At 65.5% G+C, this 50438-nt stretch carries 39 protein-coding genes; 12 read left to right on the top strand and 27 right to left on the bottom strand.

Annotated features, from left to right (window positions below; genetic code table 11):
• The 11 genes from N7650_RS23000 to N7650_RS22950 all read right to left on the bottom strand — a co-directional run.
• Window positions 1–3469: hemagglutinin protein (locus N7650_RS23000; protein WP_279900164.1), on the bottom strand; the 3469-nt coding region annotated here is incomplete at its 3' end.
• Between the two features lie 30 nt (window positions 3470–3499).
• A complete protein-coding gene (locus N7650_RS22995; RefSeq protein WP_279900163.1) occupies window positions 3500–6721 on the bottom strand; it encodes a hypothetical protein in 3222 nt (1073 codons plus the stop codon).
• 85 nt (window positions 6722–6806) lie between these two features.
• Window positions 6807–8639, bottom strand: a complete 1833-nt coding sequence (locus tag N7650_RS22990; RefSeq protein WP_279900161.1) for a Hint domain-containing protein — start codon at window positions 8637–8639, stop codon at window positions 6807–6809.
• Window positions 8640–8889: 250 nt separating this feature from the next.
• On the bottom strand, window positions 8890–10833 hold the full coding sequence (locus N7650_RS22985) for a response regulator (RefSeq protein ID WP_009401534.1): 1944 nt from the start codon (window positions 10831–10833) through the stop codon (window positions 8890–8892).
• A complete protein-coding gene (locus tag N7650_RS22980; RefSeq protein ID WP_279900159.1) occupies window positions 10823–11695 on the bottom strand; it encodes an ATP-binding protein in 873 nt (290 codons plus the stop codon). Before N7650_RS22980 ends, N7650_RS22985 begins: the two co-directional genes overlap by 11 nt.
• Entirely contained in the window at window positions 11688–12713 is a 1026-nt protein-coding gene (locus N7650_RS22975; RefSeq protein WP_279900156.1) for an ATP-binding protein, read from the bottom strand. Before N7650_RS22975 ends, N7650_RS22980 begins: the two co-directional genes overlap by 8 nt.
• Window positions 12704–13108 (bottom strand): anti-sigma regulatory factor, encoded by a 405-nt coding sequence (locus N7650_RS22970; protein WP_009401528.1) that lies wholly within the window; start codon window positions 13106–13108, stop codon window positions 12704–12706. The genes N7650_RS22975 and N7650_RS22970 overlap by 10 nt, the downstream gene beginning before the upstream one ends.
• Entirely contained in the window at window positions 13105–13467 is a 363-nt protein-coding gene (locus N7650_RS22965; protein WP_009401527.1) for an STAS domain-containing protein, read from the bottom strand. Before N7650_RS22965 ends, N7650_RS22970 begins: the two co-directional genes overlap by 4 nt.
• Window positions 13468–13471: 4 nt before the next feature.
• Window positions 13472–14323, bottom strand: a complete 852-nt coding sequence (locus tag N7650_RS22960) for an STAS domain-containing protein (RefSeq protein WP_009401526.1) — start codon at window positions 14321–14323, stop codon at window positions 13472–13474.
• 298 nt (window positions 14324–14621) lie between these two features.
• On the bottom strand, window positions 14622–15383 hold the full coding sequence (locus N7650_RS22955) for a class I SAM-dependent methyltransferase (protein ID WP_279900152.1): 762 nt from the start codon (window positions 15381–15383) through the stop codon (window positions 14622–14624).
• A gap of 100 nt (window positions 15384–15483) precedes the next feature.
• The gene (locus tag N7650_RS22950) at window positions 15484–16911 is read right to left on the bottom strand and encodes a PLP-dependent aminotransferase family protein (RefSeq protein ID WP_009401521.1); all 1428 of its coding nucleotides are present in this window, start codon (window positions 16909–16911) and stop codon (window positions 15484–15486) included.
• A 454-nt stretch (window positions 16912–17365) separates the two neighbouring features.
• On the opposite strand from N7650_RS22950, the gene N7650_RS22945 reads away from it, so the two are divergent.
• A complete protein-coding gene (locus tag N7650_RS22945) occupies window positions 17366–18787 on the top strand; it encodes an amino acid permease (RefSeq protein ID WP_009401519.1) in 1422 nt (473 codons plus the stop codon).
• Between the two features lie 102 nt (window positions 18788–18889).
• Here the strand turns inward: N7650_RS22945 and N7650_RS22940 are convergent, their stop codons facing one another.
• Both N7650_RS22940 and N7650_RS22935 read right to left on the bottom strand, forming a co-directional pair.
• Window positions 18890–20293, bottom strand: a complete 1404-nt coding sequence (locus N7650_RS22940) for an amino acid permease (RefSeq protein ID WP_009401517.1) — start codon at window positions 20291–20293, stop codon at window positions 18890–18892.
• Window positions 20294–20362: 69 nt separating this feature from the next.
• Window positions 20363–21394 carry a histone deacetylase family protein gene (locus N7650_RS22935; protein ID WP_279900149.1) on the bottom strand — a complete coding sequence of 344 codons (1032 nt, stop codon included), beginning with the start codon at window positions 21392–21394 and terminating at the stop codon, window positions 20363–20365.
• A 122-nt stretch (window positions 21395–21516) separates the two neighbouring features.
• On the opposite strand from N7650_RS22935, the gene N7650_RS22930 reads away from it, so the two are divergent.
• Both N7650_RS22930 and sodC read left to right on the top strand, forming a co-directional pair.
• The gene (locus N7650_RS22930; RefSeq protein WP_279900147.1) at window positions 21517–22002 is read left to right on the top strand and encodes an Lrp/AsnC family transcriptional regulator; all 486 of its coding nucleotides are present in this window, start codon (window positions 21517–21519) and stop codon (window positions 22000–22002) included.
• A 143-nt stretch (window positions 22003–22145) separates the two neighbouring features.
• Entirely contained in the window at window positions 22146–22673 is a 528-nt protein-coding gene (gene sodC, locus N7650_RS22925; protein WP_279900145.1) for a superoxide dismutase [Cu-Zn] SodC, read from the top strand.
• A 157-nt stretch (window positions 22674–22830) separates the two neighbouring features.
• Here sodC and N7650_RS22920 read toward each other — a convergent pair whose 3' ends face one another.
• From N7650_RS22920 to N7650_RS22890, 7 genes are all read right to left on the bottom strand, one after another.
• On the bottom strand, window positions 22831–24435 hold the full coding sequence (locus N7650_RS22920) for an ABC transporter ATP-binding protein (protein ID WP_279900143.1): 1605 nt from the start codon (window positions 24433–24435) through the stop codon (window positions 22831–22833).
• Complete coding sequence (locus tag N7650_RS22915) at window positions 24432–25322, bottom strand: ABC transporter permease (RefSeq protein ID WP_009401264.1); 891 nt, start codon at window positions 25320–25322, stop codon at window positions 24432–24434. Before N7650_RS22915 ends, N7650_RS22920 begins: the two co-directional genes overlap by 4 nt.
• A gap of 1 nt (window position 25323) precedes the next feature.
• Window positions 25324–26274: an ABC transporter permease gene (locus N7650_RS22910; protein ID WP_064303466.1), complete on the bottom strand. Its 951-nt coding sequence runs from the start codon at window positions 26272–26274 to the stop codon at window positions 25324–25326.
• Window positions 26271–27893, bottom strand: a complete 1623-nt coding sequence (locus N7650_RS22905) for an ABC transporter substrate-binding protein (RefSeq protein WP_009401267.1) — start codon at window positions 27891–27893, stop codon at window positions 26271–26273. Before N7650_RS22905 ends, N7650_RS22910 begins: the two co-directional genes overlap by 4 nt.
• Before the next feature lie 65 nt (window positions 27894–27958).
• Window positions 27959–30382, bottom strand: a complete 2424-nt coding sequence (locus N7650_RS22900; RefSeq protein ID WP_100228116.1) for a TonB-dependent receptor — start codon at window positions 30380–30382, stop codon at window positions 27959–27961.
• A 322-nt stretch (window positions 30383–30704) separates the two neighbouring features.
• Window positions 30705–32288 (bottom strand): rhodanese-related sulfurtransferase, encoded by a 1584-nt coding sequence (locus N7650_RS22895; RefSeq protein WP_279900138.1) that lies wholly within the window; start codon window positions 32286–32288, stop codon window positions 30705–30707.
• Window positions 32285–32893, bottom strand: a complete 609-nt coding sequence (locus N7650_RS22890) for a cysteine dioxygenase (protein ID WP_279900136.1) — start codon at window positions 32891–32893, stop codon at window positions 32285–32287. Before N7650_RS22890 ends, N7650_RS22895 begins: the two co-directional genes overlap by 4 nt.
• Before the next feature lie 242 nt (window positions 32894–33135).
• On the opposite strand from N7650_RS22890, the gene N7650_RS22885 reads away from it, so the two are divergent.
• The 4 genes from N7650_RS22885 (at window position 33136) to N7650_RS22870 (ending at window position 37266) form a co-directional block, all read left to right on the top strand.
• Window positions 33136–34206 (top strand): LLM class flavin-dependent oxidoreductase, encoded by a 1071-nt coding sequence (locus N7650_RS22885; RefSeq protein ID WP_064303471.1) that lies wholly within the window; start codon window positions 33136–33138, stop codon window positions 34204–34206.
• Between the two features lie 79 nt (window positions 34207–34285).
• Window positions 34286–34747, top strand: coding sequence for a tripartite tricarboxylate transporter TctB family protein (locus N7650_RS22880; RefSeq protein ID WP_009401390.1), 462 nt, complete (start codon window positions 34286–34288; stop codon window positions 34745–34747).
• Window positions 34748–34756: 9 nt separating this feature from the next.
• A complete protein-coding gene (locus N7650_RS22875; protein ID WP_009401392.1) occupies window positions 34757–36259 on the top strand; it encodes a tripartite tricarboxylate transporter permease in 1503 nt (500 codons plus the stop codon).
• 32 nt (window positions 36260–36291) lie between these two features.
• A complete protein-coding gene (locus N7650_RS22870) occupies window positions 36292–37266 on the top strand; it encodes a tripartite tricarboxylate transporter substrate binding protein (RefSeq protein ID WP_064303473.1) in 975 nt (324 codons plus the stop codon).
• Window positions 37267–37828: 562 nt separating this feature from the next.
• On the opposite strand, the gene N7650_RS22865 is transcribed toward N7650_RS22870, so the two are convergent.
• Window positions 37829–38509 (bottom strand): N-acetyltransferase, encoded by a 681-nt coding sequence (locus N7650_RS22865; protein WP_279900131.1) that lies wholly within the window; start codon window positions 38507–38509, stop codon window positions 37829–37831.
• Window positions 38510–38878: 369 nt separating this feature from the next.
• On the opposite strand from N7650_RS22865, the gene N7650_RS22860 reads away from it, so the two are divergent.
• Window positions 38879–40081 (top strand): sugar transporter, encoded by a 1203-nt coding sequence (locus N7650_RS22860; RefSeq protein WP_009401398.1) that lies wholly within the window; start codon window positions 38879–38881, stop codon window positions 40079–40081.
• Here N7650_RS22860 and N7650_RS22855 read toward each other — a convergent pair.
• From N7650_RS22855 to N7650_RS22835, 5 genes are all read right to left on the bottom strand, one after another.
• Window positions 40048–41571: an FAD-dependent oxidoreductase gene (locus N7650_RS22855; protein WP_279900128.1), complete on the bottom strand. Its 1524-nt coding sequence runs from the start codon at window positions 41569–41571 to the stop codon at window positions 40048–40050. The genes N7650_RS22860 and N7650_RS22855 overlap by 34 nt on opposite strands.
• A gap of 44 nt (window positions 41572–41615) precedes the next feature.
• Window positions 41616–42179 carry a TetR/AcrR family transcriptional regulator gene (locus N7650_RS22850; protein ID WP_009401401.1) on the bottom strand — a complete coding sequence of 188 codons (564 nt, stop codon included), beginning with the start codon at window positions 42177–42179 and terminating at the stop codon, window positions 41616–41618.
• A 58-nt stretch (window positions 42180–42237) separates the two neighbouring features.
• Entirely contained in the window at window positions 42238–42942 is a 705-nt protein-coding gene (locus N7650_RS22845; protein ID WP_279900127.1) for an SDR family NAD(P)-dependent oxidoreductase, read from the bottom strand.
• 3 nt (window positions 42943–42945) lie between these two features.
• Complete coding sequence (locus N7650_RS22840; protein ID WP_279900126.1) at window positions 42946–43545, bottom strand: 2-hydroxychromene-2-carboxylate isomerase; 600 nt, start codon at window positions 43543–43545, stop codon at window positions 42946–42948.
• Between the two features lie 236 nt (window positions 43546–43781).
• Window positions 43782–44735: a LysR substrate-binding domain-containing protein gene (locus tag N7650_RS22835; RefSeq protein WP_279900125.1), complete on the bottom strand. Its 954-nt coding sequence runs from the start codon at window positions 44733–44735 to the stop codon at window positions 43782–43784.
• Between the two features lie 133 nt (window positions 44736–44868).
• Here N7650_RS22835 and N7650_RS22830 point away from each other — a divergent pair, with 133 nt between their 5' ends.
• The 4 genes from N7650_RS22830 to N7650_RS22815 all read left to right on the top strand — a co-directional run bounded on the left by N7650_RS22830 (window position 44869) and on the right by N7650_RS22815 (window position 49118).
• Window positions 44869–46047 (top strand): M20 family metallopeptidase, encoded by a 1179-nt coding sequence (locus N7650_RS22830; RefSeq protein WP_279900124.1) that lies wholly within the window; start codon window positions 44869–44871, stop codon window positions 46045–46047.
• Between the two features lie 48 nt (window positions 46048–46095).
• Window positions 46096–47397, top strand: coding sequence for an MFS transporter (locus N7650_RS22825; protein ID WP_279900122.1), 1302 nt, complete (start codon window positions 46096–46098; stop codon window positions 47395–47397).
• Window positions 47398–47472: 75 nt separating this feature from the next.
• Window positions 47473–48789, top strand: a complete 1317-nt coding sequence (locus N7650_RS22820) for an OprD family outer membrane porin (RefSeq protein ID WP_279900121.1) — start codon at window positions 47473–47475, stop codon at window positions 48787–48789.
• 17 nt (window positions 48790–48806) lie between these two features.
• The gene (locus N7650_RS22815; RefSeq protein ID WP_037060780.1) at window positions 48807–49118 is read left to right on the top strand and encodes a hypothetical protein; all 312 of its coding nucleotides are present in this window, start codon (window positions 48807–48809) and stop codon (window positions 49116–49118) included.
• Between the two features lie 610 nt (window positions 49119–49728).
• Here the strand turns inward: N7650_RS22815 and N7650_RS22810 are convergent.
• Window positions 49729–50013 carry a hypothetical protein gene (locus N7650_RS22810; protein ID WP_279900120.1) on the bottom strand — a complete coding sequence of 95 codons (285 nt, stop codon included), beginning with the start codon at window positions 50011–50013 and terminating at the stop codon, window positions 49729–49731.
• Window positions 50014–50438: the final 425 nt, after the last annotated feature.

Genomic DNA, 50438 nt, shown 5'->3' with positions numbered 1-50438 from the left:
GGTCGGCATTGCCCGGCGGGAAGCTCCAGGCCAGCACCGAGAGGGCGAAGCGGCGCATGCGCAGCAGGTAATTGAGGCGGTTGTCGCTGTCGCGCCAGGTTTCGAAAAGGAAGTTGCGAAAGCCCAGCTTGAGCACGCCTTGCAAGGGCAGGCTGCCGTTGAGGGCGTTGGACATGCCCAGCTTGATCCCGAGGTACACCGGCGGTTCGCCGGCCACCGGCTCCGGGCCCCAGGCGGCGAGCAGGGTGATCTTCAGACCGATGGCGCCGCTGAGGGCGCCGAGGGTGCCCATGTCCAGCGCCAGGCTCAGGCCGAACCAGGGCGCGGCCAGCGGCTGCTGGTCCAGCGGTGCGCCGATCGAGGTGAAGCCGAGGCTTTCCGGGGTGGCCCCTTGCGGCGGCTGGCCGGCCGGGGCCAGGTCGGGAGCGGCGACCAGGCCGTCGAGACGCAGCGGGAAGTTCTCCACCAGCGACGCCGGCCGCGCCAGCGAGGCGCCGGGGCCGGTGTCGAAACCCACCCCGGCCTCGCCCGAGGTGAAGTGCTGCGCGGACGGGTCCTCCATGGCGAAGGACATCGCCACCACCAGGCCCTGGAAACTCAGGTAGCCATTGACCAGGTCGCCGGCACCATAGCCGAACAGGTCGAACCCGGGGATCTCGACGAAGCCGAGGCGGCCGGACAACACGAAGTTGGCCGTGAGCAGGCCGTCCACCGGAGCGGCGGCGGTTTCCAGGCGACAGTCGCGGATATCGATGGACGACAGCGCCGCGCCATTGCTCTGGAACACGTTGTCACCGAGCAGGCTGAACGAGTAGCTGGGCTGGCCGCCGATACGCTGGTAGCTGCCGGTAAGGATCAGGTTGTTGCCGCGGGCGCGGTCGACCTTGGCCAGCCACGAGGCGAACAGGCGGTTGACCATCAGCTCGGCTTCGGCGGAGAAGTCCACCACCCGTGCGTTGTCGAAGCGCACGCGCATGGACAGGGTCTTGTAGCCGAAGGGGATGGTGGTGGAGGCCACCAGGTCGTCCGGGTCGTTGTAGTCGATCAGGCCGAATGCTGCGGTCTGGCCCAGATCGATGACACCGCCGCGCGGCGTGTAGGGCGTCAGCGAGAAACCGATGTGGTGGGCATAGAAGCGTGAACGGTCGACCCCGGCGGCCATGAAGCGCAGGGCCGAGGGCATGTCCTGGAAGTCGATCGGCGCATTGAGGAACAGCACGCCGTTCCACTGCGGGTTGTCCAGCACCTCGTGGTAGAACAGCACCAGCGGATCGGCTTCGCCGATGTCGGGGTCGAGCACGGCCAGGCGCGCCTTGGCGATCACCGCGTCGAGGGCGGCCCGGGTCGGTGCCAGGCTTCCGTCCGGGGCCTGCGCCACTTCCGGCCAGGACCAGGCGCCGGTGTCGGCCACCAGCTCGGTGATGGCCCGGCCGCAGTATTTGAACAGCATCAGGGTCGGCGTCAGGGCGTCACTGCGCCAACTGCGCGGCGAGAGCTGGAAGGTCCAGCCTTCGATGTCCGCGCGCAGCAGGCCCGCTGCTGCCTGGGCCTGGGCCAGGTAGTCGCCGGCACTGGCCGCGACCGCTGCATCGAAGGCGGCTTCGTTGGGGAATTCCGGGTAGCCGAGGGCCTTCAGCGCCGTGTCGATCGCCTGGGCCTGGGCGACCGGCACCCCGGCGGCGAGCAGGCGCGGGACGGCGTTGGCGGCGGTCAACTGGTAGGCCACCGAGCTGCCCTGGTCCATGAAGGTCTCGACATCGGCCACCACCATGAACAGCTGGTTGGATTGCAGGGCCGCCTGGAAAGGCGGCTTGACCTCGGTGAGGATCAGTTGCCCGGTATCCGATTGCGGCATGTTGGCGAACAGCACCCCGGCCCAGGCGGATTGCGCCTGGTCGAGCACGGCGATCAGGCCGCTGGGGGTGACGCCCAAGGGCGGGGTATCCGCGGCATTGGCCTGGACACCCAGGCGCAGCCGGCCGGTGGGAGCCAGGCGCGGTGTGTCCAGTGGAGGCAGGCCGATCAGGGTGCGCCGGGTCGGTGCCAGGGCGGCGTCCTCCAGGCGCGCGGCCTGGTCGATGGCGCTGGCGGCGATGCGCCCGTACACACCCATGGGCCACACCGTTGGCGGGCTCTGCTGGCTGGCCTGCAGGGTCGGCAAGGTGGCGGCATTCATGTTCAGGTAGGCCAGGAAGCCCGCCACCGGTACCCGCGCCGCGTTGAACAGCGGCGAGCGCGGTGGTTGTGCTTCGTAGCTGCGGCCATTGCCGCCATCGGAGAGCACGGTGGCCCAGGCGGTGGTGCCGAGATCGCTCAGGGTGCTGCCGCCGGCATCCTCGACAGCGGGCGGCAGGTAGGCCGCACCATTGGCCTGGAACAGCAGCAGCGAGGTGCCATCCTGCGGCAGCACTACGCTCTCGGTGCCGGAAACACCGAGGATCAGGCGGGTGTTGCCGTCGCTGCTGCGCGCCTGCTGGGGCGTGCCGAGGTCGAACAGGCCATCCGGCGCCAGGTGCCAGACCAGGCTGGCGCTGGCGGCATCGGGGGCGTCGAATAGCGGGGTGCGGCCGAAACTCAGGCGTGCGTCCGGCAGGTCGCCGCTGCCGGCGCGGGGCGTGGCCTGGGTGGCATGTCCGGTATTGCTGAGCTGGGCAAAGCCGAGGGTCGGTGCCTGGTTCCCGGCAGTGACGAAAACCAGCGCACTGCGCTGCGGCAACTCCGGATTCAGTGGATCGAAGGCCAGGGTCAGGTCGAAGGGCGTGGCATCCAGTTGGCGGAACAGTGGCATGTCGATGATGCTGACTTCACCCACCGGGCTGTCGGCATCGGCCTCGCCGTAGCGCAGCATGACGCCGAGGCGCTGCATGTCGTCGGCGTCGTCGCTGCCGCCATTGCCGGCACGGATGCCGAAGGTCAGGCAGCCGAGCTGTCCGCCGGCCAGTGGTAGCGGGCACTGCGTCTCGAGCGGCGCATAGATTCCGCCAGGGGCGTTGAAGGCCAGGCCGCTGGCGGCGAACAGCAGGCTGTCGCCGCCTGCCTCGACTAGGGTCGCACCCCGTACGGTCACGGCGTAATCGCCGAGGGTGCATGCCGAGTCGCGGACCACGCGCCAGGTCCCGGCCGGGTCGCCGGCGCTGGCGGGCAGGGCGTCGATGCCGTGGGTCTGCCATTGGCTGGCCGGGTCCGCCGGGTTGCTGATCCACAGCAGGCGCAGCCAGCCCTTGGGCGACAGGCGCGGCCACAGGGCACGCAGGTCGCTGACGAAACTCGCCGGATCGGCCGGCGCACTGCCGAGGAACAGGTAGGCGCCGCCCAGGTCAGCCCAGGTCTGCGCCAGGCTGGCGCTGGCACCAAGGTCGCTGCCGGGGCTGGCCAGATAGCCAGCCCAATACGCCTCCAGCCCGCTTTCGGCGAGGGTGGAAAGGCGGTACAGGCCCGCCGTGACTTGCTCGAACACCGGTACGCTCATGACGGCTCCCTGTCGCGAGGCGGTGAAGGGTCAGGGCTGCCGGGTGGTGACGCTGTCACCCGGCAGCAGCGGCACGGACAGTTGCGTCCAGCCCGGGCCGTAGTTGCCCAGCCCGCTCCAGTCCAGGCGCAGTGGCCAGGCCGTGGTACCCAGTGGCGCGTTTGCCGCCAGTACCGCCGCGCCCAGTCCACGCAACAACTGCACGCCCTGCACCGGCAGCGATGCAGGCACCGGCATGCGTCCGGCCTGGGCCAGCAGGTTGGCCACGGTAGTACCGACCGGGACCACCAGCGGCGTGCCGTCGAGGGTCACCCGCAGGCATGCCCTGGGCACCACGCGGCCGCGGAAATAGGCGACCGGCACGCTACCGCCCGGCACATTGCCGGCACTGCTGAGGGCGGTGAAGCTGGGGGCGGCGGCGAGGGTGAAGTTGTTGGTCGTGGTGGTTACCGCCGGGTCGCTGGCACTGGCCAGCGCCGAGGGCGAGAACAGCCGGTAGAACGGCGTGACGAAGGCCGGGAAGTACAGGTCGGCGGCATCGGCGACGCCGCCCATTTGCTGGGTGGTGTCATGGGACGGGGGCGGGTTGACCGACAGCGCGCCACCGCTGACCAGCTGGCCGATGAACGAGTCCCAACCGGTGCTGATGCCGCCGGAACTGTCGACGAACTGTCCCACCGGGTAGTCCACCGTCGGCCCGGTCACGTAGCCGTTGCTCCACTTCAAATCCGAGGTCGATTGGGAAATGGTCTGGAACGGGCTTGCGGCGACCCGCAGGATCATCCCCGGGCGCAGGTCCACCGAGCCGAGCGTGGCGCCGGTATCGGGCGACGGGAACGACAGGCCGAAGGCGTAGTACAGCGACTCCTCGAAGGTTTGTGGCATGGTCCGGGCCAGGGCGTCCTGCACGGCGATGATGCCCCAGGCGGCTGCACCGGCACTTTCCAGCGCCTGGAGAAAGGCCACGTAGGCCTTGAGCAGGCCGCTGCGGATGGGCTGGGTGTCGAAGGTCCAGGGCGAATCGGTGCCGCCGGAGGCGATCGCCAGGCTGTAGGGGTAGGTGCTGCCCGAGGCGGCCGACAGGGTGAACGGGCCATTGCTGATGGGCAGGTTGGCGAGGCTGCCGGTCTTGCCGATCTGCGGCAGGTACAGGGTCAGCGCAGTGTCGGGTGCGGTGCCGCTGAGGGCGGTGCTCAGCGCTGCCGCCGGGATCAGGTGCGGGAAGCTGGTGGAGGCGGCCTGTGCCGAGGGAATGAAGGCGCTGCGGTACAGGGCCGGGGCCTGGCTGGCCGGGCCGATATTGGCGATGCCCAGCACCGGCTGGTTGGCCTGGACCACCACGCTCAGGCCCGCCGCCGGGTTGCCCGGGGTATAGGCCCAGCTTTGTTCGAGCACCCCGGCGCTGGAGGTGAAGGCCTGGTCCACCGAGGTCGTGCCGTCCACGGTTTTCAGCACCGATACCCGGTAGCTCTGGCCGTCGCTCACGGCGCTCCAGCGGGCGCTCAGGGTGGCACCGTCGTAATCCACCCGCACATCCCGCACCGGCGTGGTGGCCAGAGCGAACGCTGCGCTGACCGGGCCGACCAGGGTGCAGCCATCGACCACTCCGGCGCTGCGCAGGGTGACCAGGGCCGGATTGCCGCCGCTGGCCAACTGCGCAGGGGTGAGGGTGGTGCTGGTGCCGGTCAGGTCCAGATGCTGGCCGCCGGGCAGGCTCAGGCGGTAGCCGGGCGCGCCGCTCAGCGCGGCCCAGCTCAGGGTACCGCTGCCACTCACCGCATCGGTGTCCCAGCCGCTGATCTGCGGGATGCCCAACGGGACGCCGAGGGCGCTGGTGCTGGTGTTGCGCACCACGCCCCTGGCCGGTGCCAGGCCGACGCTCAGCGCCGCACCGGCGGCGTTGGCCGGAAGGACCAGGCGCGCGGTATTGCCATTGACCGCGAAGCTGCTGCCGACAGTGCCGTCGAGCAGCAGGCTGACCGTGGTCAGCTCCGGGCTGGTCAGCGAGGCCGGCGCTTGCCAGGTGATATCGAGACTGCCGCCATCGGCGCTGACCACGAGGGTGGTGAAGCTGGCGCTGCCGGTGATCAGCGGCAGCAGTTCGCCCTCGGCCCCGACGCCATCGCCGGCGTTGTTGGCGATGATCTGCGCCACCCAGGCCTGGGTAGTGTCCAGTGGTGCGCCCAGAGGGATGCTGCCCGAGGTGGCCCCGGCGTTGCTGATCGTGGCGGAAAAGCTCTGTCCGCTGGACAGCGACAGGGCCTGCAAGGTGTAACCGGTTACCGCCGGGTTGTAGGGGATCACCCAGCCGAGCTTCAGGGCGCTGCCGTTGTAGTCCGCTGCCGTCAGCACGGGGCGGGTCGAAACGATGGCGGCGAGGGGGCTGACCAGGCCGGCGCCGCTGGCGGTCAACGCCGTCACCGAGAGCTGGAAGCTGGCGCTGTCGGCCAGGGGCGCGGGCAGGGCGAGGGTGGCGTTGTTGGCGTTGGCCCCCGGTACTTCGACGCTGTAGCGGGTGCCACTGGCCGCATCGCTGGCGCTCAGGCGGTAGCCGACGATCTGGCTGGCACCGCTGCCGGTCCAGCGCGCGATGATGCGATTGCCGTCGCGGTACAGGTTGGTCTTGCCCAGCACCGGACGGACCATCGAAGCGGGCGGGAAACTCGCGGCGGCAGAACGCGCGCTGGCACTGTTGGCACCGACCGCAGCGACGTACACCACCCATTCCGAGTTGTCGCCCAGGCCGCCGCCGAGCTGGGCGTTATCGACCACTGCCGAACGGGCCCCGGTACCACTGACGGGAATGCTGTAGGTCGTGCCGATGCTCTGTGATACCACCACGATCTCGTAGCCGGCCGCCGCCTGCCACGAAGGTTGCCAGGTCACCTGCAGCGCATGGCCGTCGTACAGCGCCTCGTCCAGGGTCGGCGCCAGCGTTGGCAGGAGCACCGGGGCGCTGTTCTGCCCGGAACTGCCACCCCACTGCGCCTGGACCACCACCTGCCAGGCGACGTCGGTATTCAGCGGCTGGCTCAGGGGCAGGTTACCGATCCCGGTGTTCTGGCCCTGGAAAACCTGGCTTTGGTAGGCGATCACCGGCTCGCCGCCACCCAGCCAGGCAAGCTGGATGATATAGCCGGTGACCCCGGTATCGCTCGACGGGGTCCAGGTCACCCGTACGCTGTTGCCGTCGTAGATGGCGGACTGGATGACCGGATCGGTGTTGTTTTGCGCTTGTGCGTGGGCGGCCATGCGAGCCTCCGGAAGAAGGGCTGGAAAGAGGAAGCCGGACAATGAAGGGCGTCGGGGGATGCGCGCGGACCCATCCCCGCTGGCGTCACGGGTCGGGACTGTTGTCGAAATCCTGCAGCCATTCCTTGGGCAGGCTGGCGCGGATTTCGGCGCGGCTGCGCAGCGGCGTGCGTTCGCCCACCGAGGCCAGCGACTGCTGCATGTTGGCGTCGCCGGTGAGCAGGCCGCCGGCGTAGTAGGTACCGGAGGTCGGATAGGGCTGGGTCAGCAGGTTGTGCACCTTGCCCTTGTAGTCTTCCAGGGTCAGAGAGGTGACCCGGGCCTTGCCCTCCAGGCTGGCCAGTTCGTCGCCTACCCGCAGGTAGCGAGCCTGCAGGGGCAGGCCGTTGGCGAGGATCATCGGGTGGGTGCGGGTCACCAGGAGGTCATGGCCGGCATCGGTCTTGATGCGGATCATCGGATGGGGCTCGGTGCCTTGGGTGGTGCCGCGTACCTCGCTGGTCTTGCCGTCGGCACTCTTCACCGACTCGCCGCCCTTGCCGGTGAAGGCCTCGACCGCGCGCTTGCTGCCGTCGGCCAGGGTGATCTCGGTGCCCTCGGCCAGGCAGCCCTGCATGATGTACAGCGGCGGAATGATGTTGACCCCCGGGGTGCCGAGGTAGGTGCGGTCACTGGTGAAGTTCAGGGTGCCGAACGGTGGCTCCTGGCCCTGGCTGCCGTTGAGCGCGACATAGGCGGTGACCCACAGGTTGGCGGCGGTGCCGTCGTAGTAGTTGATGCAGTTGCCGGTGTTGGGGAAGGCCGAGGCCGGGTAGTTCCACGAGATGGTCTGGCCATTGGCCGTCCAGTATTGCTGTTCGAGCACCGTGCCTTGCTGGAAGTACACGTTGCAACCGCCGCCGGCGGGGTTCTGGATATAGATCGAGGTGACCCCGGCCGGTGGCGAGACCACGGTGTTGGCGAAGGTGGCCGATCCCGACAGCGGGAAGACGAAATTGGTCGGGTGCGCCGTGGAGTTCCAGTAATCGCATTCCTGCTGGCTGCCGCGGTACCAGCACAGCTTGATCGGCGTGGTGTTGGCCTTGGTGTTGGTGCAACTGGTCTCGTAGCTGCCGGTGCAGTTGCCGCTGGCGTTGCGCACGCAGTAGTTGGGCTGGTTGAGGCAGGCGCTGGTGGGGTTCAGGGTGTCCTGAAAGGTCTGCACGTAGACCACCGGCGGATCGGTCGGGCCGGCATTGGCCGGGTAGTAATAGAACAGGCCCTTGGCCTGGGTGGTCGGGTTACCGTCGGCGGCCGGCACCTGGCCTTCGACCTGCACGCGGAAATCCGTGCCCTGGCTGAACTGGCTGCCGGACTTGGTGGCGTAGACCTTGCCGGTCTCGACTTCGTACAGCTCCATGACGATGGAGGTCGAGGTGGTGCCGCCCGCCACCGAGGAAATACCCGTGGCCTGGTAGCCCGGCTGGGTGGCCGAGAGGGTCGCCCGGGCCTTGGCCGGGCTGCTGCCGGTGCCGTTGTCCTGGGAGAAGGTGGCGATGAAGTTGAGGTTCTGGATACCGTCGCTGGCGGCGGCGTTGACGGCCAGCGCCCGGTTGGGGCGGGTAGCGTTCTTCTGCAGCGCGGCAGTGGCGATGTCGCGGCCGTTTTCCAGGGTACGGAACAGTTGCGGTGAATTCTCCGGGGTTTTTCCGGCGCGCTTGAAGGTTTCCGTGATGTAGCGGTAATGCAGCGGATTGGCCAGGTCGAGGCGGTGCGGGATGCCCGGTTTTACCTCGGCGTCGAGGGCCTTCATGTCGGCCTGGGCCTCGGCCAGCAGCGCCTGGGGAGCGGCCAGGGCCGGGGTGGTCGCCACGGCGGCGAGCACGGCCAGCATGAGAAAAGCGTGACGCACAGCTCGAACGAAATCGCGAGTCGCCATGGTGATCTTCCCTGAGTGGTGGCTGGCGGCTCACTGGCAACGGGTACCAATTCCTTGTGAGCGCCGGGTGCTCGAACCATAGTTGCGGGCTGGGCAAATCGCAAATGATTATTTCGGCGTTTTTTATCCCGCCAAATAGCGTTGCGTGCTGAGCAAGTGCCCGGAAATGCGGGTTGTCGAGGAATTTCGTGACTGATTGGTCAGATTCCGGAGGGTGCATGCCGGCCGCTTTTTCACGCCAGCATGCCCGTCAACCTTCCAGTGCCCGCCGTACCTTCTCGAGCAACTCGCTGATCTGGAACGGCTTGAACAGCATGTCCATCCCCGGCGCGAGGAAGGCCTGGCGGTTCAAGGCGGTTTGCGCATAACCGGTCATGAACAGCACCGGCAACCCGGCCCGCCAACCGCGCGCCACGTCCGCCAGTTCCCGCCCGCTCATGCGCGGCAGGCCGACATCGGTCAGCAGCAGGTCGATGGAGGCGTCGCGCTGCAGATGCTCCAGGGCCAGCTCGATGCTTTCCACCGTGGTGCAGCGATAGCCCGCGTCCAGCAGCACCTCGCTGACGAACAGGCGCACGGAGGCCATGTCCTCGACGATGAGGATATGCTCGCCCTGACCCTGGGGATCGACGCTGCCCTGCGGCTCCGGCGGCAGGTCCGGTACGTCGCTGCCGGCCGGCAGCAGCAGGGTCACTTCGGTCCCACGGCCGATGACGCTGCGGATATGCGCATCGCCGCCGGACTGGCGGGCGAAACCGTAGATGGTCGATAGCCCCAGCCCGGTGCCCTGACCCAGCGGCTTGGTGGTGAAGAAGGGTTCGAAGACCTTGTCGATCACGCTGTGGTCGATGCCGATGCCGTCGTCGCGCACCGACAGCGAGACATAGGCGCCGTCCTGCATTTTCGGATTGCCACGTGAATAGGCGGCGTAGGTGCTGATCCAGATATGCCCGCCCTGGGGCAGGGCATCGCGGGCGTTGATCGCCAGGTTGAGCACCGCGCTTTCCAGTTGCACCGGGTCGACCAGGGCGATGGCCGGCTGGTTGGTCAGTTCCAGCGTGAGCACGATGCGTTCGCCGATGGTGCGGATCAGCAGCTCTTCCAGCGAACGCACATGCTCGTTGATGTCCACCGGCCGGGTGTCCAGCGGTTGCTGGCGGGCGAAGGCCAGCAGGCGGTGGGTCAGGGCGGCGGCGCTGGTGGCCGAGTTGAGCGCCGCCTCGGCGTAGATCTGCAGCTTGGGCGACGCCTGGGTGCCGGCCTGCTTGCGGATCAATTCGAGGCTAGTGATGATCCCGGTGAGCATGTTGTTGAAGTCATGGGCGATGCCGCCGGTGAGCTTGCCCAAGGCATCCATTTTCTGCGCCTGGAGCAGCTGCTCCTCGGTGCGTGCCCGTTCGGCGACTTCCTTGGCCAGCTGGATGTTGGCATCGTCCAGTTGGGCCCGGTGCGAGCGTTCGCGGTGGCGGTGTTCGGTGACGTCCTCGACGAACACCAGGCTGGAGCCGGGCGTACGGTACGGCGAGATCTGCCACTCGGTTTCGCGCAGCTCGCCCTTGACCCGCATGTTCAGGGTGCCTTTCCAGCGCTCGCCTTCGGCCAGGCGCAGGCGCAGTTCGCCGACCACCGAGGCGTCGTTGTCCTTCAGCGCCGCGTCCAGGGTCTGCGGGGCCTTGATGCCTTCGAGCAACTGGGTGAAGGCATGGTTGCACTCATGGATGTTGAGGCTGGCGTCGAGCACGGCGATGGGCGCCGAGACATTGGCGAAGATCTCGCGGAAGCGCGCCTCGCTTTCGCGCAGGGCGTTTTCCGTGTCGCGCACCCGCAGCAGGGTGCGCAGGGTGGCGAGCAGCACGTCGGGATCGATCGGGTGGATCAGGTAGGCATCGGCGCCGGCGTCGAGGCCGGTGATGATGTCGCCGGTCTGGATCGACGCCGCCGACACGTGGATCACCGGCAACAGCGCGGTACGCGGGTCGGCGCGCAGGTTGCGGACGATATCGAAGCCGCTCATGTCCGGCAGGTTGACGTCGAGGATCAGCGCATCCAGGCGCTCCTTCTCGATCAGCGCCAGGCCTTCGCCCCCGGTACCGGCCTCCAGCACCGTGTAGCCCTGGCGATCGAGGCGGCGGCGCAGGGCGTAGCGGGTGGCGCTGTTGTCATCGACGATCAGCAGGCGCAGGTTACGTTTCATCGACGGCCTCCGTGGCCATGGCCAGCGGGATGATGACGAAGAAGGTCGAGCCGACCCCGGGTTCGCTGCACAGCCCGACCTGGCCGCCGAGCAGCTCGGCGAAGCGCTTGCACAGCGACAGGCCGAGGCCGGTGCCGCGCAGGCGTTTCTGCAGGGGCGAGTCGACCTGGGAGAAGTCCTCGAACAGGGCACCGTGCAGTTCCGGGGAGATGCCGATGCCGGTGTCGCTGACCGCGAAGCGGATGCGGTCGTTGCCTTCCAGGCTGGCGGAGACCCGTACCTCACCGCTGGTGGTGAACTTCAGCGAGTTGGAAATGAAGTTGCGCAGGATCTGCGCGAGCTTCTTGTCGTCGGTGTAGAGCCGTGGCAGGCCGGTGGGCTCTTCGAAGATCAGGTCGACGTTGGTGCTGTTGACGATCGGCCGGAACATGCCGCGCAGGGCAGAGAACAGGTCGAGCATGTCGAACCAGCCCGGTGAGATGGTGATGCGTCCGGCTTCGATCTTGGCCAGGTCGAGCAGGTCGTCGACCATGTCGCTGAGTTCGCGGGTGGCCGTGCTGACGAAGGCCACCTGCTTGTGCTGCTCGGGGCTCAGGGGGCCGTCCAGCTCGTCGGCGAGCAGGCTGGTGATGCTCAGGATCGAGCCCAGAGGGGTGCGGAACTCGTGGCTCATGTAGGAGAGAAAACGGCTTTTCAGGTCCGAGGCCTGGCGCAGTTGTTCGGCCTGGGTGTCCAGCTCGGAGTACAGGGCCAGTACGCCCTGGTTGGTTTCGTCGAGTTCGGCACGCAAGGCATCGGCCTCGCCCTGCAGGCGCTCGAACAGCGCACGCTGTTCGGCATTGAGGTTGGACAGGTCAGTCATCGACGGTCTCCAGGGCCACCACCAGAACGGTCACGTCGTCGCGACCACGGTTGAAATCACGGTGCAGCACGGTGGCGATCACCGCCGGGTGGCGCTGCAGCAGGCCGGGGTAATCGCGCAGGTTCCAGCGTGATTGCAGGCCGTCGCTGTGCAGGATCAGCAGGTTGCCGGTTACCCCAGCGTAGTCGAAGGTCTGCACCTTGCGGTACTGGGCGCCGACGATGCCCGGATGGGAGGTCAGGCCGCGGTTTTTCTCCGGGCTGACCAGGCTGGCGGCGATATTGCCGATGCCGGTGAAGTGCAGGTCGTCCCGTACCCCGTCGAACTGGGCGATGCCCACGGCGCCGCCACGGCTGTGGAGCATGGCTTCGTGCATGTCGGCAACCAGGCGCTCGGGGTCGGCGAAGGGCGTGCGGGCAAAGGCGGCGCGGCCGGCGAGGGCGGCCTGTTCGGCCTCGCTGCCATGACCGAGGCCGTCCAGCACCAGGGCGCTGATCTGCGCGCCGCGCACCACCAGTTCCCAGGTATCGCCGCAGGCCGGGTCGTCGAGCAGCGAATGATGGCTGACGCCGAAGCGCAGGTCGCGCTTGCGCTTGCCCGGGCCGCCGTTGCGGTAGAAGCGCGCCAGCAGCACGGTGCCGCGTTGGTCGGCATACATGTCGAAGACATCGGCCTGGCGCTCCACCGCGCCCAGGCCGATGCCCTGGGTACCCCGGGTGGAATAGCCATCGGTCAGGCAGGTGTCGCGATCGAAGCCGCCGCCACGATCCACGGCCAGCACCTCGATGCCTGCGCCTTCGGGATGGGGCAGCGCGCGCAGGTGCAACTCGCCGCGGGCGGCATGCTTCAACAGGTTGCTGGCCAGTTCGGTGGTCACCAGGGCGACACGCCCGGCATCGCTTTCGTCCAGCCCTTGCTGCGTTGCCAGCTTCTGCGCGGTACGCCGGGCATGTCCGATCTGGGAATCTTCTTCGATCGCCACCACCAGGGTCGGCGATCCTTCAACGCTCAAGTCCATCGGGTGATCGTCACGCAGGTGCCCTCGCCGGGCGCGGTTTGCAGGTCGAATTCGTCCACCAGGCGCCGGGCCCCGGTGAGGCCCAGGCCGAGGCCGCCGCCGGAGGTCCAGCCGTCGGTCAGGGCCAGGCGCACGTCGGGGATCCCCGGGCCCTGGTCGCGGAAGCTCAGGCGCAGACCGACGCGACCGATATCTTCCAGCACCTGCCAGTCCATATCGCCACCACCGCCGTAGACCACGGTATTGCGTGCCAGCTCGCTGACCGCAGTGACCAGCTTGGTCTGGTCGATCAGGCGCATGCCGCATTCGGTGGCCAGCTTGCGCGCGGTCTGCCGGGCCAGGACCACGTCCTGTTCCAGGCGTACCGGTTGGGTACCGCTGCTGCGCAGGTTCATGAGCGTTCCACCCGGTCGCGAAGTTTCTGCATGCCGCGCTCCACGTTCAGCGCCGTGCTGACCCCCGGCAGGGTCATGCCCAGCTCGACCAGGGTGATCGCCACCGAGGGCTGCATGCCCACCAGTACGGTCTGCGCGTCCATGATCCGCGAAAGCCCGGAAATGGTGCCGATCATCCGGCCGATGAAGGAATCGACCATGTCCAGCGCCGAGATGTCGATCAGCACGCCCTTGGCCGAGGTGCGGCTGATGCGTTCGGCCAGGTCTTCCTGGAGGTTGAGGGCGAGCTGGTCATGCATGTCGACCTGGATGGTCACCAGCAGGTACTCGCCCATTTGCAGGATCGGGATACGTTCCATGGGCTCAGCCCGCTTTCACGGTGCTGACGCCAAGGCGCGACAAGGCCAGCTTGAGGGCGTCGGCCAGGTTGGCCTTGGTGGTCACCCCTTGCAGGTCGAGGCCGAGGTGGACGATGGTCTGGGCGATCTGCGGACGCACCCCGCTGATGATGCAATCGGCGCCCATCAGGCGGATGGCGGTCACGGTCTTGAGCAGGTGCTGGGCCACCAGGGTGTCCACGGTGGGTACGCCGGTGATATCGACGATGGCGATTTCCGCGCCGGTATCGACGATGCGTTGCAACAGCGACTCCATCACCATCTGGGTGCGCTGGGAGTCCAGCGTGCCGATCATCGGCAGGGCAAGGATGCCGTCCCACAGCTTGACCACCGGCGTCGAGAGTTCCAGCAGTTCTTCCTGCTGGCGCTTGATCACCGCTTCGCGCGAGCGCTGGAAGGTGCGGATGGTATGCATGCCCAGGGCATCGAGCAGTTCCGAGACCACCCAAAGCTGTTCGGCCAGGGTCGCCGGTTCGTCGCTGAAATGCTTTTGCAGAAGCGCGAACAGCGGGCCCTTCAAGGTGAAGATGAACGAGGCCGTCTGTTGCGAGTCATGGCCGAGCAGGGCGCGGCTGTTGGAGAGTTTTTCGAGGAACAGGCGGATCTCGTCCCAGCCGGCTGTGCCGATGTTCTCCCCGGTTCTGCTTTGCAGGCTGCTGATCAGCAACTGCAGGAATTCCTGGGTCTGTTGCTGCAACTCCTGTTCCTTCAGGTTGCGGGTGGCGCCTTTATCCTCGAGGTCCCGGGTCCACTCGGCGAGCAACTGGGTGCGCTGCGCCTGGATCGCTTCTAGCGTGCTGGAACTGAGTGCTGCCATGTGAGTGTCGCTCCTGGGATGGGGCCGGTTCTGTTGGATGAACTGCCGGCTTGTGGACAGTAGCACTGCCCTTGGAAAAATGTTTGGCGGATTGCCAGTATGCGGCGGATTGGAACTCCGATCCTTGCGTTGCGCAAATGGTTCCGTGGGGAAGCGGGGATTTTGTTCATATTTTGGCGGCTTGCCAAAAAACCTGTGGGAGCTGGCTTGCCAGCGATGAGTCCGGCACTGGCAGAGCCGTTGTCAAATCTGGCCAAATCGCTGGCAAGCCAGCTCCCACAGGGGCTTTGCAGCGCTGTCAATGATCGTGGATGCGCCCGGCGCGAACGGTCAGTGGCCAGGTCACCCGTCGCCGGGTCGCCGCATCGCCCCATTCCTCGCCCAGCGCCTGGGCCAGCACATCCACCGGGTTGATCCCCTGTGCCTGCTGCGCTGCCTTCACCGCCGACCAGGTGTTCAGGTAGCCGACCAGTTGCGCCAGGGTCCAGTGCATCTCGATCACTTGCGGCGGTATTTCGATCGGGGCGAAGGGAAACGGCAGCTCGCGGTAGCCGCTTTCCACATGGCGCCGCTCCGGCGGCCAATAGGGGGCGAGGGTCTGGTAGTAGAACGTCTGCAGATGACGATCCAGTTCACCCTCCAGATGCAGCACGCCGTAGGTGATCAGGGCGATGGCTGCCTGGGGACGGGCGATGCGCCGGGCTTCGGCGTAGAACGTGTCGAGGTCCAGCCAGTGGGCGGCCTGGGCCACGGTCACCAGGTCAACGCTGGCGTCAGGCAGGCCGCTGTCCTCGGCCAGGGCGGTGCGGTAGATCACGCCCTCGCGTGGTTCGGCGTCGGCGATCTGCGCGGCGCTGGCGTCGGTGGCTATCACCTCGTCGAAACGTTCGGCCAACAGTACCGACAGCTGCCCGGTGCCGCAGCCGCAGTCCAGCACCCGGCCGGTGCCGGGGCTGATGCTGGTCAGCTCATCGATCAGCTCCAGCGGGTAGCCCGGACGGTAGGCCGCGTAGCCGGCCGAGCCGCTGGAGAAATGATCCTTGAATGTCGCGCTTGTCATGAAACCGGCCTCTGTCTTTCTTTTTGGATGTGCCGATCCTAGCGAGTGGTTCCCTTGCCGAACATTCGACCTTTTTCTGCCCCGCTGCCGATAAAGACGATCAGCGGTCCTTCACCGCCCGCACATGCTTGACCAGCAGCTTCTCCAGTTGCTCCCACAGCGCCGGATCGGTGCTGAACGCCACATTGAACCGCATCCAGCCGGTCGCCTGGCTGTCGACCATGAACAACTGCCCGGGGCCGAGCATGATGCCCTGGTCCAGCGCATCGTCAAGCAGCGCGGCGCTGTCCGGGATGGCCGGATGGCGGGTCCAGATGTACATGCCTTCGTCGCTGTCGATGAAGCGCTCGAAGCCCAGCCGCGCCAGTTGCCGGCCCACCTCCTGGTGCGCCTCGGCCAGGCGCTGGCGCAGGCGCTTGAGGTGCTTGCGCCAGCGGCCGTCGGTGATCGCGGCATAGACCACCCGCTCCATCACCTGGGAGGTAGTCAGGCCCGAGCGCATCTTCAGTTGCAGCAACTGCTGCATCAGCTCCGGGTTGGCCAGCATGTAGCCGACCCGCACGTTGGGCGAGATGCTTTTGGAGTAGCTGCCGACATACACCACCTGTTGCAGCTGGTCGAGGCTGGTCAGGCAGGGCAGGGGCTCCTCGATCATGTCGGCGTAGAGGTTGTTCTCCACCAGGCGGAAGTCGTGCTGGGTCGCCAGTTGCAGCAGGCGGTGCAGTTGTACCAGCGGAGTACGGGTGCAGGTCGGGCTGTGCAGGTGCGGCTGAGTGAAGAACACGCTTGGCCGGTACTGCTCGAGCAGCCGTTGCAGGTGGTCCAGGTCGTAGCCGTTGGGCGTGCGCGGCACGCCCACCAAGGTCGCGCCCTGGAAGCGCAGGATGCTCATCAGGTTGGGGTAGCCCGGGTCGTCCACCAGCACCACGTCGCCCGGGCGCACCAGGGTGCGTACCGCCAGGTCCAGGGCCTGGCTGGCGCCGTGGGTGAGCATCAGCTGGTTCGGCGGCACCACGATGCGAAGGTCCTGCTGCAGGTTCTGCGCGGTCAGGGTGCGCAGTTCGGCCAGGCCCATGGGATCGCCGTAGCCGCTCAGTTCCAGCACGCTGCTGGCAACCTGGCGCAGCCCGCGGCGCAGGCCGTCCTCGAACATCCAGTCATTGGGCAGCCAGCCACAGCCGGGCTTGAACGCCAGTTGGCGGCTTTCGAAGATCTGTTGCAGGTACCACTCGGAATTGAACGCCGGCTTGGCCGTGTCCGGTTCGCTGGCCTGGGCCTCCAGCAGGTCGCCGGCGGCGCGGTTGACGAAGAAGCCGGCGGTGCCACGGCTGACCAGCAGGCCCTGGGCCACCAGGCGGTCGTAGGCTTCCACCACGGTGAAGGTGCTCACCGAGTATTTCGCGGCGAAGGCGCGGATCGACGGCACCTTGGCGCCTGGCTTGAGGGTCTGGTTCTCGATCGCGTCGCGCAGTCCGTTGATGATCTGGTTGACCAGGGGAGGCGAGGCGTCGGGGCGGAGTTCGAACATGGGAAAACGGTGCCTTCGGGTGAGCGTAACGCCGGCCGCGCATGCGCTGTATTGCATTGGCGACCTGTACAGTGCTGTGACAATCAGTGGGCACTGTGCATGGCTCTTGAGGCCGGACATTTTTACATTAGGTATCAGTTACCGCTAGATCAAAGCCGTGAAGCTTCATGAACAACCGCTCGTCGAACCACAAATTCCCGAGGCGGGGCTCAGTCTCCGCGTCTCTCTCGCTGTCGTCGTGCCCGCAAGGCCGGTGCGCAGTGTCTTCGCAGTAACTTTCCAGGCTTAGCGGACGAGCCTGGGCACGACAACACACTGCCAGCACATAGCCGTTCGTCGGCTCGGGCAGGGTCGTGCACGTCGAATCAGAGCAGCTGATGCAACAAGGGGTGCGACCTCGGGCCGCACTCCTGTCGAGTTTCCTTGGATAAAAAGAACACGGGGTAGACCACTGATGGACGCAACATCCACATCGACTTCGGCAGCGAAGTCGGAGCACGAGAGCAAGCTGGCGGCTTCGCTCAAATCGCGCCACCTGACCATGATGTCGATTGCCGGGGTGATCGGCGGCGCATTGTTCGTCGGTTCCGGCAGCGTGATCCACAGCGCCGGCCCGGCCGCCGTCCTGGCCTACCTGGCCGGCGGCATCCTGGTGGTGCTGATCATGCGCATGCTCGGTGAAATGGCGACGTCCTCGCCGGACACCGGCTCGTTCTCCACCTATGCCGAACGTGCCATCGGGCGCTGGGCGGGCTTCACCATCGGCTGGCTGTACTGGGGCTACTGGGTGATCCTGATGGCCTGGGAAGCCTATGTCGCCGGCAAGATCCTGCATGGCTGGTTCCCTTCGGTGAGCATCAACGAATTCGTGTTGATGGCCACCCTGGCGCTGATCTGCGTGAACTTCTTCAATGTCAAGCACTACGGCGAGTTCGAGTTCTGGTTCGCCCTGATCAAGGTGGTGGCCATCGTCTGCTTCCTGGTGGTGTGCACCGCGGCGGTGATGAACCTGTGGCCGACCGGTGAAGTCAGCGGCATGGCCAACCTCACTGCCCACGGCGGCTTCATGCCCAACGGCATCGAGTCCGTGGTAGTGGCGATGCTCGGTGCGATGTTCGCCTTCCTCGGTGCCGAAATCGTCACCATCGCCGCGTCCGAGTCCAAGGACCCGGCCGGTCAGATCGTCAAAGCCACCAACTCGGTGGTGTGGCGCGTGTGCCTGTTCTACATCGGCTCGATCTTCCTGATTGTCTGCCTAGTACCGTGGAACGACCCGCTGATGGGCACCTCGGGCTATGGCTCGTACCGCCGCACCCTGGAACTGCTGGGTATCCCGGGCGCCGAGTTCATGATGAACTTCGTGGTCCTGACCTCGGTCAGCAGCTGCCTGATCTCGGCCCACTACACCGCGTCGCGCATGCTGTTCTCCCTGGCCACCCGTGGCGACGCGCCGAAGATCTTCAAGATGACCCGCGCCGGCACCGGCGTACCGGTCTTCGCCATTATCGGCTCGTGCTCGATCGCGATCATCTGTGCCCTGATCAACTTCAACGAAGCCCTGCGTCCGAAGGATGTGCTGGACACCCTGATGAACACCACCGGCATGATCGCCATGCTCGTCTACCTGGTGATCGCCTGCTCGCAACTGAAGATGCGCCGCAAGCTGGAAGCCGAAGGCAAGCAGATCCGCCTGAAGATGTGGCTGTTCCCGTGGCTGACCTACCTGAGCATCGTGTTCATCGTTGGTTGTCTGGTGACCATGGCCTTCGTCGAGGAGTACCAGGTGCTGGTGGTTTCCACCGGTGTCGCGGCGATCGTCGTAGCGCTGATCGGTGTGATCGTGCACCAGCGCGCGCTGAAGCAGGCTGCTGCCTGATCGCCCACTGTGGGAGCTGGCTTGCCAGCTCCCACAGTGTTTTTTGCAGACCCTGCAATCTCAACGCTGCTTGACCATCGGACGCAATGTCGCAGGTCAGGATCAGGCGTTGTTCAACTGCCCGGCGGTGCTTTTGCTGCTGCGTCGGCGATACATCAGCAGCAGGAACACGAACCAGACCGGCATCGCCAGTAGCGCCGCGCGGGTATCGGCTTCCAGGGCCAGCAGGGACAGCACGAACAGCAGGAAGCCCAGCGTCGCCATCGCCATCGGCACGCCCCCCGGCAGCTTGAAGCTGGAACGTTGGTGCGCCGCCGGATTGGTGCGGCGATAGGCGAGATAGGCGATCAGGATCATCGACCAGGTGAACAGCACCAGCACTGCCGACACGGTGGAGATCAGGGTGAACACTCTCATCACTTCCGGAATCACGAACAGCAGGGTTAGCCCCACCAGCATGCACGCCCCCGAGAACAGCAAGCTGTAGACCGGCACGCTGAGTGTCGACAGGCGTCCGAAGATCCCCGGGGCATTGCGCCGTTCCGCCAGGCCGAAGAGCATCCGGCAACCGGAATACACGCCGCTGTTTGCCGAGGACGCCGCCGAGGTCAGCACCACGAAATTGATCATCCCGGCTGCGGCGGGGAAGCCGGCGAGCAGGAACAATTCAACGAAGGGGCTGCGGTTGGCCGGCACTTCGGCCCACGACACTACGCTGATGATGCACACCAGGGCGAGGATATAGAACAGCAGGATCCGTGCCGGAATGGTGTTGATTGCCTTGGGCAGGGTGCGTTCCGGGTTCTTCGCTTCGGCGGCGGTGGTGCCGATCAGCTCGGTGCCGGCGAAGGAGAACACGGCAATCTGGAAACCGGCGAAGAAGCCGCTGAGACCATGGGGAAGAATCGCCCCCGGCGTAGCCATATGCCCGAGCGACGCCTGTACGCCGTTGGGCGAGGTGAAGCCTGTGGCGATCATTACCAGGGCGGTGAGGATCAGGGCGATGATGGCGATGATCTTGATGATCGCGAACCAGAACTCCACCTCGCCGAAGATCCGTACCGCCAGCATGTTCAGGCCAAGCAGGAGGAACAGGGTGAAGAACGCCGGCATCCATGCCGGCAGGTCCGGGTACCAGTACTGCATGAAGCCGGCGACCACCACCACGTCGCCGACCACCGCCACGCTCCAGCTAAGCCAGTACGACCAGCTCAGCACGAAGCCGGCCCGTGGCCCGAGGTAGGCTGCGACGATATCGGCAAAAGACTTGAAGCGCAGGTCACTGAGCAACAGCTCGCCCATGGCACGCATCACGAAGTACAGGAAGAAACCGATGATGGCGTAGACCAGGATGATCGAGGTGCCGGCCAGGGCGATGATCTTGCCCGAGCCCATGAACAGCCCTGTGCCGATCGCCCCGCCGATGGAGATCAGTTGGATATGGCGGTTTTCCAGGGTGCGCTGCAGATGCCCGGCAGCCTCCGGGCGTGCGGATGACGTGTGCATTGGTCGAACCTCTTTTTTGTTGTTTTGCTGGATCGCTGAAGCCCCGCCGTGCGGGCGGGGCGGGGTACGTCAGGTGTTGGCTTCGAAGCCCTGCAGGGTATTCACCGCGTTGATGCCGATCTCGTCGACCATGTAGCCGCCTTCCATCACGAACAGGGTCGGCAGCCCGGCCCCGGCGATGCACTCGCCCATGCGCAGGAAGTCCTCGCTGGTCAGGCGGAAATGGCTGATGGGGTCGTCCTCGAAGGTGTCGACGCCGAGGGAAATGATCAGTTGCTCCGGACGGTAGGCGACGATCCGCGCCAGGGCATGCTCCAGCGCTTCGCGGAAGCGGCTCCATGTCGTGCCGCGGGCCAGCGGGTAGTTGGCGTTGCAGCCTTCGCCAGCACCGACGCCTGTTTCCTCGGCATAGCCGGAGAAGTAGGGGTAGGACACGTGCGGGTCGCCGTGGATCGAGGCGAAGAACACGTCCGGGCGGTCGTAGAAGATGTTCTGCGTGCCGTTGCCATGGTGGAAGTCCACATCGAGGATCGCCACCCGCTGCGAGCCCTGGGCCAGGCAGCGCTCGGCGGCGATGGCAGCGTTGTTCAGGTAGCAATAGCCACCCATGTATTCGCGCGCGGCGTGGTGTCCGGGTGGCCGGCACAGGGCGAAGGCGCTGTGATGGCCGTCGAGCACCTTGTCCATTGCGGTCAGCGCCACATCGGCACTGGCGCGCACCGCTTCCCAGGTGCCGGCGGTGATTGGCGAGCCGGCATCCATGGCATAGAAGCCCAGCTTGCCGTCGATGAAGCCCGGTTCCGGGGCACTGGCCAGGTCGCGCACCGGCCAGACCAGGGGCAGGGCGTCGTGGGTCTTGCCGGTGGCCGACCACTCGTCCCAGGCGTTTTCCAGAAAGCTTACATAGCGCTCGCTATGGGCGGCGACGTAGCAGGCGCGGTCATGACGCTGCTCGCCGATCACCTCGCCCAGGCCGCTGCTGCGCACCCGGGCCAGGACGGTCTCGGCCCGCTGCGGTTTTTCGAAGGACGGTGTCAGCGCGCCATCCTTGAGCTCGGTGCCGTGGTGCAGGCGGTGGCTGGAACTGAAAACGGTCAGCACGGGAGTGTCCTCTTTGGGGTGTTGTTGTGAAGACGATTTTCGCGCTGGATCCGGGAAATTGTTTTGCTTTATTTCCTGATAATCGGGTTAAGTGAGCAAATTCATTTCTAGAGGTGAGCGGTATGAGCAAAGACAGTTCTTTCGACTCGCTGGATGGTGTCGACCGTACCTTGCTGGGTCTGTTGCAGGAGGACGGCACCCTGTCCAGTGCCGCCTTGGGCGAGCGCCTGTCGATGTCCGTCACGCCGTGCTGGCGGCGACGCAAACGCCTGGAGGACCTGGGCATCATCCGTGACTACCAGGCCAATCTGGATCGCAGGAAGCTCGGCTATGACGTCATGGCCTTTGCCCAGGTGCGCTTCGGCAATGTCTCCGACAACGCCCCGGACCAGTTCGAACGGGCGATCAAGGCACTGCCCCAGGTGCTCTCGTGTCACAAGGTCACGGGGGAGGCGGATTATGTGCTGACGGTGGTGGCGACGGATCTGGAGAGCTACGGGCGCTTTGTCGAGGACGTGTTGCGGCGCCAGCCGGGGATTGCCTCGATCCAGTCGAGCCTGTCGTTGCGCGAGGTGAAGGCGGTGACGCGCTTGCCGGTGCCGGAATGAGGCGGGGCTGCACGCTCCGGACTGCGGAACTGTTCGGGAGAGCTGTTGCCTGATATTGCTGGAAGTGATTTTCATTCGAACCTTCCACCGGATTTTGTCTAAGCTCTCAAGCGATTTTTTCTGCTAAACGAGGAACGCGCCCGATGAAAAAGTGGATTGCTTTGTCAATAGCCTTGTGTGCCAGTGCCGCAGTGCAGGCTGCCGACTCGATCAAGGTCGAACTCAAGGAAGCCACCGCCCAGGGCGAGGGCAAGAGCGTCGGCTTCGTCACTATCACCGAAAGCCCGTACGGCGCGGTGTTCACCCCTGAACTGAACGGCGTGGCGCCGGGCGTGCATGGTTTCCACGTGCACGCCAACCCCAGCTGCGCGCCGACCGAGGCCGATGGCAAGCCGGTACCGGCCGGTGGCGCCGGTGGCCACTGGGATCCGAAGAACACCGGCAAGCACAGCTTCCCGTGGGATGACGGCGGCCATCTGGGCGACCTGCCGGCTCTGATCGTTACCGCCGACGGCAAGGCTTCGCAGCCGCTGCTGGCGCCGAAGATCAAGAAGCTGGACGAGCTGAAGGGGCATGCGCTGATGATTCATGCCGGTGGGGACAACCACTCGGATCATCCGGCACCGCTGGGTGGCGGGGCGGCTCGGTTTGCTTGTGGGGTGATCAAATAAGCCTGGTGTAGACATGAAGATCCCGGTCATCTGGCCGGGATTTTTTTGGGTTTTGCGGGCCTCATCGCTGGCAAGCCAGCTCCCACAGGTTCAGCAGCGACCCGGACCTTGTGGGAGCTGGCTTGCCAGCGATGAGGCCCTGGAGGACACCAGAACATCAGGCCACTGCCAACCTCCGCCCAGGCACCGCCTCCAGCAATTCCCGGGTATAGCTGGCCTGCGGCTGCTCCAGCACCCGACCTGCCTCCCCTTGCTCCACCACCTGCCCCTGCTTGAGCACTACCACCTGGTGCGCCAGGCTGGCGACCACCGCCAGGTCATGGGACACCAGCACGTAAGCCACGCCCAGTTCCGCCTGCAATTCCCGCAGCAGGTCGAGGATCTGCGCCTGCACCGAGACGTCCAGCGCCGACACCGGCTCGTCGAGCAGCAACAGGTCGGGCTTCAAGGCCAGTGCCCGGGCAATGGCCACGCGCTGGCGCTGGCCGCCGGACAGCTCGCGGGGCAGGCGGTCCAGGTAGCTGGCCGGCAACTGCACCTGCTCCATCAGGCGCCGCGCCGCCTGTTCCAGCTCGCGACCCTTGAGCCGGCCGAAGGACACCAGCGGCTCGACCACGCTTTGGTAGATGCTGAACTTCGGGTCCAGCGCGGCGAACGGATTCTGCTGCACCAGTTGCATGCGCTGGCGCAGCGGCCTGAACGCCTTCCAGCTCAAGCCGCCGATATCCTTCCCGGCAAAACGCACCCGGCCCGAGCTGGGTTGCTCCAGCCCGAGCGCAATCCGCAGGCTGGTGCTCTTGCCCGAACCCGACTCGCCGACGATGGCCAGCGTCTGCCCCGGGTAGACCTCCAGGCTCAAGTCCTGCAGTGCCTGGAAGTGCTGCCCGTGCGGTAGCTGGAAGCGCTTGCCGACCCCTTCGAACTCCAGTAGCGGCTGTGCGCCGAGGGGTGAAACCGACACCGGCCGTGGCGTTTCACCAAAGGCTGGCGCTGCTGCCAGCAGATCGCGGGTGTAGCTGTGGCCGGGCGCTGAAAGCACCTTGCTGGCGACGCCGCTTTCCACCAACTCGCCCTGGCGCATCACCAGCACTCGGTCGGCACGATCCGCCGCCACACCCAGGTCATGGGTGATGATCACCAAGGCGATGCCGCGGGCTTTCACCAGTTGCTCCAGGTGATCGAGGATGCGCTTCTGCACCGTGACATCCAGGGCGCTGGTAGGCTCGTCGGCGATGATCAGCCGGGGCTCGCCGGCCAGGGCGATGGCGATCAGCACGCGCTGACGCATGCCGCCGGACAGTTCATGGGGATACTGGGCCGCGCGTAGGGCCGGGTTGTCGAGCCCTACCTGTTCGAGCAGTTCCAGCACATCCGCATCCAGGCCCGGATAGCGTTTGCCATGGCGCAGGACCAGGCTCTCGGCGATCTGCTTGCCGATGCTCAGGGTCGGGTTGAGGCTGACCATCGGATCCTGCGGCACCAACCCGACCACCCGGCCGCGCAGTTGCTGTTTGCTGCGCTCGCTGGCGTGGCTGATGTCGTGATCGGTAACCTTCAGCACCCCGCCATCGATCCGTGCCGTCGCCGGCAACAGGCCGAGCAGGGCGCTGGCGATGGTGGTCTTGCCCGAACCGGATTCACCGACGATGGCCAGGGTTTCCCCTGGATCCAGATGAAAGCTCACCCCGCGCACCGCCTCGGTAACGCGGCCGGCGCTGTGGTAACTGACCCGCAGGTCCTGCACGTCGATCAGGCGGCTCATCGCTGGATCTCCTCGAAGGTGCGGGCGATATGGTTGAGGCTGAACACCACCAGCACCAGGAACAGCCCCGGCAGCAGCGAGACCCAGGGTGCGGTGATGAGGAAGTGGCGACCGTTGGCGATCAGCGTGCCCCATTCGGCGGCAGGCGGTGCGGCGCCGAAGCCGAGGAAGCTGAGGCCGGCAGTGGCCAGGATCGCCGCGCCGATATCCAGGGTCGCAAGCACCGCCACCGGCCCCCAGGCATTGGGCAGCACATGGCGCAGCAAGGTCCGGCCCCAGCTTGCGCCGCCCAGGCGCGCGGCCTCGACGTAGGGCAGGGTCTTGATCCGCAGCACCTCGGCGCGGGTGGTGCGGGCGAAGCCGGGAATGATGCCGACGCCCACGGCGATTGCCACCGGAATGGTGCCGAAGCCGATCGCGGTGACGATGGCCAGCGCGAGCAGCAGGCCGGGCAGGGCCAGCAGCACATCCACCAGGCGCATGATCAGCGCGTCCACGCGCCCGCCGATAAAGCCCGAGACGATGCCCAGGCCCAGGCCGCTGACCAGCGCCAGCCCGACCGCGAGCAGCGCCGCCTCCACCGACAGGCGCGCGCCATACAGCACCCGCGTGTACAGGTCGCGCCCCAGCTCGTCGGTGCCGAACCAGTGCGCGGCACTCGGTGGCAGCAGTTTGGCCGAGGGCTGCGTGGCGTAGGGATCGACCTGGGTGAACAGGCCGGGCCAGAGCGCGGCCGCCAGGGTAAACAGCACCAGGACCAGGGCCACGACGAAGCCCGGCCGGCGCAGCAGCGGCCCGGCCTGGTCCAGCAAGCGTTGCAGGCGCCGCCGCGGGCGCCACTGGGAGGCCTCGCCGGCCACGGGGATCAGGCGTTGCAATACGGTCATCTCAGCTCACCTTGGGCGCATGGGTAATGCGCGGATCGAGGATGGGGTAGAGCAGGTCCACCAGCAGGTTGACCAGCACGAAGGCGGCAGCGGACACCGTCACCACCGCCAGTACCAGCGGGATGTCCTGGCGCAGCACCGCCTCCTGCACCAGCCGGCCGACGCCGTTGCGGGCGAAGATGGTTTCCACCAGCACGGCACCGGACACGGTGTTGCCCACCTGCAGGCCGATCAGCGTCAGCAGCGGCAGGGCGGCATTGCGCAGGCCGTGGCGGGCCTGTACCTGGGCGCGGCTGAGGCCCTTGGCGTAGGCGGTGACGATGTAGGGCTCGCGCCAGACATCCTGGAAGCCGCGTTGCAGCACCTGGGCGTAGACCGCCGCGCTGGGAATGGCCAGGGTCACCGCCGGCAGTACCAGGCTGTCGAAGCCGGTGCTGCCGGTGGCCGGGAACCAGCCCAGGCCGAAGGCGAAGATCTGGATCAGCAGCAGGCCCATCCAGAACACCGGCACGGAAAAGCCCAGCGCCGGCAGACGCGACAGCGCGGTCTTCAAGGGTTGCCAGCGCACGTAGGCGGCCAGGTACGCCAGGCCCACGCCGCCGATCAGCGACAGGACGATGGCGAACCCGGCCAGGGCCAGGGTTTGCGGCAGGCGTTCGGCGAGGATCGCGGTGACCGGGCGGTTCAGGGTCAGTGACTGGCCAAGGTCGCCTTGCAATACGCCGAGCAGCAGGTTGATGTAGCGCTCCAGCAAGCCCTGGTCCAGCCCGTAATAGGCCTTGGCTTTCGCCAGTTGCTCCGGCGACAGCGCATCGATCTCCATGCCCGAGGCACTGAGCATGATGCTCAGCGGGTCACCCGGCAGCAGGTAGAGGATGAAGTAGGTGATGCTGTACGCCCCCCACAGCACCAGGGCGGCCTGGGCAATGCGGCCGAGCAGGTAGCGGCTCATGGCTTGACCTCGATGTCGTTGAGGAAGGCAAAGCCCTCGGCGCTCCAGCGGAAGTTCTGCACGCGCTTGGAGGTGGCCGCCTGCCACACCCGCTCGTACACCGGGATTGCCGAGCCTTGGTCGATCAGTAGGTCTTGCAGTTGGCCGTAGGCGTCGGCGCGCTGCTGCGGTGCGGTGGCGGTGAGGCCGGCGTCGAACAGGTTCTGCGCCACGGGCAGCACGTTCGGTGCGTAGGTGTTGGTGGCCAGGGTCGAGCTGTTGGCGCTGCGCGGGTCGAGGATGGTCTGCAGGATGATCGGGTCGGCCCGGGTCATGTAGGTGTAGGTCAGGTCATAGTTGCCGGCGGCGTTGTTCGCGGCCCACTCGGCGGTGGTCTGCACCTTGAGCTTGAGTTCGATGCCGAGCTTGCGCAGTTGGTCCTGGATCAGCACGTCGCCGGGGGTTTCCTTGCCGGCCAGGTTGTACAGCAGGACCAGGCGCTTGCCGTCCTTGTAGCGGTAGTTGTCCTGGCCCAGGGTCCAGCCGGCCTCGTCCAGCAGCCGGGCCGCGCCTTGCGGGTCGTAGGCCAGCTTGTCGCCCTGGCTGCGGAAGTACGGGGTGGTCACATCGTAGACGCCGTCCACCACCGGGAAGGCTTCGTTGTAGACGGTGCTGGCGTAGCTCTTGCGGTCGATGGCCTTTTGCAGGGCCAGGCGTACCTTCTGGTCGGCAAGGATGCGGTTGTCGCGGGTATTGGGGTAGAGGTTCCAGGCCGGGCCCGGCAGCGAGCGGCTCTGGATGGTCGCGTCGTTGCGCTGGAACAGCTGCAGGTCGACCTCGGAGAACGGCACCCGCGGCCAGAGGATATCCACCTTGCCCTGCAGGAACAGGCCGTTGCGCACGCTTTCCTCGGGCACATAGCTGACCTCGATGGCCGACAGGTGCGCGTCGCCCTTGTTCTGCACGTTGGCCGAGGCCCAGGCGTAGCCTTCGCGACGGACCAGGCGCAGGCCGCTTTCCGGGGTGTAGTGGTCGATCTTGAACGGGCCGGTGCCGATCACCGCGCCCAGTGAGCGTTCCTTGGCGGTCTTGCGGTACGACTCGGGGGCCAGGATCGACAGGTTGGTGGTGGAAGTGGCCTGGAGGAAGCCCGCGTTGGGTTTGCTCAGCACCAGCTTGATGCTGTGCGGGTCGAGGATCTCGGCGTGGTCGTAGCCGGCCAGGTAGGTGGCGCCGAAGGTGCTCGGCAGTTCGGCGGCGAAGGCCTTGTTGCTGTCGAAGGCGGTCTTGACCGCCTGTGCGTCGAATGCCTCGCCGTTGCTGAAAGTCACGCCTTTGCGCAGGTAGAAGGTGTATTCCCGGGCATCCGGGCTGATCTCCCAGCGCTCGGCCAGCCACGGAATGATCTGCCCGGTCTGCGGGTCTTGGTCGGTCAGGGCCTCGACCACGTTGCGCAGCACCACCCGGTGCTCCAGCCAGTAGACCTGGAACGGATCGATGCTGACCAGTTGGGTGTTGTCGTTGAAAAAGGCGATCTTCAGGGTGCTCGCCGCCTTGGCGTCCGGTTGCGAAGGCGAGCAGCCGGACAGTCCCAGGGCAAGCAGGATGGCCGCGCTGGCCAGGGTTCGTTGCAGTCTCATGGGCGATTCCTCGTTCCGTTGTCGGAGCAGGGCCGCGCCGCATCCCGGCGGCGCGGCCGGGTGGGTCAGAAGTCGTAGGCGATCTTGCTGTACCAATAGCCACCACCAGGGTGGAATGGCGGGTTGCCGTAGGGCGCCAGGCCAAGCGGGCTGTACACCGCATGCTTGTCCGGGCGCACGTCGAACAGGTTGGTGGCACCGATGCTGACGGTCAGTTGGTCGAAGAAGGTGTAGGCCACGTCCAGGTCGGTGATCCACTTGGCGCCGAAGCTGCGATCGCCGCTGGGGTTGACCGCAAGGGTCTTGACGCTGCCGTAGCGGGTGGTCTGCAGGTTGACCGCAAGGTTGTCGACCTTCCAGTTGGCGCCGAGGATCCACTTGGTTTCCGGGCTGGCCACGGTCAGGTCGCCCTCGCGGTCGCGGCCCACCAGGGTTACCCCGGAGCCGGCCAGCGACGTCGGTGTGTCGCGCACGTCCTCGATGCTGGTCTTGTTCCAGTTGAACGCCAGGCTCCAGCGCACGTCGCCCCAGGCGCCGAAGTCGGTGCTGTGGTCGGCGACGATGTCCAGGCCCTTGGTACGGGTGTCGTAGGCGTTGGTGTAGTAGTTGACCCAGGTGCCCGGGGCCACGCCCTGGCTTTGCAGGATCGAGGTGATCACGCCGTTGCCCTGGTCGTAGATGTTGCTGGTCAGGGTGATGCGGTCGTCGATGTCGATCAGGTAGGCGTCGGCGGTGATGCTGGTGCGCGGTGCCGGTTGCCAGGTCACGCCCAGGCCGAGGTTGCGCGATTTCTCCGGCTTGAGCTTGTCACCGCCGAGGGCGGCGGCCAGGCTGCTGTCGGACGGGGTCAGGCGGGTCACTGCCGGAACTACGTTGCCATTGACGTCGGTGGCGACGCGGTTGTCGGCCACGGTGTAGCCGATCTGGGTCAGGGACGGCGCGCGGAAGCCGGTACCCACGGTGCCACGCACGGCCCATTGGTCGGTCAGCTCGTAGCGCGAGTTGAGCTTGAGGCCGAAGGTATTGCCGGAATCGTCGTCGTAGTGCTCGACGCGCCCGGCGAGGTCGAGGAACCAGCGCTCGGTGAGGTCGAAGCCCAGGTCAAGGTAGGCCGCGTAGTTGTTGCGGATCAGGCTGACTTCGTCTTCCGGGCGCAGGGTCACGGCGGCCTGGGCCCCGGAGGCGGCGGGGTAGCTGCCGGTGATGTATGCCTCGGGGTCGCCGGCGAAGGTGCTGAAGCGCTCCCAGCGGTGTTCCAGGCCGGCCGACACCTGCACCGGCGAGGTCAGGCCGAACAGGCTGTCGTAGCGCCGGGTCAGGTCGAAGTTGTTGACCCACTGTTCGAAGCGGAAGGTCGCCAGGTTGTCGAAGCTGGTCGGGCTGGCGGTGCCCAGGGACGGGTTGATGTTGAAGTCGCTGGAGTGGTGGATATTGTTGCGCCCGTAGGTGGTGCTCAGGTCCCAGTGCCAGTCGGCGCGTTCGCCCTTGCCGCCGAAGAGGAACTGGTAGTCGCGGTCCTTGATGTTGTTCAGCGGGTAGTAGCCGTCGGGGAACAGCTCGGGCACCGCGGCGGTGCCGGTGGGCAGGCGGAAGTAGTTGTAGGCCTCGGCATCGCGTTCGCCGTAGGTGGCGTAGGAGTACAGGGTCAGGGCGTCCAGCGGCAGTTCGGCGTTGTAGGCGAGGTTGAAGGCCTTGATCTCGGGGTCACCGTTCTTGATCGCAACGCGGTCCCAGGCTGCTTCCTTCACCGGGTCGCGGAAGGCCCTCACGCTACTGTCGGCCTTGCCGTTCCAGGCGGCATCGCCGCGTTTGCGCGCATCGGCGGAGAGGTGCAGGAAGCCGCTTTCACCCAGCTTGAAGCCCTGGTCTCCGGCGACCTTGATGGTTTCGCCCTGGCCGGAGTAGAGCTTGCCGTAGCTGCTCTCGACATGCCCGCCGGAGGCGCTGGTCTTGAGGATGATGTTGATCACCCCGGCCACTGCATCGGAGCCGTACTGGGCGGCGGCGCTGTCCTTGAGCACTTCGATGTGGTCCACGGCGCTGACCGGGATCAGGTCGATATCCACCGCGTTGGCGCCGCTGTTGTCGATGTTGCCGCGCTGGCCCACCGCGCCGTTGTGCCGACGCTTGCCGTTGACCAGCACCAGGGTGTAGGCCGGGCCCAGGCTGCGGTTGCTCAGGGGTCGGGTCACCGAGTTGTAGCCGGCGATGTTGGTGCCGAAGTTGAATGACGGCAGCAGGCGTGAGATGGCTTCGGAGAGTTCGGCGCGACCGGTCCTGAGCAGTTGCTCGCTGTTGATCACATCGATCGGCGCCGGGCTGTCGGCCACCGTGCGTTCCTGGCCGCGAATGCCGGTGGAGATTACGGTCACGGTGTCCAGGTGGGTATCGTTGCTGGCGGCCACGACCTGGGGCGCGAGTCCGGCCAGGAGCAGGGCGGTGGTCAGGGCGCTGAAGGGGAAATGCTTGGGCATGCGGGCTTGGTCCATCGAAGCTGGCACTGGCCCTGGGTGTGGGTGCAGGTGGATCGCCTGGGGTGTTTTGAAGGAATGACGAGATCGTCTGGGGTTGATCTTATTTTTATAAGAAATTGATTGGAAATTCTTTTTTGGAATATAAATATTATTCTTTTTTTGAATTATAAATAATCATAAATATGCAAAAAATGATTATTAATGAGTTGCAAAAAACCCTGTGGGAGCTGGCTTGCCAGCGATGAGGCCAGTAAGAACACCGTTGTTCTCTAGGGCCCTATCGCTGGCAAGCCAGCTCCCACAGGGATTGTTGTCAGGGGGTTGGATAGGTGGTGTGTCAGATCACGAAGAACCCATGGGTCCCATCCCGTCCCAGCTGCTCCACCAGGCCGAACTCCCAGTCCAGGTACCCCTGCATCGCCTCGCGCGGGTTATCCGTGCCTTCATAGGGCCGGCGATAACGGTCGCTGCGCGGTACCGCCAGGCTGGTTTCGCCATGCTCCAGCGGTCGGCCTTCGGCGATCCAGCGTCCGGTGCCGCCTTCGAGCAGGAATACCGGCTTGCGCGTCAGCGCCTGCAGGTCCACGGCGGCGAAGCGCGCCAGCAGGCTGCTGCCGCAGGTCACCACGTAGCGCTCGGCCACCGGCAGTTTTTCCAGGGCCTGGGCCAGTTGTGCACGAATCGCCCAATGCGCGCCGGGGATATGCCGCTGTACATAGTTGGCGCTGGTGGTGAAATCCAGCAGTACGGTGTCGCCAGCGTCCAGCCATTGCTGCAATTCACCGCCCTGGATCGACGGTGGCTGCGGCAGTTCCGGCAGTGGCGCCTGCCAGTCGCCGGTCTCGCTGAAATCGCTCTTGCGCAGACCGTCCAGTACCGCCACCTCCCAGCCCATCTGGGCCAGCCAGGAAGCGCTCATGTTGGCGCGCACGCCATCGTCGTCCACCAGCACGATACGCGCGCCGCGTACGCTGGCGTTGTGGTCGGTTTCCTGGACCAGTTGCCCGCCCGGCGTTGAACGGCTGCCGGGCAGGTGGCCGCGAGCGTATTCCTCGGGGGTGCGCACGTCGAACAGGTAGGTGGTGCGATGAGCCTCTGCCTGCCATGCCGCCAGGGTGTCCCTGGAAATGCGTGCCACCCCGGCCTTGTCCGCTACCGCACGGGCCCGGCGTGCGGCGCTGGCGCGCGTCTCGTCGCCGACCTCGGCGAAGCGTTGCGATTGGCCATGGGCCAGTTGCTGCCCGGCCAGGGTCCAGCCAATGGTGCCGTTGCGCAAGGCCGAGACCGGGTTGGGAATGCCGGCGTTGACCAGCGACTGGGTGCCGATGATGCTGCGGGTACGGCCGGCGCAGTTGACGATGACCCGGGTGTTCGGATCCGGCGCCAGTTCGGCCACGCGCAACACCAGTTCCGCCCCCGGCACGCTGATGCCACCGGGAATGCTCATGGTCTGGTATTCATCGAAACGGCGGGCATCGAGCACCACCACATCGGCCTGTTCATCGAGCAGTTGCTGGACCTCTTCGGCGGCCAGCGACGGCGTGTGACGCTTGGCTTCCACCAGCTCGCCAAAGGCCTTGCTCGGCACATTGACGTCGCGAAACAGCTCGCCGCCGGCCTCGCGCCAGCCTGCCAGGCCGCCTTCGAGCAGGGCCACGTCGCTGTAGCCCAGCTCGCGCAGGCGTTCGGCGGCCAGCGCGGCAAGGCCTTCGCCATCGTCGTAGACTGTCACCTGGGTATCGCGGCGCGGCACCCGGGCATAGATCTCGATTTCCAGTTTCGACAGGGGAATATTGGCCGCGAAAAGCGGGTGCTCCAGGGCGAAGGGCGCTTCCTCGCGCACATCGATCAGGGCCAGTTCGTCCTTGGCCAGCAGGTGCTGGCGCAGCTCGGCGTAGGAGCGGGTAGTCGCGGTGCTCATGGGGCAGGGTTCTCTTTGGACAGGTCCCAGATATTGGGCAGGCGGGTGTTGGAATAACCGGAGATAAAGGGTTTCTCGCTGCCGTCGGCGAGGTACACGGCACGTTTTACCGCGCCGATGTTGGCGCCATACACGTGGATGCTGATGGATACCTGGTCGTCGTGGGCATTGCGCACTTCATGGATATCGCCAATACGCGGCGACACCGCTTCGACCTGCCCGGGCTCCAGGCGCACGGCGTCGCCCGCCGGAATCAGCGCGCCGCTTTCGGTGCGGGCGAAGCCCTGGGAATACTCGGCGCCGCGCAGCATGCCGATCAGGCCCCAGATCCGGTGATCGTGGATCGGCGTGCGCTGCCCCGGGCCCCAGACGAAACTCACCACCGAAAAGCGCTGGCGTGAATCGGCGTGCAGGAGGAACTGCTGATAACGCTCGGGGCTGGGTTGGGCCAGCTCCGGGGGCAGCCAGTCATCATGGGCTACCAATTGCTGCAACAGGTTCTGCCCGCGATCGAGGATGGCGGCTTCTTCGTGTTCCTGCTCCAGCAGTTCGGCCAGGTCGCCGATGAACCGGCGCAGGCGGTCGAGACGTAGGGGATGGGTCATTTTTCAAGGCTCAGGCTGCGGTTTCAAGGAACCCTAGCAACGGCAGGATCATTCTCAAAATTCGAATTCCGCATAAGCTAATATGCGAAACAAGAATTTTAAAGATAAAAGATTATTCTTTATTTTTTGAATTAGCTTATGCCGTAAAAGAATTTCACAGCGGACGGTGCGACCGTTAGCTTATAAGCGATCGTTTTGAACATCCCCGTTCCTATAACCGTCCGCCTTCAGGGAGATCCAGCATGAGCGTGCAATTCATCGGCATGATCGGCCATCGGCTGTCATCGGAAACCATCGACGCCAGCGGCCCGATCTTCGACAAGGCGTACATCACCCGTTTCGCCCAGGTGCATGAAGAGGCGGGTTTCGACCGTGTCCTGGTGGGCTATTGGTCCGATCAGCCGGACGGCTTCCTGGTCACCGCCCTGGCCGGGCTGGCGACGTCCAGGATCCACTTCCTGCTTGCCCACCGCCCGGGCTTCGTCGCCCCGACCCTGGCCGCACGCAAGCTGGCGACCCTTGAGCACCTGCTCGACGGGCGCCTGGCCCTGCATGTGATCAGCGGCGGCAACGACGTCGAGCAGCGCAAGGACGGCGACTACCTCGAGCACGACCAGCGCTACGCCCGCACCGACGAGTTCCTCGAGGTGGTGCGCAAGGTCTGGACCGAGGAACGTCCATTCGACCACGCGGGTACCTATTACCAGGCAGAAAAAGCCTTCTCGGCGATCAAGCCCCTGCAGAAACCCCACTTGCCGGTGTATTTCGGCGGTTCTTCGGCGGCCGCGCTGCAGGTCGCCGGCAAGCATGCCGATGTCTTCGCCCTGTGGGGCGAATCGCTGGAGCAGACCCGCGAGACCATCGCCGCGGTGCGTGCCGAGGCGGCTCGCCACGGTCGCGAGATCGAGTTCAGCGTGTCGTTCCGGCCGATCATCGCCGCCACCGAGGAGGCCGCCTGGGCCAAGGCCGAAAGCATTCTTGGCACGGCGCGCCAGCGTATCGAGCGCTCCGGCCCGGTGATCGCCAACAAGCCGCAGAGCGTCGGCGCCCAGCGCCTGCTCGACACCGTGGCCAAGGGCGAGCGGGTCGATGAACGGCTGTGGACCGGGATCGCCGGGCTGGTCGGCGGCGGGCACAACTCCACCGCGCTGGTGGGCACCCCCGAACAGGTGGCCGATGCCTTGCTGGCCTACTACGACCTGGGCGTGAAAACCTTCCTGATCCGTGGCTTCGACCCGGTGGTCGATGCCGAGGACTATGGCCGCGAATTGCTGCCGCTGACCCGGGCCAAGGTCGCTGCCCGACTGGCCTGATCCATTCCATTCAGCCCCCACGAGACCGCACGCGCGGATCGTCAACCACAGTGCCGGACACTGGCACCTGGAGAGCCCCGTGCGTACCCGACTGATTCCCGATGCCCGCGAATTGCTGGCCGGCCTGCTGTTTCTCGGCTTCGGCCTGGCCGGCCTGTTGATCGGCCGCGACTACGCCAGCGGCACTGCCATGCGCATGGGCGCCGGTTACTTCCCCTGGTTGGTCAGCCTGGCGCTGTGTGTGCTGGGGGCGGTCCTGCTGGTACGCGGCCTGGCGTCGTCGCGGGAAAGGGTGGCGCTGGGCGAGCTGTTCCAGGCCCGGCCCGGGCTGTCCATAGGCGGCAGCGTGGTGGCCTTCGCCCTGTTGCTGCCAAGCCTGGGCCTGGCCCTGTCAACCTTGCTCATGACCCTGCTCAGCGGCCTGGCCCGGCGCCGCGCCCACCTTGGCGAACTGACCGTGCTCGGTTGCGTGCTGGGGCTGTTCAGCGTGGCGGTGTTTGCCTGGGGCCTGGGCCTCAACCTGCCGGCCTGGCCGGTCTGAGGGCGCGCCATGGAACTGCTCGATCACCTGGCGATCGGCCTGCAAGCGGCCTTTACCCTGAACAACCTGCTGTACTGCTTCGTCGGCGTCACCCTCGGCACCCTGGTCGGCGTCCTGCCGGGGCTGGGGCCGGTGGCGACCATCGCCATGCTGCTGCCGATCACCTACGGCCTGACCCCGTCGGCGGCGCTGATCATGCTCTCCGGTATCTACTACGGCGCCCAATATGGAGGCTCGACCACCGCGATCCTGGTCAACCTGCCCGGCGAGTCCTCCTCGGTGGTGACCTGCCTCGACGGCCATGCCATGGCGCGCAAGGGCAGGGCGGGAGCGGCGCTGGCCATCGCGGCGATCGGTTCGTTCGTTGCCGGCAGCCTGGCGATCCTGCTGCTGGCCGCCGCTGCCACGCCATTGGCGGAAGCCGCCTTGAAATTCGGCCCTGCGGAATATTTTTCGCTGATGCTGCTGGGCTTGGTAGCGGCCATCGTCCTGGCCCAAGGCGACGTACTCAAGGCCATCGCCATGACCTTGCTCGGGCTGCTTCTCGGGCTGGTCGGCACCGATGTGAATTCCGGGGTCGAGCGCTTTACCTTCGGCATACCCGAGTTGAGCGACGGCATCAGCTTCGTGGTGATCTCGATGGGCATCTTCGGTATCGCCGAGATCATCGCCAACCTCGAGCGCGATCACGGCGGCAAGGCCCAGGTGGCCCGGGTCGGCAGCCTGATGCCGTCGCGGGACGACTACCGGCGCAGCTGGAAGCCGATCCTGCGGGGCACCGGGCTCGGTTCGCTGCTGGGCATCTTGCCCGGCGGCGGGGCGATGCTCGGCTCCTTCGCCTCGTACATGATCGAAAAACGCCTGGCCAGGGAGCCGGAGCGCTTCGGCCAGGGCGCTATCGAAGGGGTTGCCGGGCCCGAGTCGGCCAACAATGCCGGGGCGCAGACGTCCTTCATCCCCATGCTGGTGCTGGGCCTGCCGTCCAACGCGGTGATGGCGCTGATGGCCGGGGCGATGATGATCCACGGTATCGTCCCCGGCCCCCAGGTGATCGACGAACGCCCCGAGCTGTTCTGGGGCCTGATCGTCAGCATGTGGCTGGGCAACCTGTTGCTGCTGGTGCTCAACCTGCCGTTGGTGGGCATCTGGGTACGCCTGCTGGCGGTGCCGTATCGCCTGCTGTACCCGTCGATCCTGCTGTTCTGCTGCATTGGCGTGTACAGCGTCAACAACAGCCTGTTCGACGTGCTGCTGACCGTGGCCTTCGGCTTGCTCGGCTACCTGTTCATCAAGCTGCGCTGCGAGCCGGCACCGCTGCTGCTGGGCTACCTGCTCGGCCCGCTGATGGAAGAGAACCTGCGCCGGGCGATGCTGCTGTCCCGTGGCGATCCCACGGTGTTCTTCACCCGGCCCTTGAGCCTGACCCTGCTGATCGTCACCGCATTGGTGGTGCTGTTGATGTGCTCGCCACGCTTGCGCGCCACCCGCCAGGTGGCCTTCAGCGAAGACTGACTTTCTTCTCCCCCTCGTCCAGGAATTGCTCCATGAAACTTGCCCGTTCCGTCACCTTCGCCCTGGCCGCCCTGGCCCTGGGCATCACCGGCCTGGCCCAGGCCGACAACTACCCGAGTCGACCGCTGACCCTGGTGGTGCCATTCCCGCCCGGTGGTGCGGCGGACACCATCGGCCGTTACTACGCCGAGCAGCTTTCCACATCGCTGGGCCAGCCGGTGGTGGTGGACAACAAGCCCGGCGCCGGCACGGCGATCGCCGCCGAAGCGGTGGCCAAGGCCAAGCCCGATGGCTACACCCTGTCCCTGGCCACGGCCGGACAACTGGCCATCCTGCCGAACCTGCAAAAGGACCTGCGCTACGACCCGGTCAAGGACTTCGTGCCGGTGGCGGTGGTGGCCTCGGTGCCGAACGTGGTGGCGGTGCAGGCATCGAGCAAGATCGACTCGCTGCCGGCGCTGATCGCCGAGGCCAAGGCCAGGCCGGGGGCGTTGAGCTACTCGTCGTGCGGCAATGGCACGCTTTGCCATCTCTCCGGTGAGCTGCTCAAGCACCTGTCCGGCACCGACCTGCTGCATGTGCCCTACAAAGGCAGCGCTCCGGCGGTGACCGGCCTGCTCGGCGGCGAAGTAGACGTGGCGGTGGACACCCTCACCGTTCTCGCCCCGCAGATCCAGGCCGGCAAGCTCAAGGGCCTGGTGCTCAGCAGCGCCGAGCGCTCGCCGCTGCTGCCCGGCGTGCCCAGCGCCACCGAAGCCGGGTTGCCGGGGTTCGTCGCCTCGGGCTGGTTCGGCATCGTATTGCCCAAGGGCGCGGCGCCGGAACTGGTGGAAAAGTTGAGCGGGGCCATTGGCGTCATTGCCAGGTCGCCGCAAACCGCCGAGCGCTTCGCCCAGAACGGCATCAGCGTCGAGCAAGGCACGCCTGCCGGATTCGCCGAATTGATCGCCGAGGATGGCAAGCGCTGGGGCGAGGTGATCGAGGCGGGGAAAATCACTCTGGAATGATGGGGCGGTAAATGCCCTTGCAGGCCGTACTGTCGCGCGCAGAACAGATCGCGGTGAGGATCGGTGCCTGCTGTTCCAAAGAACACTGCAGGCCCTGTGGAAGCTGGCTTGCCAGCGATGAGGCCAGATCAGGCAACATCACTGCCCTTGCCGGCCCTATCGCTGGCAGCTCCCACAGTGATTTGTGCAAGCCGCTGATGTTCAGGCCAATGTCAAGTGAACTGGCTGCCGGCGGAGCGGGTTGCACAATTCCTGAAGTGAGCCGGGAACCCTGTGGGAGCTGGCTTGCCAGCGATGAGGCCAGATCAGGCAACATCACTGCCCTTGCCGGCCCTATCGCTGGCAAGCCAGCTCCCACAGTGATTTGTGCAAGCTGCTGATGTTCAGGCCAATGTCAAGTGAACTGGCTGCCGGCGGAGCGGGTTGCACAACTCCTGAGGTGAGCCGAGAACCCTGTGGGAGCTGGCTTGCCAGCGATGAGGCCAGATCAGGCAACATCACTGCTCTTGCCGGCCCTATCGCTGGCAAGCCAGCTCCCACAGGGATCACCTGAAATCATCTGTCAGGCCATCTCCACCTTCACCGACTGCGCCCTTGTCTTGCACAGCGGCACCAGCCGCGAGCCGCTGTAACGGCTCTGGCGAAACAGCTTCCAGCGCCCGAACAGCCCGTACACGTGCATTACCCGGCCTTGCTCCTGGTAACCCATGCGCAGGTGCAGCTTGAGGGCCGGCACGTTGTGGGTTTCCACCACATCCACCACCCGGCTGCAGCCACGTGCCTGCATGGCTTGCCATAGGCCGACCTGGGCATCCACCGAGAGCCGGGTGCCGAAGTAGGCGGGGATCATTTCCCCGCCGAATTCGAAGAAGTCCCCCGGCGCCACCGGGAAGGTGCAGCCGTAGTAATGACGGTCGTGATAGTCGCGGGTACTGGCCCAGATAAAGGCCACCGCGTCGCCCGTGTCATCCAGGTACATGTGCCCGACATGCCCTTCGCGGGCCAGTTCGCGCATGGTCCCGACGCGATCGCCGAAATGACGGGCGAAGGCATCGGCATTGGCTTCGGTGATGGTCTCCAGGCGCACCGGCGGGTGGTCCTTGAGGCTGTGCGGGCCGACCGGTGTCGCCAGGTCGCGTTCCATCCACAGCAGCTCCCAGTGGAAAAATATGTGGCGGCGCCACAGGGTGAGGAGGGTGCGGCGCAGTCCCTTGCGCTGGAGTCGGGCGATCAGGGCGTGCATAGAGCCTCCGCAACAGGCTGCTTGAGGAAGTGAAGTTTTTTCAGGTATAGCGCAGCGGCGTTGGGCTCCGTCAAAAAGCCATCACGGTAGTTGTTTCAATATGTGTATGAGTGGCTTCTTTCGCTCTATTCCGATGCTTTCAGCGGCGATGAATAATTTTCCGCAGCGGCGCAGAGAACTGGCGGAATTCTGGCGCCTGGTTTTGGCGTCCAAGACAAAAGCCTGTGCCAGGCGTTTGCGACAGGGGGTTGGCTCACGTAGACTCCGGCCATCATTCCTACAAAGACCGTAAGGCACATCCGACCCTCAGGGTCATGGATGCCTTCGTCACGTCCGCGATTCAGCCTTTCCAGGAGCCTTTCCCCGCGCATGATCAGCCCCACAGAAACCCGCAGCGGCAGCTGGCTCAGTGTCTTCGCCCTGGCCCTCGGCGCCTTTATCTTCAACACCACCGAGTTCGTCCCGGTGGCGTTGCTCAGCGATATCGGGCGCAGTTTCGATATGCCGGCGTCCCAGGTCGGATTGATGCTCACGGTGTATGCCTGGGTGGTGTCGCTGACGTCGCTGCCGATGATGCTGCTGACCCGCAATATCGAGCGCCGCCGCTTGCTGGGCCTGCTGTTCGTGCTGTTCAGCGTCAGCCATGTGCTGTCGAGCATGGCCACCAGCTTCGGCATGCTGTTGGTCAGCCGGGTCGGCATCGCCCTGGCCCATGCAGTGTTCTGGTCGATCACCGCGTCGCTGGCGGTGCGCGTGGCGCCGCCGGGCAAGCAGGCCAAGGCGCTGGGGTTGCTGGCGACCGGCACCACCCTGGCGATGGTCCTCGGCATCCCGCTCGGTCGGGTGGTGGGTGAAGCGCTGGGCTGGCGCACCACCTTCCTCGGGATCGCCGTGGTCTCGGTGGCGACGCTGCTGTGGCTGCTGCGTTCGCTGCCGCTGCTGCCAAGCCAGAACTCCGGCTCGCTGCGCAGCCTGCCGATCCTGCTCAAGCGTCCGGCGCTGATGTCGGTGTACGCCCTGGTGGTGCTGGTGATCACCGCGCAGTTCACCGGCTACAGCTATATCGAGCCGTTCGCCCGGGAAGTGGCGGCGCTGAGCAGCGAGATGACCACCATCCTGTTGCTGGTATTTGGTGGTGCAGGGATCTTCGGCTCGTTCCTGTTCAGCCACTTCAGCGAGCGTTTCCCGAGCGGTTTCCTGATCGCCGCCATCGCCGCGCTGGCCGTTTCCCTGTCGTTGCTGCTGCCGCTGGCCGGGGTGCCGTGGTTGCTCTGCGCCCTGTGCGCGCTGTGGGGCATGGCGATCATGTGCTTCAGCCTGGCCTTGCAGTCCAAGGTGCTGCAATTGGCGTCGGATGCTACGGACGTGGCCATGGCCATGTTCTCCGGCCTGTACAACGTTGGTATCGGCGGCGGGGCGCTGCTGGGCAGCATCGTGGTGAGCCAGGTCGGCCTGGCCTGGATCGGTGGCGTCGGCGGTTCGCTGGCCGTGGCCGGCCTGGTCCTGTGCCTGTACGCCACCTGGCGGTTCTTCGGGGTTCAGCAGGGCCTCAGCGAGCGCTCGGTGAAGTAGCGCTCCAGCGCGGCGGTGGAAGAAGACGCCTCGGCCAGCGCCACGTAGCTGTCGGGGCGGATCAGGTAGAACGCGTTGCGCGCCAGCCCGGCGGCTTCATGGGCCGGGCTCCAGGCGAACACCTGCAAAGGGATTTGCCGCGCCGCGCACCAGCCCGTCAGGTCCTTGCCGGCAAGCCCATAGACATGCACCTGCCAGCAAGGCCGTGCCAGTTCGGCGAAGTTGTCTGCCGTCTCATCATGGGCCCAGGGCAGCCGATCGCCGCCATGCACGTGCCCGGCCGTGCCGAAACTCAGGGGCATCAGGCGGTAATTAAGGCCGATCTGCGACAGCGTGCGGAACATGAAGCTGCGCACCTTGCCCATCGCCATCAGCCGCGACAGCAGCACCGGTGCCAGGCGCGTGCGCAGCAGATTGGCGATACGGCCATTGGCGCTGACGAAGTTGAAGACCTGGTCGGTAGTGGCGACCAGGCGTTCGGCAAACGCCTTGCGCTCGATCTCGAAGCTGTCGAGCAGTTCGTCGGTGGCCTTGCCGTGCAACACGCTGGCGAGCTTCCAGGCCAGGTTGATGGCGTCGCCGATCCCGGTGTTCATGCCCTGGCCGCCGGCCGGGCTGTGCACGTGGGCGGCGTCGCCGAGCAGGAAGGCGCGGTGGCGACGGAACTGCTGGGCCACGCGGTGGTGCACACGGTAGGTGGAGGACCAGTTGACCTGTTCGACCTGGAGCTGCATGTGCTCGATGGCACGGCTGCTGACATCTTCGAAGGTGAGGTTTTCCGCATGTTCGGCACGTTCGTCGCGCACCGTGCCGATCAGCCGTGCGCGGCCCGCGCCGGCCAGCGGGAAGACCGCGACGAAGTCCGCCTCGTCGAGGTCCACGTGCAGTTCGCCGTCCAGCGCCGGCCCCGAGGCCTGCACATCGGCAACATAGAACACCTGCTGGTAGGTGCCGCCGGGGAAGCCGATGCCAAGGGCCTTGCGCACCGCCGAACGGGCCCCGTCGCAGCCGGCCAGGTAAGGCACGCGACAGTCTTCTTCGTGGCCATCGGGCAGGCGCAAGCGGGCCACGGCCTGCTCTTCGTCCTGGCCCAGTTCGAGCAGTTCGGTATTCCACTGCACCTCGACGCCGAAGCCTTGCAGGCGCTCGATCAGCAGCTTCTCGTGTTCGTCCTGCGGGTAGATTTCCAGGAAGGGGTAGGGCGTCATGCCAGCGCCGATGTTCTGCAAGGACAGCTTCGCCGCCTTTTGCCCCCTGACCCACAGATTGGCCGCCGGCACCTGATGGCCGCGCTCGACCACCGTGTCGGCCAGGTCCAACTGGCGATACAGTTCCAGGGTGCGCGCCTGGACCGCCAGGGCGCGGGAGGTGGTGCCGGGGCCGGTCGCCTTGTCGACAACGCGGACCTTGACGCCCAGCCTGCTCAACCACAGGGCAAGCACCAGGCCCGTGGGGCCGGCGCCGATGATCAGGACTTCTGTGTCATTCATGCCACGCTCTCCTGGTGATTGTCAGGAGAGTGTAGAGGGGGGCGTCAGTCTTCGCCGAAGCTGGCGAGGAGGAACGCTTGCACCGTTGTCAGGATTTCTCGCGACAGCGCGTCATCCGCGCAGGCCCGGGACAGGCCAAGGGCGCCGACCATGGCGCTGAAGGCGACCATGGCCTGCTTGCGCTTTTCCTCATCATCACCGCCGAGCAGGCGGGCGATACCCTTGATGTTGGCGCGCAGCTTGTTGGTGTACAGCTCGCGGGCCTCGCCCTCGACCCGACCGATATCGCTGACCAGCGCACCGACCGCGCACCCGGTGCCGACGCCGTCGCGGTGCTCGGGGCTCAGGTATTCGCTGACCAGGGTGGGGAAATTCGCCCGGTGGCTACGTTGCGGGTCTTCCGAGCGCTTGAACGCTGCGTCCAGCGCCTCCGCCACCAACTGGTCGCGGGAGTCGAAATGCTTGTAGAAGCCGCCATGGGTCAGGCCAGCTTCCTTCATCAGGTTGGCAATGCTCAGGCCGTCGAGGCCCAGCTCGCAGAAACGCTCGGCGGCGATGGCGACGATACGTTCGTGGGTGCTCTGCTTGCTGGCTTGGGAATGGCCCATGGTGGCGGTCTCCTGCGTGGTCCGGGGGCGGATGATAGCACCGCCCCCGGGCTACGGCTTACCAGGTCTCCCCGAATGGTCGCACTTCGCTCAGGAAGCTCCAGGCGCTGCGGGGTTGCTGGATCAGATGGCCGACCTCGCCGGCGATATCGTCCGGCTGGATAAAGAACGCGTCCGGCTTGGTCGGGTGCATCTTGCGGGTCCATTCCACATCGATCACCGCGTCGATCACCAGGTAGGCCACATGCACGCCCTTGGGGCCCAGGTCGCGGGCGATCGACTCGCTGAGAATGCGCTGCGCCGCCTTGGTTGGGGCAAAGGCGGCGAAATGGCCCTTGCCGCGCAAGGCCGAGGTGTTGCCGGTGACGATGATCGCGCCCTGGCCCTTTTCCACCATTGCCGGGGACAGCGTGCGAGCCAGCTGCAGCAGGGCCATGACATTGGTGTGGAAGTTGGCTTCCAGGGCCTGCGGATCGATTTCGCGGAAATTGCCGAAGGTGGCGCCGACGGCGTTATGCACCAGCACATCGGCGTCGCCCAGTTCGGCCTGGATCTGCTCCAGCGTGCGCTGCAGTTGCGCGCTATCGCTGACGTCCACCGGGAAAGCATGGGTGTCCGCCAGTTCGCCCTGCAGGGCGGCAAGACGTTCGACGTTGCGCGCCAGCATGGCCACGCGGTAGCCGTCAGCCACCAGGCGACGGACGATGGAGGCGCCGGTACCCGGGCCGACGCCGGTGACGATGGCAAGTTTCTTGGTGGTCATGGTTCAGGCTCCTTTGGATTGGGCAATGGCGGCACGGACGAAATCGAGGCGGTCGTTGCCGAAGAACATTTCGTCATCGCAGAAAAAGGTCGGCACGCCAAAAACGCCGCGCTCGATGGCCCGCGCGTTGTTGGCGGCCAGGCGTTCGCGCACGTGCGGGCTGTCGGCGAGCTGCCAGAGGTCGGCATCCAGCTCCAGCTTACGCAGGAAAGCGTCCCGGCCTTGCGCGCTGGCCAGGTCGTCGCCGCCGGCCCAGACCGCCGCGAACAGGGCAGGGTGCAGGGTTTCGAACACGCCGGCCTGCTGGGCAGCGACGGCAATGCGCACCAGCAGGGCGTTATCCAGCCGGCCTTCGCGCATGGCCTGGAACAAGGCGCGATTCGGGGCGAAAGGCACCTGGTAAAGGGCTGCCCAACGGGCCGCGTCGATGCCGGAATAACGGGCCTTCGGTGGGCACGCGGGCGAGGGCTGGTTACCGATCTGCTTCATCACGAAGAGGATATCGACCGGCAGGTACTCGACGGGATGGTCGAGGCCGGGCAGGCGCGTGTTGGCGAGATAGGCGTAGGGACTGGTGTAGTCGAAGACGGATTGGAGATTCATGGATCCCGGTCCTGTGGCGGGTGGGTTGGGGTCTTGCTGGTGTGGATGTTAGTTATCATCCAGCCAGGATGTCAATTGACATCTTCGGCAGCGTTCCTCTTCTGCTGAGTCATTCCTCCGCTATGTGTTAGCGCCTGGTCAACAGCACCCGATAAGGCGGTCTGGGCCTGGTGTGGCGACGCGACGGCGATCCGTCGGGTAATAGCCGGGTGTGCTTCGTCATCGAAAAACCGCTTTCAGACCAGCAGTTCCAGCGTGTCGAACAACACGGTGTCCTGCGCTCGTGACGAGCGCGAGCGCCGGCGGATCGTCTGGAGCAGGCAGTCGACGAAGACCTGGGCGGCTGCCCCGAGCTGCGCATTGCGCGGCGTCACGATGCCGATGGTGTCGGTGGCGAACTCCTCGGCCAGGTCCAGGCGAACGATACGCTCCTTGTACATAGGCACCGTCAGCATGGGCTTGGGGCAGTAACCCAGCATATCGGTCTGCTCCATCAGCGAGAGCATCAACTGCAGCGACTGGGCACGCTGGATTTGGTTGATCGGGATCTGCGCATCATGCTGCCAGAAGAGTTCGTGCATGAAATCGTCCTGGCTGGTGTCCGGATAATTGACCACCCAGTCCTGGTCCAGCAGTTCGTGGATCGAGCGGCTCGCCATTCGCGGATGGCCTTTGCGGGCGATGACCGACATTTCATACGACAACAGGGGTTCGCAGGAGAACTCCGGTCGTGGCAGCAAGGCGGAGACCAGGCCTATGGCGAAATCCATGGTGCCTTCGCGCAGTCGTGGCAGGGTCACGGCCATCAGGCCTTCGAATATCTCCAGGCGAATGCCCGGCATCTGCTGGCGAAAAAGGCACACCGCTTCCGGCAGCAAGGTCATGCCCATCCAGGGCGAGATCCCGAAGCGCAAATGACCTTCGGTCTCGCCCCTCAGGTGGGCCAGTTCCTGCTGCGCGCGCCCCATTTGCTCGAGCATCTGCCGGGCGTGGGTCAGCAGCGACCTGCCATAGCGGGTCAAGCCCACGCCGCTGGCATTGCGGTTGAGCAAGGGTAACTGCAACTCGCCCTCAAGCTCGCGCAGCGCCTTGGCCGCCGCAGTCTGGGAGATACCGAGCTTGCGTGCGGCGGCGCGGATGCTGCCGTTGTCGGCAATGGACACAAGGGCCTGGAGTTGGTGCAGTTTCATGAGACGAGGACGTTCCGGCGTAAACCCCTGGTTTTCAGGCCAACCTCTTTGCGGCTGCCCGGGGTGCGGGGTGGTTTTTTATGATGGCCGCAAGCATGCCCAGCCATGCGCAGAACAACAAGAAGGAAACCTCATGAGCCACTTTGCAGTACTTCCTGGTATCAAGGCCATCGAAGAAGAAATGATCGGCGTGCGTCGGCACCTGCATGCCCATCCTGAATTGAGTTTCGAGGAATTCGCCACCAGTGACCTGGTTGCGTCGAAGCTCCAGGAATGGGGCTATGACGTTCACCGCGGTATCGGCAGGACCGGTGTAGTCGGCCAGCTGAAACGCGGTAGCGGCCAGCGCCGGATCGGCCTGCGTGCCGATATGGACGCTCTGCCGATCGAGGAGCTTACCGGGCTGCCCTATGCCAGCCGCTTCGAGGGAAAGATGCATGCCTGCGGTCATGACGGGCACACCGCAATGCTGCTTGCGGCGGCCAAGTACCTCGCTGCCGACGGCAACTTCGATGGCACCCTGAACGTGATTTTCCAGCCCGCCGAGGAGGGTGACGGCGGCGCGCGCAGCATGTTGGAGGACGGGCTGTTCGAACGCTTTCCCTGTGATGCGGTATTCGCGATGCACAACATGCCCGGCCTCGCGGTCGGTACGTTCGGCTTTCGCACCGGGCCGTTCATGGCCTCGACCGATACGGTCACCATCGACATCCACGGCGTCGGCGGCCATGGTGCCATGCCGCACAAGGCCGTGGATGCGATCCTGGCGGGCTCGGCGATCGTCATGGCCCTGCAAAGCGTGGTAGCCAGGAATATCGACCCGCTGGACTGCGGTGTGATCTCGGTCGGTGCATTCAACGCTGGCCACGCGCCCAATGTGATACCCGAACACTGCCGGCTGCAATTGAGCGTGCGGGCTCTGAAGACCGAGGTGCGCGACGAGCTCATTGAGCGCATCACACGGATCGCGCAGGCCCAGGCCGAGAGTTTCGGTGCCCGGGCCAGTGTGGCTGTGGACGAGTCGCAGCGCTTCCCGGCGCTGTTCAATCATGAACAACCCACCGCGTTCGCGCGCCAGGTTGCGCTCGACTGGATCGGCGCCGACTCGGTGGTCGCCGAAATCCAGCCACTGACCGGCAGCGAGGATTTCGCCGTGATCCTGGAGCACTGCCCGGGTTGTTACCTGGTCATCGGCAATGGCGACGGCGAGGGGGGCTGCATGGTGCATAACCCCGGCTACGACTTCAACGACGAAGCCCTGGCGCTTGGCGCCAGCTATTGGGTACGCCTGGTCGAAACCTTCCTGGCCTGAATGCCGCCACTTGCCAGCCTCGCGGCAGCGCGAGGCGGAGGACCTGTCATGTCTGCAACCGTTACCCAGGCGGCCGGCGCCGCACCGGTTTCCCGAGCGTTGACCTCGCGAGCCATCGCGGCGATCACCATCGGCTCGGCGCTGGAGTTCTTCGAGTTTTCCGTCTTCAGTTTTTTCGCGACCCTTATCGGCCGCCAGTATTTCCCGGCGCAGAGCGAACTGAGCCAGCTGTTGCTGGCCCTGGCGACCTTCGGGCTGGGTTTTGTCATGCGCCCTTTGGGCGGCATCGTCATCGGCGCCTATGCCGACCGTGCCGGACGCAAGCCGGCGATGCTGCTGACCCTGAGCCTGATGGCGCTGGGCTCGGCGGTACTGGCGACTGCGCCGACCTATGTGCAGATCGGCCTTGCCGCGCCGGTGTTGGTGGTGTTGGCCCGGCTTGTCCAGGGCTTTGCCATCGGTGGCGAAGTCGGAGCGTCCACTGCGATGCTCATGGAATATGCCGGCGACCATAACCGTGGTTTCTACGGCAGCTGGCAGTTCTTCAGCCAGGGGCTGAGCTTTCTTCTCGGCTCGGCCATCAGCCTGGCCCTGACCACCGGCCTGGACCCCGAAGCGCTGGAAAGCTGGGGATGGCGCGTGCCCTTTGCCGTAGGCCTGTTCATCCTGCCCATCGGCGTTTACATGCGTCGTCACCTCCAGGAAACCGCCGGGCAGCGCGAAGACCAGGACGAAACCACTCCGGTACTGCAGCAGATCGTCACCCGGCACCGTCGCACGCTGGTGGCCGGGGTGCTGATGGCCATCGGCGGCACTGCCAGTAGCTATATCGTGCTCGACTACATGACCAACTACACGGTCGCCATCCTCAAGCTGCCCATGCAGACCGGCATCGGTGCGTCCTGCCTGGGGGCTGCGGTGCAGATCGTCCTGTCGCTGTGGGCGGGGCGTCTGAGCGACCGCATTGGACGGCGTCGCACCATCGCCATGGGCAGCATCCCGATGCTGTTGCTGATCTACCCGGCATTCATGCTGATGACCCACTTCCCGACCCTCGGTACGCTGCTGTTCGTGTCCTTCGCCACCACCTTCCTGCTCGTACTGATCACCGTGCCGTCGATGGTCATGCTGACCGAGATGTTCCCTCGCTCGCTCCGCGCCACCGGGCTGTCGCTGGTGTACTGCCTGGGCGTGTGCATCTTCGGCGGCTTCGCACAGTTCTTCGCCACCGGCCTGATCGACCTGACCGGCGACAAGCACGCACCGGCGCTCTACGTGATGCTCTGCCTGTGCGCCACCCTGGCGGGCCTGGCGATGGTCAAGGAAACCGTGGGCAGGCGGCTCGACTGAGAAGTTCGCGCAACAGGCAACACCCGATTTCTCGACAACAACAAAAATGACGATGGATTCCTGGTGGGTAGATTCATGACAACCTTAACGGCCGGCTGGCGGCTCGTGCTCGCGTGTTCGCTGTTATTCAGCGCGTACTCGCAGGCTGCAAACGGCTTTATCGAAGACAGTCATCTGGTGATCGGCAGCAGGTCCACGGTGCTCAATAGCCAGATGAAAGGGGACGGACACCAGCGTTTCGCCCATGACCGGCGCGACCCTCGCGACGTGTCGCTGGGCATGCGGGCCAACTTCGCCTCCGGGTTCACCCAGGGGCCGCTGGGTTTCGGCCTCGACGCTTATGGCTTCGCCGGCTTCAAGCTCGACGGCGGTGACGGCCATGCCGGCTACGGCAATATCCAGATGAACCACGAGGGGGAAGCACAGCGCAGCTTTGGCCGGGCCGGGGTGTTGATCAAGGCCCGGCGTGGCCAGACCGAGCTGCGCTATGGCCAGATGCAGGTGACCAACCCGGTCTTCGCGACCTCCGATACCCGATTGTTTCCGAGTACCGCCACGGGGTGGCTACTGGCCAATCGTGACATCGAAGGGCTGCTCGTGGAGACGGGGCGCTTCACGGCGGGCACTGAACCATCCTCGACCAGCAACAAAGGCGAGCTCTGGGCCAACTATGCATTCGTACCTACCGACTCGGTCGGCTTCGCCGGCGGGCGCTACGAGCGCAGGGACTGGAGCGTGAGCCTGTATGGCGCGCAATTCGAGGACCTATGGCGCCAGGCCTACCTGGGCGGCAGTTACCTTTGGGAGCGTGAAGACCGCTCGCGCATCGCCCTGGACCTGAACCTCTACCACACCCGCGACGAAGGCCGGGCCAATGCCGGCGACATCCGCACAACGGCCTACTCGGCCCAGTTGGCCTACAGCCTTGGCCGGCACCGGCTGATGGTTGCTTACCAGCGGATCATCGGCGGCACCCCGTTCGACTACATCGGCTTCGGCAACAACGGCTCGGGAGCCTTCGGCAACTCGATCTACCTGAGCAACCCGATCATGGCTTCCGACTTCAATGGGCCGAATGAAAAGTCCTGGCAACTGCGCTACGACCTCGACATGGCCCCCAGCGGATTCCCAGGCTTGAGCTTCATGGGCCGTTACGTGTTCGGCTATGACATCCAGCGTTCGGACAATAGCCATTACGGCGCCTGGAACGGAGCCGATGACGCCCAGCACCAGGAGCTCGACCTGGAAGTCAGGTACGTCGTCCAGTCCGGTTCCGCCAAGGACCTGCGCATCCGCCTGCGTGAAGGCCTGCACGATGCCAGGCGGGGTCAGCCGGATGGCGACGTCAACATGCACATGCTGATCCTCGAATGGCCGTTGAACTGCTTCTGACCCCCGAGGGATACCCCATGAAACACGAGCAGGAAATCAGGTTCATCAACGGCGGCCCGGATCGCCTTCTGCTCGTGATCGAACCGGCTTCCAGCGAGTTTCGGATCGACTGCGGTGCGTCGGTCAGGCTGCTGGTGGCGGGAGGGGCGGGTGGCGGCTCGATGGAGATCGAATATCTGCCGGGCGGGATGGTCATTTATCTGTCGGCGGACGCTGCGATCCAGGTGTTCCAGAACGGCAGGCGACTGGCCCAGGGGAAAAGGACCCGGCATATGGAAGCCAGGCTGGGGCAGCGCAAGGCAACGGCCGGGAGTGCGCGGTGGACCTGAGGTATGGGTGCTGCACGCACTGTTGTCAATTGTCGAGCGATGCGGAAGGTGTTGCGCAAAGGATGCTGGTCAGGGGCCCAGAAAGACCTGGGTGGCCTCGTTGGGTATCTCCTCGGTTGATCGGGTACGCCACACCGTCGTGACCAAACGATGGGTGGCGACTGTGACACAGGTTGGTCAACCGGGAACCGAGGCAAACCCGGCGCGCTGAAAAGCGCCCTGCGCACAGCAGCCATAAAGCAGCAGCCACAAAAAAGCGCCCGCCAAAACGGATGGGCGCCTGCGCGCTTCGGATTTGCCAGGTGACCAAACCTGGTCGCTGATATGCAGCGACCGAGGCAGCCTAGGCACTGATTTCCAGGAGCGCAATGACAAAGACGGCGCGGAAGTATGCTTGGGAAATTGCCTACAAGAAAGTCGGAAGGGGCAGAGGTTTTGTAGCGCTATGCGACAGCCGGGAAGTTGCTAAACGAGCCGGGGGCGCGTAAAGCGCTTACCGCCTTTCAGCCCGCCCGGATTGCCAGCAATATCGCTCGACTCCCTTGTTCACAACAGAGTGCGCACCGCGTGGCGGCGCGCTATCTGGAAGGCGGACACGCGCCCGCTGGCCCTATTTACTCCTCTTCAACAACGACTCCACCAACGCCTGGCAGATCTCCAGTGAATGCTGGGTCGCCCAGGCGAGGCTCTGCATCGGTTTGCTGGCCGATTCGCAGACCTGGTAGTTGGTTTCATAGGCCGAGGCCAGGGACAGGGTGAGGTGGACCAGCACATCTTCCATCCGGGCGCCCTCGCATACGGCGAACAGAGGCGGGTGGGTGCCGTTGCAGGTGGCGAAGTGGGTGTGGGCGCTGATAGGGGGATTGGCGGGAGGATCAGGAACGGCCTTTGTCATCGTCTAACTCCTTGAGAATGGCTTCACCACTGAACGTGACCAAACGAAAAGTGGTGGAAGGATGGGTGGCGACTGCACGCAGGTTGGTCAACCGGTCTCAAGGCAACCCGGCGCACCCGAAGGTGCCCCGCGCACAGCCGCCATAACGCGATGCAGCGACCACGAAAAGTGACCACTGACGGAAAGGACGCTTACGCGCTTGAGAAACCAGGTGACCAAACCTGACCGCTGATATGCAGCGACCGAGGCAGCCTAGGCACTGATTTCCAAGAGCGCAATGACAAAGACGGCGCGGAAGTATGCTTGGGAAATTGCCTACAAGAAAGTCGGAAGAGGCAGAGGTTTGTAGCGCTATGCGACAGCCGGGAAGTTGCTAAACGAGCCGCGGTCAAATAACCCGTTCGGTCATCCTCTGCGCCGGCCTT

Source organism: Pseudomonas sp. GD04058 (assembly GCF_029836855.1).
Classification (GTDB): Bacteria; Pseudomonadota; Gammaproteobacteria; order Pseudomonadales; family Pseudomonadaceae; genus Aquipseudomonas; species Aquipseudomonas bharatica.
Note: the sequence above shows the minus strand (reverse complement) of the source record. Positions and strands in the feature narration are given on the sequence as shown.

Bases quoted from the DNA above. Each gene is read 5' to 3' on its own strand.
- N7650_RS22885 (WP_064303471.1), top strand. From the start codon at position 33,136: ATGAGCGTGCAATTCATCGGCATGATCGGCCATCGGCTGTCATCGGAA.
- N7650_RS22960 (WP_009401526.1), bottom strand. From the start codon at position 14,323: ATGGCAGCACTCAGTTCCAGCACGCTAGAAGCGATCCAGGCGCAGCGC.
- N7650_RS22995 (WP_279900163.1), bottom strand. From the start codon at position 6,721: ATGGCCGCCCACGCACAAGCGCAAAACAACACCGATCCGGTCATCCAG.
- N7650_RS22815 (WP_037060780.1), top strand. From the start codon at position 48,807: ATGAAACACGAGCAGGAAATCAGGTTCATCAACGGCGGCCCGGATCGC.
- N7650_RS22985 (WP_009401534.1), bottom strand. From the start codon at position 10,833: ATGAAACGTAACCTGCGCCTGCTGATCGTCGATGACAACAGCGCCACC.
- N7650_RS22910 (WP_064303466.1), bottom strand. From the start codon at position 26,274: ATGAGCCGCTACCTGCTCGGCCGCATTGCCCAGGCCGCCCTGGTGCTG.
- N7650_RS22835 (WP_279900125.1), bottom strand. From the start codon at position 44,735: ATGAAACTGCACCAACTCCAGGCCCTTGTGTCCATTGCCGACAACGGC.
- N7650_RS22820 (WP_279900121.1), top strand. From the start codon at position 47,473: ATGACAACCTTAACGGCCGGCTGGCGGCTCGTGCTCGCGTGTTCGCTG.
- N7650_RS22875 (WP_009401392.1), top strand. From the start codon at position 34,757: ATGGAACTGCTCGATCACCTGGCGATCGGCCTGCAAGCGGCCTTTACC.
- N7650_RS22950 (WP_009401521.1), bottom strand. From the start codon at position 16,911: ATGTTCGAACTCCGCCCCGACGCCTCGCCTCCCCTGGTCAACCAGATC.
- N7650_RS22920 (WP_279900143.1), bottom strand. From the start codon at position 24,435: ATGAGCCGCCTGATCGACGTGCAGGACCTGCGGGTCAGTTACCACAGC.
- N7650_RS22905 (WP_009401267.1), bottom strand. From the start codon at position 27,893: ATGAGACTGCAACGAACCCTGGCCAGCGCGGCCATCCTGCTTGCCCTG.
- N7650_RS22975 (WP_279900156.1), bottom strand. From the start codon at position 12,713: ATGGACTTGAGCGTTGAAGGATCGCCGACCCTGGTGGTGGCGATCGAA.
- N7650_RS22865 (WP_279900131.1), bottom strand. From the start codon at position 38,509: ATGCACGCCCTGATCGCCCGACTCCAGCGCAAGGGACTGCGCCGCACC.
- N7650_RS22900 (WP_100228116.1), bottom strand. From the start codon at position 30,382: ATGGACCAAGCCCGCATGCCCAAGCATTTCCCCTTCAGCGCCCTGACC.
- N7650_RS22840 (WP_279900126.1), bottom strand. From the start codon at position 43,545: ATGAATCTCCAATCCGTCTTCGACTACACCAGTCCCTACGCCTATCTC.
- N7650_RS22990 (WP_279900161.1), bottom strand. From the start codon at position 8,639: ATGGCGACTCGCGATTTCGTTCGAGCTGTGCGTCACGCTTTTCTCATG.
- N7650_RS22855 (WP_279900128.1), bottom strand. From the start codon at position 41,571: ATGAATGACACAGAAGTCCTGATCATCGGCGCCGGCCCCACGGGCCTG.
- N7650_RS22890 (WP_279900136.1), bottom strand. From the start codon at position 32,893: ATGACCCATCCCCTACGTCTCGACCGCCTGCGCCGGTTCATCGGCGAC.
- N7650_RS22940 (WP_009401517.1), bottom strand. From the start codon at position 20,293: ATGCACACGTCATCCGCACGCCCGGAGGCTGCCGGGCATCTGCAGCGC.
- N7650_RS22825 (WP_279900122.1), top strand. From the start codon at position 46,096: ATGTCTGCAACCGTTACCCAGGCGGCCGGCGCCGCACCGGTTTCCCGA.
- N7650_RS22810 (WP_279900120.1), bottom strand. From the start codon at position 50,013: ATGACAAAGGCCGTTCCTGATCCTCCCGCCAATCCCCCTATCAGCGCC.
- N7650_RS22845 (WP_279900127.1), bottom strand. From the start codon at position 42,942: ATGACCACCAAGAAACTTGCCATCGTCACCGGCGTCGGCCCGGGTACC.
- N7650_RS22870 (WP_064303473.1), top strand. From the start codon at position 36,292: ATGAAACTTGCCCGTTCCGTCACCTTCGCCCTGGCCGCCCTGGCCCTG.
- sodC (WP_279900145.1), top strand. From the start codon at position 22,146: ATGAAAAAGTGGATTGCTTTGTCAATAGCCTTGTGTGCCAGTGCCGCA.
- N7650_RS22850 (WP_009401401.1), bottom strand. From the start codon at position 42,179: ATGGGCCATTCCCAAGCCAGCAAGCAGAGCACCCACGAACGTATCGTC.
- N7650_RS22965 (WP_009401527.1), bottom strand. From the start codon at position 13,467: ATGGAACGTATCCCGATCCTGCAAATGGGCGAGTACCTGCTGGTGACC.
- N7650_RS22930 (WP_279900147.1), top strand. From the start codon at position 21,517: ATGAGCAAAGACAGTTCTTTCGACTCGCTGGATGGTGTCGACCGTACC.
- N7650_RS22945 (WP_009401519.1), top strand. From the start codon at position 17,366: ATGGACGCAACATCCACATCGACTTCGGCAGCGAAGTCGGAGCACGAG.
- N7650_RS22970 (WP_009401528.1), bottom strand. From the start codon at position 13,108: ATGAACCTGCGCAGCAGCGGTACCCAACCGGTACGCCTGGAACAGGAC.
- N7650_RS22830 (WP_279900124.1), top strand. From the start codon at position 44,869: ATGAGCCACTTTGCAGTACTTCCTGGTATCAAGGCCATCGAAGAAGAA.
- N7650_RS22955 (WP_279900152.1), bottom strand. From the start codon at position 15,383: ATGACAAGCGCGACATTCAAGGATCATTTCTCCAGCGGCTCGGCCGGC.
- N7650_RS22895 (WP_279900138.1), bottom strand. From the start codon at position 32,288: ATGAGCACCGCGACTACCCGCTCCTACGCCGAGCTGCGCCAGCACCTG.
- N7650_RS22860 (WP_009401398.1), top strand. From the start codon at position 38,879: ATGATCAGCCCCACAGAAACCCGCAGCGGCAGCTGGCTCAGTGTCTTC.
- N7650_RS22980 (WP_279900159.1), bottom strand. From the start codon at position 11,695: ATGACTGACCTGTCCAACCTCAATGCCGAACAGCGTGCGCTGTTCGAG.
- N7650_RS22915 (WP_009401264.1), bottom strand. From the start codon at position 25,322: ATGACCGTATTGCAACGCCTGATCCCCGTGGCCGGCGAGGCCTCCCAG.